General features: G+C 68.0%; 62 protein-coding genes and 1 tRNA gene (1 of these 63 running past the window's edge). 5 read left to right on the top strand and 58 right to left on the bottom strand.

What is annotated here, in order from left to right; translation table 11 throughout:
* From IF02_RS0107845 to rfbB, 40 genes are all read right to left on the bottom strand, one after another.
* Positions 1–859, bottom strand: partial view of an ABC-F family ATP-binding cassette domain-containing protein gene (locus tag IF02_RS0107845; RefSeq protein WP_030154713.1) — the 5' portion only. 761 nt of this gene lie to the left of the window's left edge; only the first 859 of its 1,620 coding nucleotides appear in the window; its start codon is at positions 857–859; its stop codon lies beyond the left edge, outside the window.
* Positions 860–923: 64 nt separating this feature from the next.
* Complete coding sequence (truA, locus tag IF02_RS0107840) at positions 924–1,775, bottom strand: tRNA pseudouridine(38-40) synthase TruA (RefSeq protein WP_030154712.1); 852 nt, start codon at positions 1,773–1,775, stop codon at positions 924–926.
* Positions 1,776–1,877: 102 nt separating this feature from the next.
* Complete coding sequence (gene rplQ, locus IF02_RS0107835; RefSeq protein ID WP_030154710.1) at positions 1,878–2,339, bottom strand: 50S ribosomal protein L17; 462 nt, start codon at positions 2,337–2,339, stop codon at positions 1,878–1,880.
* 92 nt (positions 2,340–2,431) lie between these two features.
* Complete coding sequence (locus tag IF02_RS0107830) at positions 2,432–3,454, bottom strand: DNA-directed RNA polymerase subunit alpha (protein ID WP_007265920.1); 1,023 nt, start codon at positions 3,452–3,454, stop codon at positions 2,432–2,434.
* Positions 3,455–3,640: 186 nt separating this feature from the next.
* Positions 3,641–4,045 carry a 30S ribosomal protein S11 gene (gene rpsK, locus IF02_RS0107825; RefSeq protein ID WP_003956432.1) on the bottom strand — a complete coding sequence of 135 codons (405 nt, stop codon included), beginning with the start codon at positions 4,043–4,045 and terminating at the stop codon, positions 3,641–3,643.
* Positions 4,046–4,099: 54 nt separating this feature from the next.
* Positions 4,100–4,480, bottom strand: coding sequence for a 30S ribosomal protein S13 (gene rpsM, locus IF02_RS0107820; RefSeq protein ID WP_007265919.1), 381 nt, complete (start codon positions 4,478–4,480; stop codon positions 4,100–4,102).
* 197 nt (positions 4,481–4,677) lie between these two features.
* Entirely contained in the window at positions 4,678–4,791 is a 114-nt protein-coding gene (rpmJ, locus tag IF02_RS0107815) for a 50S ribosomal protein L36 (RefSeq protein WP_003956441.1), read from the bottom strand.
* 73 nt (positions 4,792–4,864) lie between these two features.
* Entirely contained in the window at positions 4,865–5,086 is a 222-nt protein-coding gene (gene infA, locus IF02_RS0107810) for a translation initiation factor IF-1 (RefSeq protein WP_003956442.1), read from the bottom strand.
* 140 nt (positions 5,087–5,226) lie between these two features.
* Positions 5,227–6,063 carry a type I methionyl aminopeptidase gene (gene map / locus IF02_RS0107805; RefSeq protein ID WP_030154708.1) on the bottom strand — a complete coding sequence of 279 codons (837 nt, stop codon included), beginning with the start codon at positions 6,061–6,063 and terminating at the stop codon, positions 5,227–5,229.
* Positions 6,064–6,174: 111 nt separating this feature from the next.
* Entirely contained in the window at positions 6,175–6,822 is a 648-nt protein-coding gene (locus IF02_RS0107800; protein WP_030154706.1) for an adenylate kinase, read from the bottom strand.
* On the bottom strand, positions 6,822–8,135 hold the full coding sequence (secY, locus tag IF02_RS0107795; protein WP_030154705.1) for a preprotein translocase subunit SecY: 1,314 nt from the start codon (positions 8,133–8,135) through the stop codon (positions 6,822–6,824). The genes IF02_RS0107800 and secY overlap by 1 nt, the downstream gene beginning before the upstream one ends.
* 188 nt (positions 8,136–8,323) lie before the next feature.
* Positions 8,324–8,779 (bottom strand): 50S ribosomal protein L15, encoded by a 456-nt coding sequence (gene rplO, locus IF02_RS0107790; protein WP_030154704.1) that lies wholly within the window; start codon positions 8,777–8,779, stop codon positions 8,324–8,326.
* Between the two features lie 2 nt (positions 8,780–8,781).
* Positions 8,782–8,964, bottom strand: coding sequence for a 50S ribosomal protein L30 (rpmD, locus tag IF02_RS0107785; protein WP_005313525.1), 183 nt, complete (start codon positions 8,962–8,964; stop codon positions 8,782–8,784).
* Positions 8,964–9,566 carry a 30S ribosomal protein S5 gene (gene rpsE, locus IF02_RS0107780; protein ID WP_030008472.1) on the bottom strand — a complete coding sequence of 201 codons (603 nt, stop codon included), beginning with the start codon at positions 9,564–9,566 and terminating at the stop codon, positions 8,964–8,966. The genes rpmD and rpsE overlap by 1 nt, the downstream gene beginning before the upstream one ends.
* A gap of 45 nt (positions 9,567–9,611) precedes the next feature.
* Positions 9,612–9,995, bottom strand: a complete 384-nt coding sequence (gene rplR, locus IF02_RS0107775) for a 50S ribosomal protein L18 (RefSeq protein ID WP_030008471.1) — start codon at positions 9,993–9,995, stop codon at positions 9,612–9,614.
* Between the two features lie 2 nt (positions 9,996–9,997).
* On the bottom strand, positions 9,998–10,537 hold the full coding sequence (gene rplF, locus IF02_RS0107770; protein ID WP_030154703.1) for a 50S ribosomal protein L6: 540 nt from the start codon (positions 10,535–10,537) through the stop codon (positions 9,998–10,000).
* A gap of 20 nt (positions 10,538–10,557) precedes the next feature.
* Positions 10,558–10,956, bottom strand: a complete 399-nt coding sequence (gene rpsH / locus IF02_RS0107765) for a 30S ribosomal protein S8 (RefSeq protein WP_007265911.1) — start codon at positions 10,954–10,956, stop codon at positions 10,558–10,560.
* A 223-nt stretch (positions 10,957–11,179) separates the two neighbouring features.
* Positions 11,180–11,365: a type Z 30S ribosomal protein S14 gene (locus IF02_RS0107760; RefSeq protein ID WP_003956452.1), complete on the bottom strand. Its 186-nt coding sequence runs from the start codon at positions 11,363–11,365 to the stop codon at positions 11,180–11,182.
* 5 nt (positions 11,366–11,370) lie between these two features.
* Positions 11,371–11,922, bottom strand: coding sequence for a 50S ribosomal protein L5 (gene rplE, locus IF02_RS0107755; RefSeq protein WP_030154702.1), 552 nt, complete (start codon positions 11,920–11,922; stop codon positions 11,371–11,373).
* Positions 11,922–12,245, bottom strand: coding sequence for a 50S ribosomal protein L24 (rplX, locus tag IF02_RS0107750; RefSeq protein ID WP_030154701.1), 324 nt, complete (start codon positions 12,243–12,245; stop codon positions 11,922–11,924). Before rplX ends, rplE begins: the two co-directional genes overlap by 1 nt.
* Before the next feature lie 2 nt (positions 12,246–12,247).
* Positions 12,248–12,616, bottom strand: a complete 369-nt coding sequence (gene rplN / locus IF02_RS0107745) for a 50S ribosomal protein L14 (RefSeq protein WP_003956455.1) — start codon at positions 12,614–12,616, stop codon at positions 12,248–12,250.
* A gap of 106 nt (positions 12,617–12,722) precedes the next feature.
* Complete coding sequence (rpsQ, locus tag IF02_RS0107740; protein WP_030026328.1) at positions 12,723–13,004, bottom strand: 30S ribosomal protein S17; 282 nt, start codon at positions 13,002–13,004, stop codon at positions 12,723–12,725.
* Positions 13,004–13,228 (bottom strand): 50S ribosomal protein L29, encoded by a 225-nt coding sequence (gene rpmC, locus IF02_RS0107735; protein ID WP_008739703.1) that lies wholly within the window; start codon positions 13,226–13,228, stop codon positions 13,004–13,006. Before rpmC ends, rpsQ begins: the two co-directional genes overlap by 1 nt.
* The gene (rplP, locus tag IF02_RS0107730; protein WP_030026326.1) at positions 13,228–13,647 is read right to left on the bottom strand and encodes a 50S ribosomal protein L16; all 420 of its coding nucleotides are present in this window, start codon (positions 13,645–13,647) and stop codon (positions 13,228–13,230) included. Before rplP ends, rpmC begins: the two co-directional genes overlap by 1 nt.
* Before the next feature lie 5 nt (positions 13,648–13,652).
* On the bottom strand, positions 13,653–14,492 hold the full coding sequence (rpsC, locus tag IF02_RS0107725) for a 30S ribosomal protein S3 (protein ID WP_007265905.1): 840 nt from the start codon (positions 14,490–14,492) through the stop codon (positions 13,653–13,655).
* Positions 14,492–14,839 (bottom strand): 50S ribosomal protein L22, encoded by a 348-nt coding sequence (rplV, locus tag IF02_RS0107720; protein WP_007265904.1) that lies wholly within the window; start codon positions 14,837–14,839, stop codon positions 14,492–14,494. The genes rpsC and rplV overlap by 1 nt, the downstream gene beginning before the upstream one ends.
* 43 nt (positions 14,840–14,882) lie before the next feature.
* Positions 14,883–15,164 (bottom strand): 30S ribosomal protein S19, encoded by a 282-nt coding sequence (gene rpsS / locus IF02_RS0107715; RefSeq protein WP_030154697.1) that lies wholly within the window; start codon positions 15,162–15,164, stop codon positions 14,883–14,885.
* Between the two features lie 12 nt (positions 15,165–15,176).
* Positions 15,177–16,013, bottom strand: coding sequence for a 50S ribosomal protein L2 (gene rplB, locus IF02_RS0107710; protein ID WP_030154695.1), 837 nt, complete (start codon positions 16,011–16,013; stop codon positions 15,177–15,179).
* Positions 16,014–16,052: 39 nt separating this feature from the next.
* Positions 16,053–16,376, bottom strand: coding sequence for a 50S ribosomal protein L23 (gene rplW / locus IF02_RS0107705; RefSeq protein ID WP_030154694.1), 324 nt, complete (start codon positions 16,374–16,376; stop codon positions 16,053–16,055).
* A complete protein-coding gene (gene rplD, locus IF02_RS0107700) occupies positions 16,376–17,026 on the bottom strand; it encodes a 50S ribosomal protein L4 (RefSeq protein WP_030026322.1) in 651 nt (216 codons plus the stop codon). Before rplD ends, rplW begins: the two co-directional genes overlap by 1 nt.
* 5 nt (positions 17,027–17,031) lie before the next feature.
* Entirely contained in the window at positions 17,032–17,676 is a 645-nt protein-coding gene (rplC, locus tag IF02_RS0107695; RefSeq protein ID WP_007265899.1) for a 50S ribosomal protein L3, read from the bottom strand.
* Positions 17,677–17,690: 14 nt separating this feature from the next.
* The gene (gene rpsJ, locus IF02_RS0107690; RefSeq protein WP_003948644.1) at positions 17,691–17,999 is read right to left on the bottom strand and encodes a 30S ribosomal protein S10; all 309 of its coding nucleotides are present in this window, start codon (positions 17,997–17,999) and stop codon (positions 17,691–17,693) included.
* A 487-nt stretch (positions 18,000–18,486) separates the two neighbouring features.
* Positions 18,487–19,617: a hypothetical protein gene (locus IF02_RS0107685; protein WP_030154692.1), complete on the bottom strand. Its 1,131-nt coding sequence runs from the start codon at positions 19,615–19,617 to the stop codon at positions 18,487–18,489.
* Positions 19,618–19,820: 203 nt separating this feature from the next.
* Positions 19,821–21,761, bottom strand: a complete 1,941-nt coding sequence (locus IF02_RS0107680) for a hypothetical protein (RefSeq protein ID WP_030154691.1) — start codon at positions 21,759–21,761, stop codon at positions 19,821–19,823.
* A 24-nt stretch (positions 21,762–21,785) separates the two neighbouring features.
* Positions 21,786–22,688: a glycosyltransferase family 2 protein gene (locus tag IF02_RS0107675; protein ID WP_030154690.1), complete on the bottom strand. Its 903-nt coding sequence runs from the start codon at positions 22,686–22,688 to the stop codon at positions 21,786–21,788.
* A 9-nt stretch (positions 22,689–22,697) separates the two neighbouring features.
* Positions 22,698–23,135 (bottom strand): DUF2304 domain-containing protein, encoded by a 438-nt coding sequence (locus IF02_RS0107670; protein WP_051695965.1) that lies wholly within the window; start codon positions 23,133–23,135, stop codon positions 22,698–22,700.
* On the bottom strand, positions 23,135–23,821 hold the full coding sequence (locus IF02_RS0107665) for a glycosyltransferase family 2 protein (RefSeq protein ID WP_030154687.1): 687 nt from the start codon (positions 23,819–23,821) through the stop codon (positions 23,135–23,137). The genes IF02_RS0107670 and IF02_RS0107665 overlap by 1 nt, the downstream gene beginning before the upstream one ends.
* 68 nt (positions 23,822–23,889) lie before the next feature.
* Entirely contained in the window at positions 23,890–25,221 is a 1,332-nt protein-coding gene (locus tag IF02_RS0107660; protein WP_199809193.1) for a lipopolysaccharide biosynthesis protein, read from the bottom strand.
* Entirely contained in the window at positions 25,218–26,150 is a 933-nt protein-coding gene (rfbD, locus tag IF02_RS0107655) for a dTDP-4-dehydrorhamnose reductase (protein ID WP_030154684.1), read from the bottom strand. The genes IF02_RS0107660 and rfbD overlap by 4 nt, the downstream gene beginning before the upstream one ends.
* On the bottom strand, positions 26,147–27,124 hold the full coding sequence (gene rfbB, locus IF02_RS0107650; RefSeq protein WP_030154683.1) for a dTDP-glucose 4,6-dehydratase: 978 nt from the start codon (positions 27,122–27,124) through the stop codon (positions 26,147–26,149). The genes rfbD and rfbB overlap by 4 nt, the downstream gene beginning before the upstream one ends.
* Before the next feature lie 83 nt (positions 27,125–27,207).
* Between rfbB and rfbA the strand changes: the two genes are divergently transcribed.
* Positions 27,208–28,083 carry a glucose-1-phosphate thymidylyltransferase RfbA gene (rfbA, locus tag IF02_RS0107645; protein WP_030154681.1) on the top strand — a complete coding sequence of 292 codons (876 nt, stop codon included), beginning with the start codon at positions 27,208–27,210 and terminating at the stop codon, positions 28,081–28,083.
* A complete protein-coding gene (gene rfbC, locus IF02_RS0107640) occupies positions 28,080–28,682 on the top strand; it encodes a dTDP-4-dehydrorhamnose 3,5-epimerase (protein ID WP_030154679.1) in 603 nt (200 codons plus the stop codon). Before rfbA ends, rfbC begins: the two co-directional genes overlap by 4 nt.
* Before the next feature lie 234 nt (positions 28,683–28,916).
* Here rfbC and tuf read toward each other — a convergent pair whose 3' ends face one another.
* From tuf to rpsL, 4 genes are all read right to left on the bottom strand, one after another.
* Positions 28,917–30,110 carry an elongation factor Tu gene (gene tuf / locus IF02_RS0107635; RefSeq protein WP_030154678.1) on the bottom strand — a complete coding sequence of 398 codons (1,194 nt, stop codon included), beginning with the start codon at positions 30,108–30,110 and terminating at the stop codon, positions 28,917–28,919.
* A gap of 151 nt (positions 30,111–30,261) precedes the next feature.
* Positions 30,262–32,394: an elongation factor G gene (gene fusA, locus IF02_RS0107630; RefSeq protein ID WP_030154676.1), complete on the bottom strand. Its 2,133-nt coding sequence runs from the start codon at positions 32,392–32,394 to the stop codon at positions 30,262–30,264.
* A 39-nt stretch (positions 32,395–32,433) separates the two neighbouring features.
* A complete protein-coding gene (rpsG, locus tag IF02_RS0107625; protein ID WP_007265894.1) occupies positions 32,434–32,904 on the bottom strand; it encodes a 30S ribosomal protein S7 in 471 nt (156 codons plus the stop codon).
* 2 nt (positions 32,905–32,906) lie between these two features.
* A complete protein-coding gene (rpsL, locus tag IF02_RS0107620) occupies positions 32,907–33,278 on the bottom strand; it encodes a 30S ribosomal protein S12 (protein WP_007265893.1) in 372 nt (123 codons plus the stop codon).
* A 407-nt stretch (positions 33,279–33,685) separates the two neighbouring features.
* On the opposite strand from rpsL, the gene IF02_RS0107615 reads away from it, so the two are divergent.
* Entirely contained in the window at positions 33,686–36,175 is a 2,490-nt protein-coding gene (locus IF02_RS0107615; RefSeq protein WP_234318127.1) for a YfhO family protein, read from the top strand.
* Between the two features lie 101 nt (positions 36,176–36,276).
* Here the strand turns inward: IF02_RS0107615 and IF02_RS0107610 are convergent, their stop codons facing one another.
* The 11 genes from IF02_RS0107610 to IF02_RS0107560 form a co-directional block, all read right to left on the bottom strand.
* Positions 36,277–40,176 (bottom strand): DNA-directed RNA polymerase subunit beta', encoded by a 3,900-nt coding sequence (locus IF02_RS0107610; protein ID WP_030154672.1) that lies wholly within the window; start codon positions 40,174–40,176, stop codon positions 36,277–36,279.
* Positions 40,177–40,273: 97 nt separating this feature from the next.
* Entirely contained in the window at positions 40,274–43,756 is a 3,483-nt protein-coding gene (gene rpoB, locus IF02_RS0107605) for a DNA-directed RNA polymerase subunit beta (protein WP_030154671.1), read from the bottom strand.
* 616 nt (positions 43,757–44,372) lie between these two features.
* Positions 44,373–44,756, bottom strand: a complete 384-nt coding sequence (gene rplL, locus IF02_RS0107600; RefSeq protein ID WP_030154668.1) for a 50S ribosomal protein L7/L12 — start codon at positions 44,754–44,756, stop codon at positions 44,373–44,375.
* A gap of 110 nt (positions 44,757–44,866) precedes the next feature.
* A complete protein-coding gene (gene rplJ / locus IF02_RS0107595; RefSeq protein WP_030008449.1) occupies positions 44,867–45,397 on the bottom strand; it encodes a 50S ribosomal protein L10 in 531 nt (176 codons plus the stop codon).
* 297 nt (positions 45,398–45,694) lie between these two features.
* Positions 45,695–46,591, bottom strand: a complete 897-nt coding sequence (locus IF02_RS0107590; protein WP_030154666.1) for a hypothetical protein — start codon at positions 46,589–46,591, stop codon at positions 45,695–45,697.
* A 68-nt stretch (positions 46,592–46,659) separates the two neighbouring features.
* The gene (locus tag IF02_RS0107585) at positions 46,660–47,574 is read right to left on the bottom strand and encodes a hypothetical protein (RefSeq protein ID WP_324603759.1); all 915 of its coding nucleotides are present in this window, start codon (positions 47,572–47,574) and stop codon (positions 46,660–46,662) included.
* Between the two features lie 249 nt (positions 47,575–47,823).
* Positions 47,824–48,552 carry a 50S ribosomal protein L1 gene (rplA, locus tag IF02_RS0107580; protein WP_030154662.1) on the bottom strand — a complete coding sequence of 243 codons (729 nt, stop codon included), beginning with the start codon at positions 48,550–48,552 and terminating at the stop codon, positions 47,824–47,826.
* A gap of 89 nt (positions 48,553–48,641) precedes the next feature.
* The gene (gene rplK / locus IF02_RS0107575; RefSeq protein WP_030154660.1) at positions 48,642–49,076 is read right to left on the bottom strand and encodes a 50S ribosomal protein L11; all 435 of its coding nucleotides are present in this window, start codon (positions 49,074–49,076) and stop codon (positions 48,642–48,644) included.
* Between the two features lie 168 nt (positions 49,077–49,244).
* A complete protein-coding gene (nusG, locus tag IF02_RS0107570) occupies positions 49,245–50,156 on the bottom strand; it encodes a transcription termination/antitermination protein NusG (protein WP_030154655.1) in 912 nt (303 codons plus the stop codon).
* A gap of 84 nt (positions 50,157–50,240) precedes the next feature.
* The gene (secE, locus tag IF02_RS0107565) at positions 50,241–50,522 is read right to left on the bottom strand and encodes a preprotein translocase subunit SecE (protein WP_030154653.1); all 282 of its coding nucleotides are present in this window, start codon (positions 50,520–50,522) and stop codon (positions 50,241–50,243) included.
* A gap of 105 nt (positions 50,523–50,627) precedes the next feature.
* Positions 50,628–50,700 (bottom strand) — tRNA-Trp (locus tag IF02_RS0107560).
* Positions 50,701–50,895: 195 nt separating this feature from the next.
* On the opposite strand from IF02_RS0107560, the gene IF02_RS0107555 reads away from it, so the two are divergent.
* Entirely contained in the window at positions 50,896–52,122 is a 1,227-nt protein-coding gene (locus IF02_RS0107555) for a pyridoxal phosphate-dependent aminotransferase (protein ID WP_030154651.1), read from the top strand.
* 178 nt (positions 52,123–52,300) lie between these two features.
* Positions 52,301–53,320, top strand: coding sequence for an adenosine deaminase (locus IF02_RS0107550; protein ID WP_030154650.1), 1,020 nt, complete (start codon positions 52,301–52,303; stop codon positions 53,318–53,320).
* Between the two features lie 16 nt (positions 53,321–53,336).
* Here the strand turns inward: IF02_RS0107550 and IF02_RS0107545 are convergent, their stop codons facing one another.
* The 3 genes from IF02_RS0107545 to IF02_RS0107535 are packed head-to-tail and all read right to left on the bottom strand — an operon-like array spanning position 53,337 to position 55,279.
* Positions 53,337–53,753, bottom strand: a complete 417-nt coding sequence (locus tag IF02_RS0107545) for a hypothetical protein (protein ID WP_030154648.1) — start codon at positions 53,751–53,753, stop codon at positions 53,337–53,339.
* A gap of 15 nt (positions 53,754–53,768) precedes the next feature.
* The gene (locus tag IF02_RS0107540) at positions 53,769–54,884 is read right to left on the bottom strand and encodes a UDP-N-acetylmuramate dehydrogenase (protein WP_267880913.1); all 1,116 of its coding nucleotides are present in this window, start codon (positions 54,882–54,884) and stop codon (positions 53,769–53,771) included.
* On the bottom strand, positions 54,881–55,279 hold the full coding sequence (locus IF02_RS0107535) for a DUF3291 domain-containing protein (protein WP_030154646.1): 399 nt from the start codon (positions 55,277–55,279) through the stop codon (positions 54,881–54,883). Before IF02_RS0107535 ends, IF02_RS0107540 begins: the two co-directional genes overlap by 4 nt.
* Between the last annotated feature and the right edge of the window lie 76 nt (positions 55,280–55,355).

The following is a 55,355-nucleotide window of genomic DNA, read 5'->3' as shown; positions in this document are numbered from 1 at the left end:
CCTGGTTGCGCAGCCGCAGGACCAGCGCCTTCAGGCGGGCGTGCTCCTCGTCCCAGCGCCGCTTGAGCTCCTCGAAGCGGGCGAAGCGCTCCTTGCGGGCGTCGTGGTACGTGTCGAAGCCCGAGCCGTGCACCCACACGTCCGTGCCCGTGGGGCTCGGCTCCAGGCTGATGATCTTCTCGGCGGCCCGGGACAGCAGCTCCCGGTCGTGGGACACGAAGAGCACCGTCTTGCGGGTGGCCTTCAGCTGCTCCTCCAGCCACCGCTTGCCCGGGACGTCCAGGTAGTTGTCCGGCTCGTCGAGCAGCAGCACCTCGTCCGGCCCGCGCAGCAGCGCCTCCAGCACGAGCCGCTTCTGCTCACCGCCCGACAGCGTGCGCACCTCGCGGAACTGCGCGGTGTCGTACGGGACGGCCAGCGCGGCCGTGGTGCAGACGTCCCACAGGGTCTCCGCCTCGTAGCCCTGTACGTCGGCCCAGTCGCTGAGCGCCTGCGCGTATGCCATCTGGGCCGACTCGTCGTCCACCGTCATGATCAGGTGCTCGGCGTGGTCGACGGCCTTCGCCGCCTCCCGGATCCGGGGCTGGGCCACCGAGACCAGCAGGTCCCGTACGGTCGTCTCGTCCCGTACGGAGCCCACGAACTGCGACATCACGCCGAGGCCGCCGCTGACGGTGACCCCGCCGCCGTGCGGCTGGAGGTCGCCGGAGATCAGCTTCAGCAGGGTGGACTTGCCGGCGCCGTTCGCCCCGACGAGGGCGACGACCGACCCCTCCCCCACGCGGAAGGAGACGTCGGGGAGCAGGACCCGCCCGTCGGGAAGGTAGTACTCCAGGTGGCTGGCTTCGAGATGTCCCATGCGGGGCATTGTCCAGGCCCGGCGCCGATCCGCCCAAACGGATTCCGCGGCGGTGGGCGGCGGGTCAGCAGCAGCCGGCGCCCGGGAGGGTCCGCATGTTGCGCGCCTCCTTGCTGCGGGCGGCCAGCAGCTCGTCGGCCGGGTAGCCGACCTCCTCCAGGGTGAGCCCGTGCGGCTTCACGACGTGCACCGAGGAGTCCCGTACGGCGGCCCGCAGGACCTTCCCCGGCCAGTCGGTCGGCCGGTGCCCGTCCCCGACGTGCAGCAGGGCGCCGACCAGCGAGCGGACCATGTTGTGGCAGAAGGCGTCGGCGCGGACGGTCGCGGTGACGATCCCGTCCTCGGCGCGCTCCCAGCTGAGCTGCTGGAGGGTGCGGATGGTCGTGGCGCCCTCGCGCTTCTTGCAGTACGCGGCGAAGTCGTGCTCGCCGAGCAGCGCGGCGGCGGCCTCGTTCATGGCGTCCACGTCCAGCGGCCACTGGTGCCACAGCACGTGCCCGCGGCGCAGCGGGTCGACGCCGCCCTGGTGGTCGCCGACGCGGTAGGCGTAGCGGCGCCAGATGGCGGAGAACCGGGCGTTGAAGCCCTCGGGGGCCTCGGCGGCCTTCCACACCCGTACGTCGTGGGGCAGCCGGCCCGCGAGGCGGCGCAGCAGCTTGTCGTGGTGCTCGGCCCACACCTCGTCGCGCACGTCGAACTGGGCGACCTGCCCGCGCGCGTGCACGCCGGCGTCGGTCCGCCCGGCCACGGTCAGCTCGACCGGGTCCGGCAGCCGCATCACGGTCTGCAGGGCCGACTCCAGCTCACCCTGGACGGTCCGCAGCACGCGCTGCTTCGCCCAGCCGGAGAAGTCCTTCCCGTCGTACGACAGGTCCAGCCGCACCCGGACGTGCCCGGGCTCCACCTCGTCACTCACGTGACCGATCCTCTCAGAGTCACCGCAATGCAGAACGGGCCCGCCCCGGGAAGGGGCGGGCCCGTTCAGAGCCGATCAAGCAAGCTCGATCCCGGAGCGGGATCAGGCCTCCTTGGTCTCCTCGGCGGGGGTCTCGACAGCCTCCGCCTCCTTGACCGCGCGCTTGGTGGCGGCCTCGGCCTCACCGGTGGCCTGCTGGGCGACCGTAAGGGCCTCGACCAGCTCGATCACGGCCATCGGGGCGTTGTCGCCACGACGGTTGCCGATCTTGGTGATGCGCGTGTAACCACCGGGGCGGTTCTCGTAGCGCGGGGCGATCTCGGTGAACAGCGTGTGCACGATGCTCTTGTCCGTGATCGTCTGCAGCACCAGGCGACGGTTGTGGATGTCGCCCTTCTTGGCCTTGGTGACCAGACGCTCGGCGTAGGGACGCAGGCGGCGGGCCTTGGCCTCGGTGGTGGTGATGCGGCCGTGCTCGAAGAGCGCCTTCGCGAGGTTCGCGAGAAGGTGCTTCTCGTGCGCGGCGCTGCCGCCCAGACGGGCACCCTTTGCGGGACGCGGCATGGTGTTACTCCTTCATATCTGCACCGGCCGTGTCAGGTACCGGTGTCAGTTCCCCCGCGGCGGCTGCCGCGGGAAAGTTCTACGGGTGCTGCTCAGTACTGCTCGGTCTCGACGAAACCGGCGTCCGCGTCGTCGTCGGCGCCGAAGGCGTCGGCGGCGGCGGTCGGGTCGAATCCGGGCGGGCTGTCCTTGAGGGCCAGGCCCATGCCGGCCAGCTTCGCCTTGACCTCGTCGATCGACTTCGCACCGAAGTTGCGGATGTCGAGCAGGTCGGCCTCGGAGCGGGCGACGAGCTCACCCACGGAGTGGATGCCCTCGCGCTTGAGGCAGTTGTACGACCGAACGGTGAGCTCGAGCTCCTCGATCGGCAGCGCCAGGTCGGCGGCCAGGGCGGCGTCCGTCGGGGACGGGCCCATGTCGATGCCCTCGGCGTCGATGTTGAGCTCGCGCGCCAGACCGAACAGCTCGACCAGGGTCTTGCCGGCGGACGCCATGGCGTCGCGCGGGCGCATGGCCTGCTTGGTCTCGACGTCGACGATGAGCTTGTCGAAGTCGGTGCGCTGCTCGACTCGGGTCGCCTCGACCTTGTAGGTGACCTTGAGGACCGGGCTGTAGATGGAGTCGACCGGGATGCGGCCGATCTCCTGGCCCAGCTGCTTGTTCTGGACGGCGGAGACGTAGCCGCGACCGCGCTCGACGGTCAGCTCCATCTCCAGCTTGCCCTTGCCGTTGAGCGTGGCGAGGACCAGGTCCGGGTTGTGCACCTCGACACCGGCCGGGGGCGCGATGTCGGCAGCGGTGACCAGGCCGGGACCCTGCTTGCGCAGGTACATCACGACCGGCTCGTCGTGCTCCGAGGAGACGACCAGCTGCTTGATGTTGAGGATGATGTCGGTGACGTCTTCCTTGACACCGGGCACGGTGGTGAACTCGTGCAGGACGCCGTCCACGCGGATGCTGGTGACAGCGGCACCCGGGATCGAGGACAGGAGCGTGCGGCGCAGCGAGTTGCCGAGGGTGTAGCCGAAGCCCGGCTCGAGCGGCTCGATCACGAACCGCGAGCGGTACTCGTCGACGACCTCTTCGGTCAGCGAAGGACGCTGAGCGATAAGCATGTGTGTTCCTTCAGTCGTGGACGCCCACTATTTGACGCCCGACGGGTAAAGCCAGGTACTGCAAGGGTACGGGCGGCACGTCCCCCCGAAGGGGTTCGTACCGCCCGGACACTCAAAGACGCACAGGTGCGTCCGCTGCGTCAGACGCGGTCTTTCGCTTCGACGAAGCGAAAAGTCCGGCAGTCGTCAGACGCGGCGGCGCTTCGGCGGGCGGCAGCCGTTGTGCGGGGTGGGGGTGACGTCCTGGATCGAGCCGACCTCGAGGCCGGTGGCCTGGAGGGAGCGGATCGCGGTCTCGCGGCCGGAGCCCGGACCCTTGACGAAGACGTCAACCTTGCGCATGCCGTGCTCCTGCGCGCGGCGGGCGGCCGACTCGGCGGCCATCTGCGCGGCGAAGGGGGTGGACTTGCGCGAGCCCTTGAAGCCGACGTGGCCGGCGGAGGCCCAGGAGATCACGTTGCCCGAGGGGTCCGTGATCGAGACGATCGTGTTGTTGAACGTGCTCTTGATGTGGGCGTGCCCGTGAGCGACGTTCTTCTTTTCCTTGCGGCGCACCTTCTTGGCAGCGCCCTGACGACCCTTGGGGGGCATCTAAATCTCCTACGGGAGGTGGTCGGTCCTACAGCGCAAGACCGCTGAACAGGACTACTTCTTGCCCGGCTTCTTCTTACCGGCGATCGCGCGACGCGGGCCCTTGCGGGTACGCGCGTTCGTGCTGGTGCGCTGACCGTGCACCGGCAGGCCACGACGGTGGCGGATGCCCTGGTAGCACTGGATCTCGATCTTGCGGCGGATGTCGCCCTGGATCTCGCGGCGGAGGTCACCCTCGGTACGGAGGTTGGCGTCCACGTACTCGCGGATCTTGACGAGGTCCTCTTCGGCCAGGTCACGAACGCGGGTGTTCGGGTTCACGCCGGTGGAGGCGAGGATCTCCTTGGACCGGGTGCGCCCGATACCGAAGACGTAGGTGAGTGCGATCTCCACGCGCTTTTCGCGCGGGATGTCAACACCGGAAACGCGTGCCACAAATGGCTCCTGTGTGTTCGGGGGTCTTCCGCAGAACCACTCCCGACCGCCGACCACCCTGATGGATGGTGGTACGTCCGGGTCCCCGGCCCCCGCCGGAGGTGCCGCCGGCCCTTCTCAGGGCTGGGCGGGTTCTGCGTATGTACGTTTTCTTACGTCGCGCGAAGAACTGCGGAAGGCAGGTCGGTCGGCGTGCGTCAGCCCTGGCGCTGCTTGTGGCGCAGGTTGTCGCAGATGACCATGACCCGACCGTGACGGCGGATCACCTTGCACTTGTCGCAGATCTTCTTGACGCTCGGCTTGACCTTCATGTTGGTGAGGTTCTCCGGGTCAGTGCCACCACCCGTACCGGGACGTATGCCCAGGCAGGAGTGAGGACAAGATCTACTTGTATCGGTAGACGATCCGGCCACGCGTCAGGTCGTACGGAGACAGCTCCACAACGACCCGGTCATCCGGGAGGATGCGGATGTAGTGCATACGCATCTTGCCGCTGATGTGCGCGAGGACCTTGTGACCGTTCTGCAGTTCCACCTTGAACATCGCGTTCGGGAGGGACTCGATCACGGTGCCCTCGATTTCGATGGCACCTTGCTTCTTGGCCACGCTTCGCCCTTCGAATCGGCTACCTTGATCAGCTCCCTGCTTCGCATGCGGACATGCGGGTGCAAAGGAGCCGACGAGTCAGTCTACGTCAGGGCACCCAGAAAGACGAATCCGGAAAGTTTGCCCCACAGCGTAGATCATTAACCGAGGGGATCCGGCGCAGTGGTCACGCCGTATTCCGCCAGCTTGGCCTTGCCGCAGTCCGGGCTGGTCAGGACGATGGGCCCGGCCTCGGTCAGGGCGATGGAGTGCTCCCAGTGCGAGGACCAGGTGCCGTCCGTGGTGATGACCGTCCAGTCGTCCGCCAGGACCTCCGTCTGGGGGGTGCCCAGGGAGACCATGGGCTCGATGGCCAGGCAGACGCCCGGGACGAGCTTGATGCCCTTGCCGCGCTTGCGCGAGACGTAGTTCAGCAGGTGGGGGTCCATGTGCATCTCGGACCCGATGCCGTGGCCGCCGTAGTCCTCGATGATCCCGTACTTGCCGGTCGCGGGCCGCGGCTGGCGGCGGATGTAGCCCTCGATCGCCTTGGAGATGTCCACCAGGCGGTTGCCGAGCTTCATCGCGGCGATGCCGGCCCACATCGACTCCTCGGTCACCCGCGAGAGCTCGATCAGCTCCGGAGCGTGACCCGTGCCCACGAAGGCCGTGTACGCGGCGTCGCCGTGCCAGCCGTCCACGATCGCACCGGCGTCGATCGAGATGACGTCGCCGTCCTTGAGGACCGTCTTGTCGTCCGGGATGCCGTGGACCACGACCTCGTTCACGGACGTACAGATCGTCGCGGGGAAGCCGCCGTAGCCGAGGAAGTTCGACTTGGCCCCGGCATCCGCGATGACCTTGCGGGCCACCATGTCCAGATCCCGCGTCGTGGCGCCCGGTACGGCCGCCTCACGGGTCGCCGCGTGGATCGCGGCGACGACCAGCCCTGCCTCGCGCATCTTCGCGATCTGCTCGGGGGTCTTGATCTGGACCATGGGTAGTGCCTTCCACCTTCGGACTTCGGGTCTGCGTTGTTCCGGTCGTCTCAACAGTACGGCCGCGGAGTCCTGGGGACACCGCGGCCGTACTGCTCACAACAAGGGTTACTACTTCTTGAGCGCGTCCATCGCACGCTGCGTGACGTCCGCGACCTCACCGAGGGCGGGGATCGTCACCAGCAGGCCCTGGGCCTTGTAGTAGTCGATGATCGGCTCGGTCTGCGTGTGGTAGACCTCGAGCCGGTTGCGCACCGTGGCCTCGGAGTCGTCGTCACGCTGGTACAGCTCGCCGCCGCAGGTGTCGCAGACACCCGCGGCCTTCGGCGCCGCGTACTCGACGTGGAAGACGTGCGCGGAGTCGTTGCGGCAGATCCGGCGGCCGGCGATGCGCTTGACGACCTCGTCCTCCTCGACCTCCAGGTCGAGGACGGCGTCCAGCTTCATGCCGGCGGTCCGCAGCATCTCGTCCAGCGCCTCCGCCTGGGAGACGTTGCGCGGGAAGCCGTCCAGCAGGAAGCCGCCCGTGGCGTCCGGCTGCTCCATCCGGTCCTTGGCCATGCCGATGGTGATCTCGTCGGGGACGAGGTCACCGGCGTCCATGAACGCCTTCGCGCGCTGGCCCAGCTCGGTGTTCTGGCTGATGTTGGCGCGGAAGAGGTCGCCCGTGGAGATGTGCGGGATCGACAGGTTCTTCGCAAGGAACGCGGCCTGCGTTCCCTTGCCCGCACCGGGCGGTCCGACGAGGACGATTCGCATCAGCGGAGGAACCCTTCGTAATTGCGCTGCTGGAGCTGGCTCTCGATCTGCTTCACGGTTTCCAGACCCACACCCACGATGATGAGGATGCTCGTCCCGCCGAACGGGAAGTTCTGGTTCGCTCCGAAGCCGGCCAACGCCATCGTCGGCACAAGAGCGATGAGACCCAGGTACAGCGACCCCGGCCAGGTGATCCGGTTGAGCACGTAGCTCAGGTACTCGGCGGTGGGTCGACCGGCACGGATACCCGGGATGAACCCACCATACTTCTTCATGTTGTCTGCAACTTCCTCGGGGTTGAAAGAAATCGCCACGTAGAAGAACGCGAAGAAGACGATCAGGAGGAAGTAGGCCGCGATGTAGTACGGGTGGTCGCCCTTGACGAAGTGCTTCTGGATCCAGGTGGCCCAGCCCGCGGTCGAACCGCTGAACTGCACGATCAGCGCCGGGATGTACAGCAGCGACGAGGCGAAGATGACCGGGATGACACCGGCCTGGTTCACCTTGAGCGGGATGTACGTCGAGGTGCCCCCGTACGCGCGGCGGCCGATCATGCGCTTCGCGTACTGGACCGGAATCCGACGCTGCGCCTGCTCGACGAAGACGACCAGCGCGACCATGGCCAGGCCGACGAGGATGACCACGCCGAACTCGACCCAGCCGTCGGCGATCTTGCCCTGGAGCTTGATCTGCCACAGGGCGCCGATGAAGCCGGCGGCGATCGAGATGAACATCAGGATCGACATGCCGTTGCCGATGCCGCGGTCCGTCACGAGCTCACCGAGCCACATGACGACACAGGTACCCGCGGTCATGGTGATGACCATGACGATGGTGGTGAAGATCGACCGGTTCGGAACGATCTGGCTGGCGACCTGGCAACCCTGGAACAGGGCACCAGTGCGGGCGGTGGCGACGAGGCCGGTGCCCTGCAGGATCGCGAGTGCGACCGTCAGATAGCGCGTGTACTGAGTGATCTTCGCCGTGCCGGACTGACCCTCTTTTTTGAGGTTCTCCAGCTTCGGGATGACCACGGTCAGCAGCTGCAGGATGATGCTCGCCGTGATGTACGGCATGATGCCGAGCGCGAAGATCGTGATCTGCAGCAGCGCACCGCCGCTGAACATGTTGACGAGACCGAAGAGGCTGTTGCTGCTCCCGGCCTGGTCCACACAGATCTGAACGTTCTTGTAGCTCACGCCGGGTACCGGGATGTGGGACCCGAGCCGGAACAGCACGATGATGCCGAGCGTGAAGAGCAGCTTCTTGCGCAGGTCGGGCGTCTTGAACGCCCGGGCGAACGCGGTGAGCACGGTGCCTCCTGCGACCCCCGCGCTACTGCGTCAGAGGTGACGGTCTGAGGGATCGACGAATACGTACAAGCAAAGGTGCAGGCCACCTTACCGGCGACTGCGCCCCCCGTGGAACGACCAACCGGGGATGCCCCATTTGTGAGGCATCCCCGGTCGGGTTTTACTCGCTATTTGTCACAAAGGTCGTCTTAGACGAGCTCGGTGACGGTGCCGCCGGCAGCGGCAATCTTCTCCTTGGCGGAGGCGGAAACGGCGTCAACCGAAACCGTCAGCGCCACGGAGATCTCGCCCTGGCCCAGGACCTTGACGAGGCTGTTCTTGCGAACCGCGCCCTTGGCGACCAGGTCGGCCACCGTGACCTCTCCACCCTCGGGGTAGAGAGCGCCGAGCTTGTCCAGGTTGACAACCTGGAACTCGGTGCGGAACGGGTTCTTGAAGCCCTTGAGCTTCGGCAGGCGCATGTGGAGGGGCATCTGCCCACCCTCGAAGCGCTGCGGGATCTGGTAACGGGCCTTCTGGCCCTTCGTACCACGACCGGCCGTCTTACCCTTCGACGCCTCACCACGACCGACACGGGTCTTCGCGGTCTTGGCGCCGGGGGCGGGACGGAGGTTGTGGGCCTTCAGCGGGCTGTTCTCAGCCATGATTAGTCAACCTCCTCAACCGTCACGAGGTGGCGGACGGTGTGAACCATTCCGCGGAACTCGGGGCGGTCCTCCTTGACGACGACGTCGTTCAGGCGCTTGAGCCCGAGCGAACGCAGCGTGTCGCGGTGGTTCTGCTTGCTGCCGATGTACGACTTCGTCTGCGTGATCTTGAGGCGAGCCATTACGCACCCGCCCCAGCACGCGCACGGAGCAGGGCCGCGGGGGCGACGTCCTCGAGGGGCAGACCACGGCGAGCCGCGATCTCCTCGGGACGCTGCAGACCCTTGAGGGCCTCCACGGTCGCGTGCACGATGTTGATCGCGTTGTCGGAGCCGAGCGACTTCGACAGGATGTCGTGAACGCCGGCGCACTCCAGAACGGCGCGCACCGGGCCACCGGCGATAACACCGGTACCGGGGGAAGCAGGCTTCAGCAGGACAACGCCGGCCGCCTTCTCGCCCTGGATCGGGTGCGGGATGGTGCCCTGGATGCGCGGAACCTTGAAGAAGTTCTTCTTGGCTTCCTCGACACCCTTGGCGATGGCCGCGGGAACTTCCTTGGCCTTGCCGTAACCGACACCTACAGTGCCGTCACCGTCGCCCACCACGACCAGCGCGGTGAAGCTGAAGCGGCGACCACCCTTGACAACCTTGGCGACGCGGTTGATCGCGACAACGCGCTCAACGTAAGCGGTCTTCTCGGCGGCAGGGCCACCGTCGCGACCCTTCCGGTCCCGCCGCTCGCCGCCACCGGCACCGCTTCCGCGGCGCTGGGGTCCAGCCATTGGATTACCTCTCTCTGTTACGTCCGTGAGTCCCGGAACCGGGGCTTAGAACTTCAGCCCGGCTTCGCGGGCGGCGTCAGCCAGAGCGGCAATGCGCCCGGCGTATCGGTTGCCACCGCGGTCGAACACGACGGTCTCGACACCCGCGGCCTTGGCACGCTCGGCGACGAGCGCGCCGACAGCCTGGGCCTGCGAGCTCTTGTCGCCTTCGCCACCGCGGATCGAAGCGTCCAGGGTCGACGCGGACGCCAGGGTGTGACCCTGGAGGTCGTCGATGACCTGAGCAACGATGTTGCGGTTGGAACGCGTCACGACGAGGCGCGGACGCTCCGCCGTACCCGAGACGTTCTTGCGGATGCGGATGTGGCGGCGAGCCTTGGCAGCGCGCTTGTACGCGTCGCCCTTGGCGATCTTCACACCGTATGCCATGGCTACTTACCAGCCTTTCCGACCTTGCGGCGGATGACCTCGCCGGCGTACTTGACACCCTTGGCCTTGTACGGGTCGGGCTTCCGCAGCTTGCGGATGTTGGCGGCGACCTCGCCGACCTTCTGCTTGTCGATGCCCTCGACCGAGAACTTGGTGGGCGACTCGACCTTGAAGGAGATGCCCTCGGGCGCCTCGATCAGGATCGGGTGGCTGTAACCAAGCTGGAACTCCAGAGCGGAGCCCTTCGCGGCGACGCGGTAACCGACACCGCTGATCTCGAGAGCCTTGACGTACCCCGTGGTCACACCGGTGATCATGTTCGCCACCAGCGTGCGGGACAGGCCGTGCAGGGCCTTGTTCTGACGCTCGTCGTTCGGGCGGGTGACGTTCAGAACGCCGTCCTCACCCTTGACGATCTCGATCGGCGCGGCGACGGTGTGCGAGAGGAGACCCTTGGGGCCCTTCACCGCGACCGTGCGGCCATCGATGGTGACGTCCACACCGGCGGGAACCTGGATGGGGAGCTTGCCGATTCGCGACATTGCTTTTCCTCCGTTCCCGACTACCAGACGTAGGCGAGGACTTCCCCACCTACGCCCTTCTTGCCTGCCTGCTGGCCGGTCAGGAGACCGTGGGACGTGGAGATGATCGCCACGCCCAGGCCGCCGAGGACCTTCGGCAGGTTGGTGGACTTTGCGTACACGCGCAGACCGGGCTTCGAGATCCGCTTGATGCCCGCGATGGAGCGCTCACGGTTCGGCCCGAACTTCAGCTCGAGGACGAGGTTCTTGCCGACCTCGGCGTCCTCGACCTTCCAGCCGGTGATGAAACCCTCCTGCTTGAGGATCTCCGCGATGTGCGACTTGATCTTGCTGTGCGGCATCACGACAGTGTCGTGGTACGCCGAGTTAGCGTTACGCAGACGGGTCAGCATGTCTGCGATCGGGTCAGTCATGGTCATGAAGTGGCCTTCGGCCTCTCTCGCCGGGGTTTCCTGTATGCGCCATCCCTCTCCCCACTCAGTGGCGGGACGGGTGCGGTGCGGGGACCTACGGCGTAGTAAGTCGTTATGGACGGCGGACGCCCAACCCCACAAGCCTACGGCATGCGGAGCAGGGCACCCACCGACCAGATGCTTACCGAGAGTCTCTGGAACTTCCCAAGTCCTTGCGGACCGGAGGGAATTACCAGGAGCTCTTGGTCACGCCCGGCAGCTCGCCACGGTGAGCCATCTCACGAAGGCAGACGCGGCACAGGCCGAACTTGCGGTACACGGAGTGGGGACGACCGCAGCGCTGGCAGCGGGTGTACGCACGCACACCGAACTTGGGCTTGCGGGCAGCCTTCGCGATGAGAGCCTTCTTCGCCATCTCGCTTACGCCTCCTTGAAGGGGAAGCCGAGGTGACGAAGGAGCGCGCGGCCCTCAGCGTCGTTGGTCGCCGTGGTGACCACGGTGATGTCCATACCCCGGGTACGGTCGATCTTGTCCTGGTCGATCTCGTGGAACATGACCTGCTCCGTGAGACCGAAGGTGTAGTTGCCACGGCCGTCGAACTGCTTCGGCGACAGACCACGGAAGTCACGGATACGCGGCAGCGCGAGCGACAGCGTACGGTCCAGGAACTCCCACATGCGGTCACCACGGAGGGTGACGTGGCAGCCGATCGGCTGACCCTCACGCAGCTTGAACTGCGCGATGGACTTGCGGGCCTTCGTGACGGCCGGCTTCTGACCGGTGATCGTCGTCAGGTCGCGGATGGCGCCGTCGATCAGCTTGGAGTCGCGGGCGGCGTCGCCCACACCCATGTTGACCACGATCTTCACGAGGCCGGGGATCTGCATGACGTTCTCGTACGAGAACTCCTCACGCAGCTTGCCCGCGATGTCCTCGCGGTACTTCGTCTTGAGACGCGGAGTGGTAGCCATCAGATGTCCTCACCCGTCCGCTTGGCAACGCGGATCTTGTTGCCCTCGTCGTCGAAGCGGAAACCGACGCGGGTAACGACCTTCTGGCCGTCCTTCTCCACAACCAGCTGAACGTTGCTGACGTGGATCGGGGCCTCGGTGATCACGATGCCACCGGCCTGCGAACCACCAGCGGTCTGGCCGGCCTTGGTGTGCTTCTTGACCCGGTTGACACCCTCGACGAGGACGCGGTTCTCGCTGGGCATGGCCGCGATGACCTTGCCCTGCTTGCCCTTGTCCTTACCGGTGATGACCTGGACCAGGTCGCCCTTCTTGATCTTCATGCTTACAGCACCTCCGGCGCGAGCGAGATGATCTTCATGAACTTCTTCTCGCGCAGCTCACGGCCCACGGGGCCGAAGATACGGGTGCCACGAGGGTCGCCGTCGTTCTTGAGAATGACAGCGGCGTTCTCGTCGAAGCGGATGTACGAGCCGTCCTGGCGGCGGCGCTCCTTGACGGTGCGAACGATGACCGCCTTGACGACGTCACCCTTCTTCACGTTGCCACCGGGGATCGCGTCCTTGACGGTGGCGACGATGACGTCACCGATGCCCGCGTAGCGGCGACCGGAACCACCGAGAACACGGATGCAAAGGATCTCCTTGGCACCAGTGTTGTCGGCGACACGCAGTCGCGACTCCTGCTGGATCACGTCTATCTCCTGTTTGTCTGCCGGTTCCCGGCGGGGGCTTCACTCCGAGGAGCGAGGCCCCCACCGAGCCTGGCGGAACGAATCCGGGGGAAACCCCCCGGACGAATTACTTGGCCTTCTCGAGGATCTCGACGATGCGCCAGCGCTTGCTCGCCGACAGCGGACGCGTCTCCATGATGAGGACGCGGTCGCCGACGCCGGCAGCGTTCTGCTCGTCGTGAGCCTTGAGCTTGTTCGTACGGCGGATGACCTTGCCGTACAGCGCGTGCTTGACGCGGTCCTCGACAGCGACGACGACGGTCTTGTCCATCTTGTCGCTGACGACGAGACCCTCACGGGTCTTGCGGAAGCCGCGCTCGTTCGTCTCAGTCACGTTCTTCTCGCTCATCAGGCGCTCTCCACCGTCTCGATACCGAGCTCACGCTCGTGCATCAGGGTGTAGATGCGAGCGATGTCCTTACGGACGGACTTGAGCCGGCCGTTGTTCTCCAGCTGACCCGTGGCCGCCTGGAAGCGGAGCTTGAACAGCTCCTCCTTGGCCTCGCGCAGCTTGCCAACGAGCTCCTCGTTGCCGAGCTCACGCAGCTCGGACGCCTTGGTTCCCGTCGCCATCACGACTCACCTGCCTCGCGCCGAACAATCCGGCACTTCATCGGAAGCTTGTGAGCAGCGCGGGTGAGCGCCTCACGAGCAATCTTCTCGTTCGGGTAGGACAGCTCGAACATGACCCGGCCCGGGTGCACGTTCGCGATCCACCACTCGGGAGAACCCTTACCGGAACCCATGCGGGTCTCGGCCGGCTTCTTCGTCAGCGGACGGTCCGGGTAGATGTTGATCCAGACCTTGCCGCCACGCTTGATGTGGCGGGTCATCGCGATACGAGCCGCCTCGATCTGGCGGTTCGTCACGTAGGCGGGGGTGAGCGCCTGGATGCCGTACTCGCCGAACGAGACCTCAGTACCGCCCTTGGCCATACCGCGGCGCTTCGGGTGGTGCTGCTTGCGGTGCTTGACCCTACGAGGGATCAGCATGTCGGTCAGGCCTCCGTTCCGGTGCTCTCAGCCGGAGCGGCGGCGGGAGCGTCGGCCTTGGGGGCCTCGGCACCAGCAGCCTGCTGCGGCTTGCGGCCACCACGGCCGCCGCGCTCGCCACCACGGCCACCACGGCCGGCGGGACGGTCGCCAGCGCCGGCACCACGGGCCGGGCGGTTACCCGCACGGGCCGCAGCGTTCTCGGCGCGAACCTCGGCGATGTTCTTGACGTCGCCCTTGTAGATCCAGACCTTCACACCGATACGGCCGAAGGTGGTCTTGGCCTCGAAGAAGCCGTAGTCCACGTTCGCGCGCAGCGTGTGCAGCGGCACACGACCCTCGCGGTAGAACTCGGAGCGGGACATCTCGGCGCCGCCGAGGCGACCGCCACACTGGATCTTGATGCCCTTGGCGCCGGCCTTCATCGTGCCCTGCATGCTCTTGCGCATGGCACGACGGAAGGAGACGCGGGAGGAAAGCTGCTCGGCAACGGCCTGGGCAACCAGCTGAGCGTCGAGCTCGGGGTTCTTGACCTCGAGGATGTTCAGCTGGACCTGCTTGCCCGTGAGCTTCTCGAGGTCACCGCGGATGCGGTCGGCCTCGGCGCCACGGCGGCCGATGACGATGCCCGGACGAGCGGTGTGGATGTCCACACGCACGCGGTCACGGGTGCGCTCGATCTCAACCTTCGAGATGCCGGCGCGCTCCATGCCGGACGTCATCATCCGACGGATGGCGACGTCTTCCTTGACGTAGTCCTTGTACAGCTTGTCGGCGTACCAACGCGACTTGAAGTCGGTGGTGATGCCGAGCCGGAACCCGTGCGGGTTTACCTTCTGGCCCATTACCGGGAACCTTCCTTGCTGCTGACGACCACGGTGATGTGGCTGGTCCGCTTGCGGATCCGGTAGGCACGGCCCTGGGCACGCGGACGGAACCGCTTCAGGGTCGGGCCCTCGTCCACGTACGCCTCGCTGATGACCAGCGTGGAGGCGTCCGGGTGGTTGTAGTTGTGTGCGGCGTTGGCAATGGCGCTGTCCAGCACCTTGCCGACCGGCACGCTCGCGGCCTGCGGGGCGAAACGCAGGACCGCCTGAGCCTCCGTGGCATCCATGCCACGGATAAGGTCCACCACGCGGCGGGCCTTCATGGGCGTGACGCGGATGTACCGCGCCTGGGCCCTGGCTTCCATGGTTGTCCCTTCGGTGTAAGTCATAGTCGTTACCACCCCGCCTTTAGCGGCGCTTCGACTTCCGGTCGTCCTTGACGTGGCCGCGGAAGGTGCGAGTCGGCGAGAACTCGCCGAGCTTGTGGCCGACCATCGACTCGGTGACGAACACCGGGACGTGGGTCTTGCCGTTGTGCACCGCGATGGTGTGACCCAGCATGGCCGGGATGATCATCGAGCGACGGGACCAGGTCTTGATGACGTTCTTGGTACCAGCTTCGTTCTGAGCGTCCACCTTCTTAACGAGGTGTCCGTCGACGAAGGGTCCCTTCTTGAGACTGCGCGGCATCTAAACCCGCTCCTAGCGCTTCTTGTTCGTCTTGCGGCGGCGGACGATGTACTTGCTCGAAGCCTTCTTCGGCGAGCGAGTACGACCCTCCTTCTGACCCCACGGGGAGACCGGGTGGCGACCACCGCTGGTCTTGCCCTCACCACCACCGTGCGGGTGGTCAACCGGGTTCATCGCGACACCGCGGACGGAGGGGCGAACGCCCTTCCAGCGCATACGGCCGGCCTTGCCCCAGTTGATGTTCGACTGCTCGGCGTTGCCGACCTCGCCGACCGTCGCGCGGCAGCGCGCGTCGACCAGGCGGATCTCACCGGACGGCATACGAAGGTGGGCCATCGTGCCCTCCTTCGCCAGCAGCTGCACGGAGGCACCCGCGGAACGGGCGAACTTGGCGCCACCACCGGGACGGAGCTCGATCGCGTGGATCGTGGTACCGACCGGGATGTTGCGGAGGGCCAGGTTGTTGCCGGGCTTGATGTCGGCCGTGGGGCCGTTCTCAATCCGGTCGCCCTGGTTCAGACCGCGGGGAGCGATGATGTAGCGCTTCTCGCCGTCCGCGTAGTGCAGGAGCGCGATGCGCGCAGTGCGGTTGGGGTCGTACTCGATGTGCGCGACCTTGGCCGGCACGCCGTCCTTGTCGTGACGACGGAAGTCGATCACGCGGTAGGCGCGCTTGTGTCCACCACCCTGGTGGCGAACGGTGATCCGACCGGTGTTGTTACGGCCGCCCTTGCTGTGCAGCGGGCGAACCAGCGACTTCTCCGGCGTGGACCGCGTGATCTCGACAAAGTCGGCGACGCTGGAGCCACGACGGCCCGGGGTCGTCGGCTTGTACTTGCGGATACCCATTTCTCAGTCCTCGTCCGATTCCGGACGACTAGACCTCCGTTAGGAGGCCTGGCCGCCGAAGATGTCGATTCGGTCGCCCTCAGCGAGGGTCACGATGGCGCGCTTGGTGTCAGCGCGCTTGCCGAAACCGGTCTTGGTGCGCTTGCGCTTACCCTGACGGTTGATCGTGTTGACCCCGGTGACCTTGACCCCGAAGACCGCCTCGACGGCCTGCTTGATCTGGGTCTTGTTGGAGCCGGGCGCGACGATGAACGTGTACTTGTTCTCGTCCAGCAGCGCGTAGCTCTTCTCCGAGACAACCGGCTTGATCAGCAGGTCGCGCGGGTCAGTGAAGGTCTTGCTGGTAACGGTCGCCTCGGACATCAGGCGTCGCTCCCTTCGGTCTCGTCGGCCTTGGGGCCAGACACGAAGGACTCAAGCGCGGCCTGGGTGAAGACCACGTCGTCAGAGACGATCACGTCGTACGTGTTCAGCTGGCCCGGCTCCAGGATGTGAACCTGGGGCAGGTTGCGGGCGGACAGCCACGCGGCCTCGTCGGCACGCTCGACGACCAGGAGCAGGTTCTTGCGCTCCGAGATCTTGCCGAACAGCGTCTTGGCGGCCTTCGTGGAGGCAGCACCCTCGACCACGCCGGTGACGACGTGGATGCGGGAGTGACGCGCACGGTCCGACAGGGCACCGCGGAGGGCGGCGACCTTCATCTTCTTGGGGGTCCGCTGCGAGTAGTCACGCGGCTGCGGGCCGTGGACGACGCCACCGCCGGCGAACTGCGGAGCGCGGGTCGAACCCTGACGGGCGCGGCCGGTGCCCTTCTGGCGGTAAGGCTTCTTGCCACCACCACGGACTTCGCCACGGGTCTTCGTCTTGTGCGTGCCCTGACGGGCAGCAGCCAGCTGAGCGACGACGACCTGGTGGATCAGCGGAACGCTGGTCTTCGCGTCGAAGATCTCCGCGGGGAGCTCGACGGTACCGGCCTTGTCGCCTGCCGGCGAAAGGATGTCAATGGTGCTCATTAACCTCAAGCCCCCTTGGCCGCGGTACGGACCAGGACGAGGCCGCCGTTCGGACCGGGGACTGCGCCCTTGATGAGGAGCAGACCCTTCTCCGCGTCTACCGCGTGGATGGTCAGGTTCTGGGTGGTGACGCGCTCGTTGCCCATACGACCAGCCATGCGCATGCCCTTGAAGACACGCCCAGGGGTGGCGCAGCCACCGATCGAACCGGGGGAGCGGTGCTTGCGCTGCACACCGTGACCGGCGCCGAGGCCCCGGAAGTTGTGCCGCTTCATGACACCGGCGAAGCCCTTGCCCTTGCTGTTGCCCGTGACGTCAACCTTGACGCCGGACTCGAACACCTCGGCAGTGATCTCCTGGCCGAGCGTGTACTCGCTGGCGTCGGAGGTGCGGAGCTCCACCAGGTGGCGGCGGGGGGTCACGTCGGCCTTGGCGAAGTGGCCCTTGAGGGGCTTGTTCACCTTGCGCGGGTCGATCTCGCCGAAGGCGATCTGGACCGACTCGTAGCCGTCGATGTCGTTCGTACGGACCTGGGTAACGACGCAGGGCCCGGCCTTGACGACGGTCACCGGGACGACACGGTTGTTCTCGTCCCAGACCTGGGTCATGCCGAGCTTCTCGCCCAGGACGCCCTTGATCTGCTTTGCCATCTTCTCGACGCCTCTCAGAGCTTGATCTCGATGTCAACGCCGGCCGGAAGGTCCAGGCGCATCAGCGAGTCAACGGTCTTGGGCGTCGGGTCGAGGATGTCGATCAGGCGCTTGTGCGTGCGCATCTCGAAGTGCTCGCGCGAGTCCTTGTACTTGTGCGGCGACTTGATGACGCAGTACACGTTCTTCTCAGTGGGCAGCGGCACCGGGCCTGCGACCGACGCACCAGTGCGGGTCACCGTCTCGACGATCTTCTTCGCCGAGGAGTCGATGACCTCGTGGTCGTAGGCCTTGAGCCGGATGCGGATCTTCTGTCCCGCCATGGCTACTCCGTAGTCCTGTCTGTTGTGGAAACGCTCTGACCCTCGGCCGGCTGTGGATCTCTCCACCGCTTCTCTCCGACCCACGCGGTCGGGCGTGTCGCACTCCCTCTACAGAAAATTCCCATACGGAAATTCCCTCGTCCAAGGGGGTGCGGTCCCAAGACCGCGGTTCGGGGGAGAAACACCCACCGAGCGCCTGGCGGGCACCGTGCTGACGCTTCCCAGAAGATTCCCGTACGTCCGCCCCATTGCTGCCCCGAGAGGCAGATAAAGGCGACGAGTACTGTGGGACTCGCTTCCGGTCCTCCCGGCGGGAGGCGCGCAGCATCGGCACTCAGCCGAGCAACTTGAGTAGTCTGCCATACAAGACACGTACTGCGCCAATCGGGCCGAAGAGAATACCCCTCCCCGGTGAGTGGTCAAACCGCGCCACGCGGCGGAACGGCCCGGGCCCCGCTTGGGGTCCGCCCGGGCCGTCCCACGGGCCTCAGGTGCGCGAGAGACTCCCGCAGCCCTCCCGGTCACCGGAGTCGATGGTCCTGCTCCGGTCGTACGGGTCCACGGGCGTCCCGGAGGGGGCTGGACCGGCCTGCCGGTCCTCGTCGAAGACGGGGTGCAGGAATCCGTCGTAGACGTCGCAGGCGCTGTTGGCGAGGTCGACGTTCATCTTGTCCAGCCAGATCTTGCCGGCGGTGGCCTGCCACTTGCGCGGGTCGGCGATCGAGAAGGTGATCTCGCGCCGCACGATGGCGCGCTCCACCTGCTCGGCGCCCGGCTTCGCCTTCACGAGCGGGTACACGAAGGTGTAGTCGGCCAGCACGTTGGCCTGGCCGGCCTGCTTGCCGGGCTCCACCCACATCCGGCCGCGCACCTTGACCACCTCGCCCACGGGCTTCAGCTCGGTCGGCTTGACCCGGCTGAACAGGTGCAGCGGGTCGTTCTCCTTCGTCGGGGCCGTCAGCGAGCCCTCCAGGCGGCTCAGCTCGTCCTTCAGCTTCGGGTCGAGCAGCTCCAGCGCCGCCGCCGGCCGCTCCCCGCGCAGGGTCGCCGGGTCCAGGTTGGCCGAGACCAGGAACTGCTTGGCCTTCTCCAGCGCGTCGGCGACCTGCTCCTTGCTCATCCCGCCGACGGCCTGGGCCTCGGGGAGCTCGATCCCGGCGGCTCCGTCGGCCCACTGGAGGGCCGGGGAGCCCTTGAAGGGCTCCTTGAGCGTCGGCCGGTCCGGGTCGAGGGCCGAGGGCGGGGCGCTGGGCCGGGCGGTCTCGGCGGGCAGTGGCTCACGCGCCTTGTCGGCCCGCTCGGCCTTGCCGGTGACCCGGTCGATGACCAGTTCCGGGCGTACGGCGATCAGCGCGAGGGCCGCGATGAAGACGACCGCCCCCGCGGCCTTGAGCCGCCGCCTGCCCCTCCCCCGCCGCTCCCTCTCCTGCCAGGCCGGACCGGTGCGCCAGCCGGGCGGCTCGGCGGACTCGGCGCGCAGCCGCGCGGTGACCATGCGCGCCCGGGCGGAGGGCTCCTGCGGGGCCTGGCCCGCGCCCGCCTGGGCCTGCTCCATGAACCGGGCCCACTCCTCGTCGGAGAGCGCCGGCCTGTCGTCGTCGTTGTTGTTGTTTCCCATGTCCCACCCCTGAAAAGCCGGGGCCCCCGGAACCAGCTCCGGGGGCCCCGCCGAAACGTCTCTGCTACGTGTCCTGTGGCTCGCGGGCCATGTGACACGGCTGACGGGGCGGATGCTACTGGCCGGTTGTGACAGTGCGTACGGCCGGGGTCGTCGACGGAACGGCCGCGACGGCGGCCCGGGACGACCGGGCCGCGCCGCCGTCACCTCTTCTGGGCGTCCTTCTGGGTCTGGGAGGCTTCCTTGCGGGCCTGCCGCTCGGCCTCGGCGTCGCGCTCGATGTCCGCCCGCGAGCGCACCCGCTTGGGCGCCTCCATCCCGCAGACGCTGGGCCAGTCGTCGGCCACGATGCCGGCGCACCAGATGAAGTCCTGGATGGGGCCCGGCTTCCAGTCGTCCTTCTCGATGTCCCAGCAGTTCTCGCGGGGCGAGAAGCGCGGGCAGCTGCCGTCCCGCTGCTTGATGACGTGGGCGCGGTACGCGTCGATGCCCATCGAGTCGACGTCGGACGAGGGCATGTAGCGGTTGACCGACCAGGACGAGCCCATGGCCGCGAACAGGGCGACCACGCACACCATCCCGGCGGCGAGCTGGCGTACCACCCGCGGCGGGATGACCCGGGCGAGCCCGGCCGCGGAAGCGGAACCCGATACGGAACCCGAAGCGGAACCGGCCCCGGCCCCGGCGCCGCCCGGGCGCAGCATGCGCTCGGTCCATCCCGAGCCCCGGTTGACCACGGCCATCATGCCGAGCACCGCCAGGATCATCAGGCAGTACATGATGATCCACGTGGTGCGCGGGTAGAGCTGGATGGCCTTGTCCTGGGCCATGTGGCCGGCGAACCAGAACCGGGCGAGCCAGGCGCCGGCCAGGACCGCGGCCGCCGTGCGCACCATGATGTTGCGCAGCCCGAGGCCGAGGCCCAGACCCACCCCGAAGAGGAGCAGCAGGGCGAACCCGCTCTGGCCGGCCATCTCGCCGGCCACCGGCCAGGTCTGGTACGTCAGGGTCCCGGACCGGTCCGAGACCCAGCCGAGGACGTAACCGGGGTCGGCGTACACGGCGAGGAAGGCGTAGCGGTCGGGGTTCTCCGCGCCCAGCCGGGCCATCTGGTAGAGCAGCGGGGCGGCGACGATGCCGGCCGACAGCAGCGTGACCCCTATGTAGAGGCCGGCCTTCTTGGCGGTCGCCGCGCCCTGGCGCCACGGGAAGAAGAACAGCGCGGCCATCAGTGCGCCCGGCGCGGCCCAGATGTACCAGCCGGAGTACCAGAGGAACAGCGCGCCGAAGGTCACGCCGAGCACGAGGCCGCGCACCAGCAGGTGCCGCGTGGCGCGCCGGCCGGCCAGGCGCATCTCGCGCAGCCAGTAACCGAGCAGCGGCAGCAGCACGATCATGACGATGTGGCTGTACGGGCGGATCGGGTCGAGGAAGAGCACCGCGGCCGGAACCGCGATCAGCAGCGCCCAGAAGGGCCGCAGCAGTATCCGCCAGGCCAGGTAGGCCATCGGTCCGGCGACGGCGGTGAAGAAGATCTGGAGGTCGTGCAGGGCGAAGCCGGTCTCGCCTCGGCCGTTGTAGCGGATCTTCGCCCACAGGGCCATCAGGGCCGGGAAGGCGGGCGGGTAGATGCCCGACATCCCCTCGTGGTGCAGGAACGAGTTGGCCATGTCGATCAGTACGCCCGGGTCGCCCTCCTGGCCGCCGAGCGGGTGGGGCGTGCCGTGCAGGGCGACGACGATTCCGCCGGCGATCACGCCGGTGGCCAGGCCGGCCAGGGCGGCACAGACCAGGCGCTTGACCAGCTGGTGGCGCCGGGCCGGTCCCCGGTGGGCGGTGTAGAGCAGCACTCCCAGCAGCGGCAGCCCGATGATCGCGGCGTACATCTGGAGCGTGGCGAGGCCGCTGACCTGGCCGAGGCGCACGATCGGGTCCACGTCGATGCGGCGGCTCAGCAGCATGTAGCCGAGGGCCGCCGCGAGGCTGACGACGCCCTCGGCGACGGCGAGCACGCGGCGCCGGGACGTCCAGGGGCGACGGGCCGCCGAAGGGGAGGAGACCGGTCCGGCGTCCGGGGTCCCGGTACCGGTCCGGCTGTGCGCCGTGCCGGATGCTCCGACGACCTCGGGGGCCAGGTGTGTCATCTCAGTCCAATTCCGTCGCGGGTGTCAGTCGGCGCGCTGACCGGCGGTGAACGCGTGCTTGGCGAGCGTGCGGACGCCCTCTCGGTGTCCGCGGAGCAGCGCGCCGGGGAGCATGGTGATGGCGTGGAAGCGGGAGGCGCTGTGGAAGCGGGCCGCGCGCGCGGCCTTGGGCCAGCCCCGGGCGTCCATCCGGTCGGCCGCGGCGGAGAAGTACCGCTCGGCCTCGGCGAAGCGGGTGCCGGAGAAGGCCTGCACCGAGGACTCGCTGACCGCGTGGCGGCGGTACTGGAACACCGTCGTGGACTCGTCGATCAGCATCTGCTCGCCGAGTTCGAGGAGGTCCACCACCAGGGCCAGGTCCTGGATCACCGAGTACTCGTCGCGGAAGTTGACCCCGCGCAGGGCCTCGCCGCGCCAGCAGATGGACGGGAAGTACAGCCAGTTCCCGCGCAGCACGCTGGTGGCCAGTTCCTCGCCGCCCATCAGGCGCCGGCCCTTGACCTGCGGTGCGTACAGCCGCCGCTTGGTCTGGTCGGCGAGCCCGTACGCGACCTGCCCGGAGCCGTCGATGACCTCGACGCCGGGCTGGACCATGCCGATGCCCGGGTTGTCGGCGATCAGGCCGCGGACGGTCTCCAGGTAGTGCGGGTGCAGCAGGTCGTCGCATCCCATGATGACGACGTGGTCGGCCTCGGAGAGCCGTACGCACTTCTGGAAGTTCTTGGTGATGCCGAGGTTCTGCTCGTTGCGGGTGTAGTGAACCCGCTCGTCGCCGAGGGCCTCGAACCAGCCCGGGACGTCCGGCTCCTTGCCGTCGTCGATGACGACGAGGCGGAAGTCCGGGTCCGTCTGGGCCAGCACGCTGCGGACGGCGTCCTGCATCAGCTGCACGTCCCCGTAGTAGGGGAGCATGAAGTCGAAGGTCACCACGGGACGTCAGGCCTTCACGGTGTCGGAGTCGACGGGCTCGGGCTTCGGCTCGGCGACGACGGCCTCCGTCACGACGGGGGCCGCGGTCGAACCGAGGCGCGCGTCGTTGTGCCGTGCGCCCTCGGCCAGGGCCACGGTCCTGGCCAGGTCGGTGAGCTTCTTCTCCAACGAGCGGAAGCGGAGGAAGGTGTTGAGGGTCAGGAAGCCCATCGCCAGCACCATGACGTACAGCACGAGGTCGGTGCCGCGGCCGACGCCGAGCTGGTGCGCCACCCACGTGACGTCCGTGGGGCGCAGCACGGCGTACACGTTGACGATGACGAACAGGGAGAACGCGATGCGCTTCCAGGCGCGGTTCTTCGCCTGGCCCCACGTCCGTATGAACATGAGCGCCATCGACACCGAGCCAGCGATGAGCAGCAGCTGGATCCAGAAGTACTTCATCAGCGGCTTCGCTCCCGCATCGTGATGTCAAAGATGATGTTGACGCCGTTGATCAGGGACTGGCCCTTGGCGCGCGAGTACTCGGTGTAGAGGATGTCCACGGGGACCTCGGTGACGCGCAGGCCGGACCCGGCCAGGTAGCCGACGATCTCCGACGCGTGCGCCATGCCGTTCATGGTGATGTTCAGCTGCTCGGCGGCCTTGCGGCTGAGCACCCGCAGGCCGTTGTGCGAGTCGGTGAGCTTCAGCTTGCGGGCGGTCGGGCTGACCGTCGCGGCCGTGCGCAGCACGACGCGCTTGATCCACGGCACTTGGCCGTTCTGCTCGATGAAGCGCGAGCCGAGGACCACGTCGGCCTCGTCGTCGCGCAGCACCTGGACCATCTTCTCGACGTCGTGCGTCTGGTGCTGGCCGTCCGCGTCGAACGTCGCGAAGTAGCGGGCACCGGGCTGCGAGAGGGCGTACTTGAGGCCGGTCTGGAGGGCGGCGCCCTGGCCGAGGTTGACGGGGTGGCGCACGAGGTGGGCACCGGTCGTCGCGATGTGCTCGGCCGAGTTGTCGGAGCTGCCGTCGTCGACGACGACTATGTTCGGGAAGGTCTTGCGCGCTCCCTCGACCACATCGGCGATCACCTGGCCCTCGTTATAGGCCGGGATGACCAGCCAGACATCGTCGTATTGGGACACGGTAGCTCCAGCGGAATGTGGCACGTGCGCGTGCTCGGTGATCGGTGGGACGTCGGAAGCCGGCATGGTCACTCCCCGACCGCTCCGGCGCCCAGTGGGCTTGCGGCGACCTTGTGCCCGGGTCCTTCGGTCGCGCCCGGATCCGCTCCGGGGAACCTCAGCCTCAGCACCGCCAGCATACCGAGCACGGTGGCGAGGGAGCCGAGGGCGTAGGCCAGGATGACGCGCAGGGCCACTTCGCCCGGTGCGAAGGTGACACCGATCAGGACGACGGTGCCGGCGGCCCAGCAGAGCAGTTGCAGGTTGTGCCGCTTGAATACCATCAGCGCCTGGCCGAGGACCATCGCGAACATGTACGCCACGGTGCCTGCGGACAAAAGGAAGAAGTCGAGACGGCCCAGTACGGGTCCGGCGTCGAACAGCACCTTGATCAGCCACGGGCCGAGCACGGTCGCGGGCACGCCGCCGAGCAGCCCCAGCAGCCCGACGACCACGCCGATCCGGCGCAGCATCGCGGAGAACGCCGCCCGGTCGCCGGCGGTGTAGGCGGCGGTGAGCCCGCCGAGCAGCGAGGCCTGGAGCGAGCCGAAGACGAACAGCGGCACCCGGGCCAGGACCAGCGCGTTCAGCAGCGCCGCGATCAGCACGCTGTCGGTGGGGGCGAGCAGCTTGGTGCTCATCACCGCGGCGTTGACGACGACCTGGGACAGCAGGGTCGAGCAGATCAGCAGGCCGAGCCCGGCGGTCAGTTCGCGCCAGGCGATCTCCTCGCCGGGCTCCACGGCACGCAGCAGCGTCGGCAGGGTGACCAGCGTCGCGGCGATCGGTGCGACGGCCAGGACCAGGCTGAAGGCGAGCGCCGAGTGCAGCCCGGCCACCGCGCAGCCGAACGCGAGGGCGATGCGCAGCCCGCCGTCGACGGCCAGCTGCGTCCCGTACGCGCCGAACCGGCCGAGGCCGGCCAGGACTCCGCGGGTCAGGTAGCAGACGGCCATGCCGGTGAACGCCCCGCCGAGGGCCGCCACCAGGCCGCGGTCGCCGCGGAACAGCAGCTCCGCGATCGGGCCGGCGCCGAGGGCGAGGACGAGCAGGGTCGCGCCGAGGATGGCGGAGGTCAGCAGCGTGGCCCGGCGCAGCACGGGAGCCGCGCCCTGGCCGTGCACCACGCGGGCGGCGACGATCCGGGTGAGCTCCTGCTCGATGGGGAAGAAGATGCCGAGGCCGAGCGCCATGACGATCGTCCACAGCACCGAGACGTTCGCCATGGCGTCCGTGGACAGGCTGTGGCCGGCCACGCCCAGGTGGACGTACGAGGCCGCACCGAGCACGACAGTGCCGCCGGCCACCGCAACGGTGCCCGGCGGCAGCGCCGCGGTGAGCCTGCTCAGCAGGGACTTCATCCCGTACTGCCGTCCGTACCGCGGTTCCTGGCGGCGTCGGCCAGCGCGGTGAACGCGGGGGCGGCCAGCGCCTCGGCGAGCTGCTCGCGCCAGTCGGCGAGCGGTGCGAGACCCGCCTCGTCCCAGCGCTCGTGCGCGAGCACGCTGAACGCGGGGCGGGCGGCCGGGCGGACGAACGCGGCGGAGGTGGTCGGCCGGATCCGCTCCGGGTCGAGCCCGCTCAGCCGGTACGTCTCGCGGGCCAGCCCCATCCAGGTGGTCCGGCCGCTCGCGGTGCCGTGGTAGACCCCGCCCATGGCGTGGCCCTTCAGCGCGGCCAGGCCGAGCTCGACCAGGTGGCGGGCCAGCGCGTAGGACCAGGTGGGCTGGCCGTGCTGGTCGTCGACGACGTCGAGGGTGTCGCGCTGGGCGGCCAGCTTGAGCATGGTGGCGACGAAGTTCGGCCCGTGCTCGCCGTACAGCCAGGCGGTCCGGACGATGTAGCCGTCCTGCGGCAGCAGTTCGGCGACGGCCTGCTCGCCGAGCAGCTTGGAGCGCCCGTACGCGTTGAGCGGGCCGGTCTCGGCGTCCTCGCGGTACGGCTCGGCGGCGTCGCCGGGGAGCACGTAGTCGGTGGAGACGTGCAGCAGGCGCACATGCGCGGCGGCGCAGGCCTCGGCGAGGACGCGTACGCCCGTGCCGTTGACGGCGGTGGCGGCCTCCTCGGCCGTCTCCGCACCGTCCACGTCCGTCCAGGCCGCGCAGTTCACGACCACGGTGGCACCCTCGATCGCCGCGCGGACGGCGGCCGGGTCGGTGATGTCGAGGTCGGCGCGGCGCAGGCCCACGGCCTCGATCCCGGAGGCCTTCAGGACGGTCAGGACGTCCTGGCCGAGCATCCCGGCCGCGCCGGTGACGAGCCAGCGCCCGGCTCGCGGATTGGTCTTCACTTCTGCAGGGCCGCCTTCGCCTTCAGCGGCTCCCACCAGGCACGGTTCTCGCGGTACCACTCGATGGTGGCCTTGATGCCGTCCTCGAAGGTGACCTGCGGGGCGTAGCCGAGCTCCGCGCCGATCTTGCTGATGTCGATGGAGTAGCGGAGGTCGTGGCCCTTGCGGTCCTCGACCTGCTCGACCATGTCCCAGCCCAGCCCGGCCGCTTCGAGCAGCACGCCGGTGAGCTCCTTGTTGGTGAGCTCGGTGCCGCCGCCGATGTTGTAGACCTCGCCGGCCCGGCCCTTGCGCATGGCCAGGTCGATGCCGCGGCAGTGGTCGGATACGTGCAGCCAGTCGCGCACGTTGCCGCCGTTGCCGTACAGCGGGACCTTCTTGCCGTCCATCAGGTTCGAGACGAACAGCGGGATGACCTTCTCCGGGAACTGGTAGTGCCCGTAGTTGTTGGAGCAGCGCGTGACGACGACGTCCATGCCGTGCGTCCGGGCGTAGGCCAGGGCCAGCAGGTCGGACGAGGCCTTGGAGGCGGAGTACGGGGAGTTCGGCACCAGCGGCCACTCCTCGGTCCAGGAGCCCTCGCTGATCGAGCCGTACACCTCGTCGGTGGAGATGTGGACGAAGCGGCCGACGCCGTGCTTGCGGGCGGCGTCCAGCAGCACCTGGGTGCCCACGACGTTGGTCATCACGAACGGGCCGGCACCGGCGATCGAGCGGTCCACGTGGGACTCGGCGGCGAAGTGCACCACCACGTCGTGCCCGGGCATCACCTGGTCGACGGCCTCGGCGTCGCAGATGTCGCCCTTGACGAACTTGTAACCGGGGTGGTCGGCGACCGGGGCGAGGTTGGCCTCGACGCCCGAGTAGGTCAGCTTGTCGAAGACCGTGATCTGGGCCGATGCGTCCGCACCGAGCTGCTGGCGGACGAACTCTGAACCGATGAAGCCGGCGCCGCCGGTCACGAGGATGCGCATAATACGAAGAGTCTAGCCGCTCGTACACCACCCACCGGGCCCGCACCGCTGCACCACCGGCGCTCTCGCATAGGGTTGTGCCCATGCGTGGAATTCTCTTGGCCGGTGGCACCGGATCCCGACTCTGGCCGCTGACCCGGGCAGTCTCGAAGCAGCTGCTCCCCGTCTTCGACAAGCCGATGATCTACTACCCGCTCTCCACCCTGGTCATGGCCGGAATCAGCGAGATTCTCGTCATCACCACACCGGAGGACCGTGCGCAGTTCGAGCGACTGCTCGGCGACGGCTCCCAGTTCGGCATCCGGCTGGAGTACGCGGTCCAGGAGCGCCCCGAGGGCATCGCCCAGGCGTTCGTGCTCGGCGCCGACTTCATCGGCGACGAGTCCGTCGCCCTGATCCTCGGCGACAACATCTTCCACGGCAGCGGCCTCGGCACGCGCCTGGCGGAGCACACCGACTCCCGGGGCGGCCGGGTCTTCGCCTACCCGGTGGCCGACCCGACCGCGTACGGCGTGGTCGAGTTCGACGAGAACGGCCAGGCCATCTCCATCGAGGAGAAGCCGGTCAAGCCCAAGTCCCGCTACGCGGTGCCGGGTCTGTACTTCTACGACAACCGCGTCGTCGAGATAGCCCGCAACCTGAAGCCCAGCGCGCGCGGCGAACTGGAGATCACCGCGGTCAACGACGCGTACCTCCAGGCCGGTGAGCTGAATGTCACCATCCTCGACCGCGGCACCGCCTGGCTGGACACCGGGACCTTCGTCTCCATGGTCCAGGCCTCGGAGTTCGTCCGCGTGATCGAGGAGCGCCAGGGCTTCAAGATCGGCTGCATCGAGGAGGCGGCCTGGCGGGCCGGCCTGATCGACTCCGCGCAGCTGCGCGAACTGGCCCAGCCGCTGCTCAAGAGCGGTTACGGCGACTACCTGATCGGCCTGCTCGAAGAGGAGTCCTCCCGGTGAAGTTCCGCCAGCTCTCGATAGAGGGCGCCTACGAGATCACCCCGCAGCTGCACGGCGACCCGCGCGGCCTGTTCACCGAGTGGTACCGCTTCGACAAGCTGTCCGAGGTCGTCGGCCACCCGCTGAACCTGGCGCAGGCGAACCTCTCGGTGTCCTCGCGCGGCGTGGTCCGCGGCATCCACTTCGCCGACGTGCCGCGCGGCCAGGCCAAGTACGTGACCTGCGTACGCGGCGCCGTCCTCGACGTCATCGTGGACCTGCGGGTCGGCTCCCCGACCTTCGGCCGCTGGGAGGGTGTCCGCCTGGACGACGTGGACCGCCGTGCGGTCTACATCCCGGAGGGCCTGGGCCACGGGTTCTGCGCGCTGAGCGACGACGCCACGCTTTCGTACCTGTGCTCGGAGACGTACAACCCGACCGGCGAGCACTCGGTTCACCCGCTCGACGTCGACCTGGGCATCGAGTGGCCGGCCGACGTGCCGCTGCTGTCCGCCCGCGACGAGGCCGCGCCGACGCTGGCCGAGGCGATCGAGTCGGGCCTGCTGCCGGACTACGCCGTCTGCAAGGAGTTCACCGAGTCCCTGCGCGTGACCGGCTGACGGCTCCCCGCAGGGCACGAGAGAGGGCCGCACCCCGTGATCGGGGGTGCGGCCCTCTTCCGTAGGCCGTGAGCGGTGAGCGGTGAGCCGTATGCCGTGCCCCGTGACCCGTGACCCGTGACCCGTACGGACCGTACGACGAAGGGCCCCTCCCCCGCCGCCGAGGCGGTGGGGAAGGGGCCCTTCTGTCAAACATGGTGCCCGCTCGCGCGAGCTACCAGGTCAGAGCACGAATTACTTCGTGATCTTGATGACCTGGCCGGCGCCGACCGTACGACCACCCTCACGGATGGCGAACTTCAGGCCCTCCTCCATGGCGACCGGCTGGATCAGCGCGACCGACATCTCGGTGTTGTCGCCCGGCATGACCATCTCCGTGCCGGCCGGCAGGGTGACGACACCCGTGACGTCCGTGGTACGGAAGTAGAACTGCGGGCGGTAGTTGTTGAAGAACGGGGTGTGACGGCCACCCTCGTCCTTCGACAGGATGTAGGCCTGGGCCTCGAACTCGGTGTGCGGCGTGACCGAACCGGGCTTGATGATGACCTGGCCGCGCTCGACGTCCTCGCGCTTGATGCCACGGAGGAGCAGACCGACGTTCTCGCCCGCCTGGCCCTCGTCGAGGAGCTTGCGGAACATCTCGATACCGGTGACCGTGGTGGTGGTCTTCTCGGTCTTGATGCCGATGATGTCGACGGTCTCGTTGACCTTCAGGACACCACGCTCGATACGGCCGGTGACGACCGTACCGCGACCGGTGATCGTGAAGACGTCCTCGACGGGCATGAGGAACGGCTTCTCGGTGTCACGCGGCGGGGTCGGGATGGCCTCGTCGACGGCGGACATGAGGCCGAGGAGCTTCTCGCCCCACTCCTTGTCGCCCTCAAGGGCCTTCAGCGCGGAGACGCGGACGACCGGCAGGTCGTCGCCCGGGAACTCGTACTCGGAGAGCAGCTCACGGACCTCGAGCTCGACGAGCTCCAGGATCTCCTCGTCGTCCACCATGTCGGCCTTGTTCAGGGCGACGACGATGTAGGGGACGCCGACCTGGCGGGCCAGGAGCACGTGCTCCTTGGTCTGCGGCATCGGGCCGTCGGTGGCGGCGACCACGAGGATCGCGCCGTCCATCTGCGCGGCACCGGTGATCATGTTCTTGATGTAGTCCGCGTGACCCGGGCAGTCGACGTGGGCGTAGTGACGCGCCTCGGTCTGGTACTCGACGTGCGCGATGGAGATGGTGATACCGCGCTGGCGCTCCTCAGGAGCCTTGTCGATCTGGTCGAAGGCCGAGGCCTCGTTCAGGTCCGGGTACGCGTCGTGCAGCACCTTGGTAATGGCGGCCGTGAGGGTCGTCTTACCGTGGTCAATGTGACCGATGGTGCCGATGTTGACGTGCGGCTTAGTCCGCTCGAACTTCGCCTTCGCCACGGGGGTCCTCCTGGAGAGTGGTTCTGTACGCCTTACAGATCGGCGCCAGGTGATCTTTGCTGGAAAGCCGGCCGGTCCCCGGGGCAACGGGAGTGGCTCCTGTTGCCCCAGAGGCTGCCGGTGACAAGCCTAAAGCGTGTACTCGGAAGAGTTACTCGCCCTTGGCCTTCGCGATGATCTCCTCGGCGACGTTCCGGGGAACCTCGGCGTAGGAGTCGAACTGCATCGAGTAGCTGGCGCGACCCGAGGTCTTGCTGCGGAGGTCGCCGACGTAGCCGAACATCTCCGAAAGCGGCACGAGGCCCTTCACGACGCGAGCGCCGTGACGCTCCTCCATGGCCTGGATCTGGCCACGGCGGGAGTTGATGTCGCCGATGACGTCACCCATGTAGTCCTCGGGCGTGGTGACCTCTACGGCCATCATCGGCTCCATGAGCACGGGGGACGCCTTGCGCGCGGCCTCCTTGAAGGCCTGCGAACCGGCGATCTTGAACGCGAGCTCGGAGGAGTCGACCTCGTGGTAGCCACCGTCGAGAAGCGTGACGCGGACGCCCGTCATCTCGTAGCCGGCCAGGATGCCGAACTGCATGGCCTCCTGCGCACCGGCGTCGACCGAAGGGATGTACTCCTTCGGCACGCGGCCACCGGTGACCTTGTTCACGAACTCGTACGCCGGACCATCGGCGTCCGTGATCGGCTCGATCGCGATCTGCACCTTGGCGAACTGACCGGTACCACCGGTCTGCTTCTTGTGGGTGTAGTCGTGACGCTCGACGGTCCCGCGGATCGTCTCACGGTACGCGACCTGCGGCTTGCCGACGTTGGCCTCGACCTTGAACTCGCGCTTCATACGGTCGACCAGCACCTCGAGGTGCAGCTCGCCCATACCGCCGAGGATGGTCTGGCCCGTCTCCTCGTCCGAGTGAACGTGGAAGGAGGGGTCCTCCTCCGCCAGGCGCTGGATGGCGACACCCAGCTTCTCCTGGTCACCCTTGGACTTGGGCTCGATGGCGACCTGGATGACCGGAGCCGGGAAGTCCATGGACTCCAGGATCACGGGCTGCTTGTCGTCACACAGCGTCTCACCGGTGGTGGTCTGCTTCAGGCCCATGACGGCGACGATGTCACCGGCGCCCACCGCGTCGATCTCTTCACGCTTGTTGGCGTGCATGCGGTAGATCTTGCCGATGCGCTCCTTCTTGCCCTTGACGGAGTTCAGCACCGAGGTGCCGGCCTCCAGGCGGCCCGAGTAAACCCGGACGAAGGTGAGCTTGCCGAGGTGCGGGTCGCTCATGATCTTGAACGCGAGCGCGGCGAGGGGCTCCTCGTCGGACGGCTTGCGCTTCACGACCACCTCGGCGTCGCGGACGTCGTGGCCCTCGATGGCCTCGATGTCCAGCGGCGACGGCAGGTAGCGGACGACGGCGTCGAGCAGGGGCTGAACGCCCTTGTTCTTGAACGCCGTGCCACAGAACACCGCGGTGATCGTGGGCTCGCCCTTGCCCTTGCCGGAGCCGAGGATGATGCGACGGACGGCGGCGTGCAGCTGCTCGACGGAGGGCTCGTTGCCCTCCAGGAACAGCTCCATGATCTCGTCGTCGTTCTCGGCGACGGTCTCGACCAGCTTGCCGCGCCACTCTTCAGCGGCCTCGGTGTGCGTGGCCGGGATGTCGACGATGTCGTACATCTCGCCCTTGGTCGCCTCGGCGGACCAGACGAACGCCTTCATCGTGACGAGGTCGACGACACCCTGGAAGTCGGCCTCGGCACCGATGGGGAGCTGCATGACGATCGGAACCGCACCGAGGCGGTCCTTGATCATGTCGACGCAGCGGTGGAACTCGGCGCCGGTACGGTCGAGCTTGTTGACGAAGCAGATACGCGGCACGCCGTAGCGGTCCGCCTGACGCCAAACGGTCTCGGACTGCGGCTCCACACCGGCGACACCGTCGAACACGGTGACGGCGCCGTCGAGGACGCGGAGCGAACGCTCCACCTCGACGGTGAAGTCAACGTGACCCGGGGTGTCGATGATGTTGATGGTGTGGTCGACGTCCTCGAGCGGCCAGTGGCAGGTCGTCGCGGCGGACGTGATCGTGATGCCGCGCTCCTGCTCCTGCTCCATCCAGTCCATCGTGGCAGCGCCGTCGTGGACTTCACCGATCTTGTAAGACACACCGGTGTAGAACAGGATGCGCTCGGTGGTGGTCGTCTTGCCCGCGTCGATGTGAGCCATGATGCCGATGTTGCGCACCTTGGCCAGGTCAAGCGAAGTGGTAGCCATATCGGCTCAGTCTTCTCTCGGTCTCGATGTGGGTTGGGACTACCAGCGGTAGTGCGCGAAGGCCTTGTTGGACTCGGCCATCTTGTGCGTGTCCTCGCGCTTCTTGACGGCCGCACCGAGGCCGTTCGAGGCGTCGAGAAGCTCGTTCATCAGGCGCTCGGTCATGGTCTTCTCGCGGCGGGCGCGGGAGTAACCCACGAGCCAGCGGAGAGCCAGGGTCGACTGGCGACCCGGCTTGACCTCGACGGGAACCTGGTAGGTCGCGCCACCGACACGGCGGGACTTGACCTCGAGGGACGGCTTGACGTTCTCCAGCGCGCGCTTCAGCGTGATGACCGGGTCGTTGCCGGTCTTCTCGCGGAGGCCTTCCATGGCGCCGTAAACGATGCGCTCGGCGGTGGAGCGCTTGCCGTTCAGGAGGATCTTGTTGATGAGCGACGTCACCAGAGGAGATGCGTAGACCGGGTCGATGATGACCGGGCGCTTCGGGGCGGGGCCCTTACGAGGCATTCTTACTTCTCCTTCTTGGCGCCGTAGCGGCTGCGGGCCTGCTTGCGGTTCTTGACAGCCTGGGTGTCAAGCGCACCGCGGATGATCTTGTAACGAACACCCGGCAGGTCCTTCACACGGCCACCACGCACGAGCACGATCGAGTGCTCCTGCAGGTTGTGTCCCTCACCCGGAATGTAAGCGGTGACCTCGATGCCGGAGGTCAGACGCACACGCGCGACCTTACGGAGCGCCGAGTTCGGCTTCTTCGGGGTGGTCGTGAACACACGCGTGCAGACGCCACGGCGCTGGGGCGAAGCCTCAAGCGCGGGCGTCTTCGTCTTCTCGACCTTGTCCTGCCGGCCCTTACGGACCAGCTGCTGGATCGTAGGCACTACTTCTCCGGTTTCTGTGTGCCGTGTAGTGAAGCTAACCTGGAACTTTGCCGACCCACGCGGTCGGGTGTGTCGGATCCGGCGGAGCTCCGCGCAAGCACGGAAACGCATGGATCGCGGTGGCTGATCCGGCTCTCATGCGGTTGATGGACACGCACAGGAGCCCAGGCACACCCCAGGCACAAGGTCTGAGCGTACCTACCGCATCCCATCCGGTCAAAACAAAAGCCCGCGCGGGACAACCGGGACATCGCCGCCGGTCATGTGCCGCTTGGGCGAGGCCCCTGTGTGGCTCTGCCGACTCGCGCATGTGGTAAAGGCGTGCTAGGCGGAGGCGGACGGGGCGACCGTCCCCGAGAACTAAACTGCCCGGCACGGGCATCCACGAGCATTCAGGGAGCGGGACATTGCGGACGGTCACCTCGGAGACGACGGCGACGGACCGTCCGGTCCTCCCGTCGCCCCGCCGCCGGCAGACGTGGCTCGGCCGCCTGCCCGACCGCCTGCGCGCCCGCCCGTACGGGCCCCTGCTGGCGTTCCTGATCACCTCGGCCGCGTTCTGCTCGGCCTGGGTCGCCCGCGGCACCTTCCCCTTCGGCAACACCGGCCGGGCCCTCAACGACCAGGCCAACCAGTACGTGCCGTTCCACCGCGCGCTGTGGGACCTGGTCCACGGGCAGGCCGCCGGCGACGTGCTCTTCACCTGGCGCGGCGGCTTCGGCCAGCAGTTCCTGTCCGACTACTACACGTACCTCGGCAACCCGTTCTCCTGGCTGGCGGTCCTGGTCCCGCGCGCCCACGTCGACCTCGCCGTCTTCGCGATCACCCCGATCACGATGGGCACCGCCGCCGCCGTCATGACCGTCTACCTCGGCAAGCTGCACACCGGCCCGTGGTGGCAGCGCGGGGTCCTCGGCGCCTGCTACGGGCTCTGCGGCTGGGCGCTCAGCGACGCCTCGTACATCCCGATGTGGCTGTGGGGCCTGGTCGCGCTCCCCCTGCTCGGCATCGCGGTCGAGTGGTGCCTGGAGGAGCGCCGCTGGCCGGGGGCGGCGCTGTTCGTCGCGCTCGCCTGGTTCGGCAACTTCTACACCGCGATGATGGCCACGATGGCCGCCTGCGTGCTGCTCGCCATCCGACTGATCACCCGGGACATGACCGGCCGGCAGCGGCTGCGCGCCCTGTGGCGGGCCTCCACGGCCGCCGGGACGGGCATCCTGCTGACCCTCCCGCTCCTGCTTCCGTCGTTCCTCTCCAGCGGCTCCGCCCAGCCCACCCAGGCCGGGGCCTTCGAGCCCGTACGGATCGAGATCTTCCTGGCCGGGATGCTCCCGGCCACGCACCTGTGGGGAGGCCGGCCGCGGCTGTACGTGGCCTCCCTCGGCCTGATCCTCGCCGGATCCTTCCTCTTCAACGCCGCCATCGCCCGCCGGACCCGCCTGGTGTGGGCGGCGGCGACGCTGCTCGTCGTCGCCTCGTTCCAGTTCCCGCCGACCCAGTACGCATGGCACGGGCTGGCGGTGCCGAACGGCAACCCGTACCGCGAGGCCTTCGTCTTCAGCGGCATGGTGGTGATCCTGGCCTGGCTGGCCCTGGCCCACCGCCCGCGCCCGCTGCACCTGGCGCTGACGGCCGCCCTGCTGGTGGCGGCCACCTTCGTACTGCGCCACACCGACGACTTCGGCGGCTGGACCTGGCCGGCGGTGCTGGTGGGCGGGGGCGTCTCGCTCCTGGCCCTGGTCCTCCTGGCGCTGGGCGAGAAGCGGCGTTACCTGATCCCGGTGGCCGCCGTCCTCATGGTCGGCGTGGTCTTCGCGGAATCCACGGTGGCGGCCGCCGGTGCGGACTCCCGCCGCAGCCGCGAGCGCTGGGCGAAGCCGGTCCCCACCTCGAACAGCTCGATCAGCGCGCACTTCGACGCCGTCCGGCAGGTGGACGGCTGGCCCGCATACCGGACCGACTCGGGCGCGCCGCAGAGCTCGTACAACGACGCCCTGGCCCTGCGCGCGGAGGGCCCGCAGTACTACAGCAGCTACCTGCCGGAGGCCACGTACCGGGCCCTGGAGCCCCTCGGCTACGGGTTCAAGAACGACGGCCGCACCTTCTTCGGCGCCGACAACCCCGTGCTCGACGCGGTCTTCTCGATCGGCGCCCGGGTCCGCCCGGGGGCCGCACCGAACACCTGGACGCACGAGAAGTTCCCCGCTCCCCCGCTGGTCACCGTCCGCACCGGGCCCTACACCTCCCCGAACCCCGCGGACAGCGTCTACGCCCGCCAGGAGAACGTCCTCGGCGCCACCGTCTACCGGGTCCCGCAGGTCACCCGCGGGGGCACCGCCACCGAGCAGACGTACGCCGCCCAGTGCACCCCGGGCTCCGAGGCGTACTGGTACTCCCCGCAGCTCTACGGCACCCTCACCTCCGGCGGCGCGGACAAGCCCCTCGAAGACCGGATGACGGGCGTGATCAGCCTGGGCGAGGTCCCCGCGGACGGCAAGGTCGCGGTGGCGGTCCGTACGCGGACCAAGGACGCGACGGCGGGCGAGCACCCCATCGGCTGCCTGGACCGCCCCGCCCTGGACTCGGCGGTCACCTCCCTGAAGTCCACCGGCGCCACCCGCGTCACCGCAGGCGGCCACTCCATCGAGGCCACCCTCCCGAAGGGCGCCACGGGCACCGCCGTCTTCGCGATGACCGACGTCCCGGGCTGGCAGTGCACGGCCCCGGCGAAGAGCTTCCACGGGCTGGTCGCCACGGACATCCCCGCAGGCACCGACAAGGTCTCCTGCACCTTCACCCCCAAGGGCCTCACCCCCGGCCTGGCCGCCGCCGCCCTCTCCCTCCTGACCCTCACCGCGGTCACGGCCGCCGGCCTGCGCCGCCGCCGGCGCGCCTGACGGCATCCCCACGGCCCCGGGGCATCCCCCGGGGACCCGGAACACGAAGAAGCCCCCCGCCGCTCCTCTCGGAGCAGCGGGGGGCTTCTTCTTACGAACCTTTAGCCGTTGTACGGGCCGTAGTCGTAGTCCTCCAGCGGGACAGCCTGGCCGGAGCCGGTGCCGAAGGGCGAGTAGTCGATGTCGTCGTAGCCGACGGCCGAGTACATCGCGGCCTTCGCTTCCTCGGTGGGCTCGACCCGGATGTTGCGGTAGCGGGCGAGGCCCGTACCGGCCGGGATGAGCTTACCGATGATGACGTTCTCCTTGAGGCCGATGAGGCTGTCGGACTTGGCGTTGATCGCCGCATCCGTCAGGACTCGGGTCGTCTCCTGGAAGGAGGCGGCCGACAGCCAGGATTCCGTCGCCAGCGAGGCCTTGGTGATACCCATCAGCTGCGGACGGCCGGAGGCGGGGTGACCGCCCTCGGTGACCACACGACGGTTCTCGGTCTCGAACTTCGAGCGCTCGACGAGCTCGCCCGGCAGGAGCTCCGCGTCGCCGGACTCGATGATCGTCACGCGGCGGAGCATCTGCCGGATGATGATCTCGATGTGCTTGTCGTGGATCGACACGCCCTGCGAGTTGTAGACCTTCTGGACTTCGCCGACCAGGTGGACCTGGACGGCACGCTGGCCGAGGATGCGCAGCACGTCGTGCGGGTTGGTGGCACCCGCGGTGAGCTTCTGGCCCACCTCGACGTGGTCGCCCTCGTGCACGATGACCTTGGCGCGCTTCGAGATCGGGAAGGCCGTCTCGTCGCTGCCGTCGTCGGGCGTGATGACGATCTTCTTCGTCTTCTCGGTCTCCTCGATCCGCACGCGGCCGGCGGCCTCGGAGATCGGGGCGACACCCTTCGGGGTACGGGCCTCGAAGAGCTCGACGACACGCGGCAGACCCTGCGTGATGTCGTCACCGGCCACACCACCGGTGTGGAAGGTACGCATCGTCAGCTGGGTACCGGGCTCACCGATGGACTGGGCGGCGATGATGCCGACCGCCTCACCGATGTCGACCAGCTTGCCGGTGGCGAGGGAGCGTCCGTAGCAGAAGGCACAGGTGCCGACCGCGGACTCACAGGTCAGGACCGAGCGGGTCTTGACCTCCTCGACGCCGTTGGCGACCAGGGCGTCGATCAGGACGTCACCGAGGTCGACGTTGGCCGGCGCGATGACCTTGCCGTCGATGACGACGTCCTCGGCCAGCATGCGGGCGTAGACGGACGTCTCGACGTCGTCGGCCTTGCGCAGCACGCCGTCCTCGCCGCGGACGGCGATCTTCAGCTTCAGGCCGCGCTCGGTGCCGCAGTCCTCCTCGCGGATGATCACGTCCTGCGAGACGTCCACCAGACGACGGGTCAGGTAACCCGAGTCGGCGGTACGCAGGGCGGTGTCCGCCAGACCCTTACGGGCACCGTGCGTGGAGATGAAGTACTCCAGAACGGTGAGGCCCTCACGGAAGGACGCCTTGATCGGACGCGGGATGGTCTCGTTCTTCGCGTTCGACACCAGACCACGCATACCGGCGATCTGTCGCATCTGCATCATGTTTCCTCGGGCACCCGAGTCAACCATCATGAAGATGGGGTTCGTCTTGGGGAAGTTCGCGTTCATCGCCTCGGCAACCTCGTTGGTCGCCTTGGTCCAGATCGCGATGAGCTCCTGCGTGCGCTCGTCCTTGGTGATCAGACCGCGCTCGTACTGCTTCTGGACCTTCTCGTCCATCGCCTCGTAGCCCGCGACGATGGCCTTCTTGGCCTCGGGCACGACGACGTCGGAGATGGCCACGGTGACGCCCGAACGGGTCGCCCAGTGGAAGCCGGCCGCCTTCAGGTTGTCGAGCGTCGCCGCCACGATGACCTTGGGGTAGCGCTCCGCCAGGTCGTTGACGATCTCGGAGAGCTGCTTCTTGCCCACCGAGTAGTCGACGAACGGGTAGTCCTCGGGCAGCAGCTCGTTGAAGAGCGCGCGGCCCAGCGAGGTCTTCAGACGGAAGCTGTCGCCCGGCTGGAACTCCTGCTCGCCCTCCTCGGCTACCGGCGGCACCCAGCCACGCGGCGGGATGGTGCCCACCGGGAAGCGGATGTCGACGGACGACTGCAGCGCGAGCTCGCCGGCGTCGAACGCCATGATCGCCTCGGCCGTGGAGCCGAACGCGCGGCCCTCGCCCTTGGTGTCACGGAGCTCACCGTCGGTGGTCAGGAAGAACAGACCGAGGACCATGTCCTGGGTCGGCATCGTGACCGGACGGCCGTCGGCCGGCTTGAGGATGTTGTTCGAGGACAGCATCAGGATGCGGGCCTCGGCCTGCGCCTCCGCGGAGAGCGGCAGGTGCACGGCCATCTGGTCACCGTCGAAGTCCGCGTTGAACGCGGTGCAGACGAGCGGGTGGATCTGGATGGCCTTGCCTTCGACCAGCTGGGGCTCGAAGGCCTGGATGCCGAGGCGGTGCAGCGTGGGCGCACGGTTCAGCAGCACCGGGTGCTCGGCGATGACCTCTTCGAGCACGTCGTACACGACCGTGCGGCCGCGCTCGACCATGCGCTTCGCCGACTTGATGTTCTGCGCGTGGTTCAGGTCGACCAGGCGCTTCATCACGAACGGCTTGAAGAGCTCCAGCGCCATGGCCTTGGGCAGACCACACTGGTGCAGCTTCAGCTGCGGACCGACGACGATCACGGAACGCGCGGAGTAGTCCACGCGCTTGCCGAGGAGGTTCTGACGGAATCGACCCTGCTTGCCCTTGAGCATGTCGCTCAGGGACTTCAGCGGACGGTTGCCGGGACCGGTCACCGGACGACCACGACGACCGTTGTCGAAGAGGGCGTCCACGGCCTCCTGAAGCATGCGCTTCTCGTTGTTCACGATGATCTCGGGGGCACCGAGGTCGAGGAGACGCTTCAGACGGTTGTTGCGGTTGATCACGCGGCGGTACAGGTCGTTCAGGTCGGAGGTCGCGAAGCGGCCACCGTCCAGCTGCACCATCGGACGGAGGTCCGGCGGGATGACCGGCACGCAGTCGAGCACCATGCCCTTGGGGCTGTTGCTGGTCTGCAGGAACGCGGAGACGACCTTGAGGCGCTTGAGCGCACGGGTCTTCTTCTGGCCCTTGCCGGTACGGATGATCTCGCGGAGGCGCTCGGCCTCCTCCTCGAGGTCGAAGGACTCCAGGCGCTTCTGCAGCGCCGCGGCACCCATCGAACCGTCGAAGTACGTACCGAAGCGGTCGCGCAGCTCGCGGTAGAGCAGCTCGTCGCCCTCGAGGTCCTGGACCTTGAGGTTCTTGAAGCGGTTCCACACCTCGTCGAGGCGGTCGATCTCGCGCTGGGCGCGATCACGGAGCTGCTTCATCTCGCGCTCGGCGCCTTCGCGCACCTTGCGGCGCACGTCGGCCTTCGCGCCCTCGGCCTCGAGCTCGGCCAGGTCGGTCTCGAGCTTCTTGGCACGGCCTTCGAGGTCCGCGTCACGGCGGTTCTCGATCTGCTGGCGCTCGACGGAGACGTGGGCCTCCAGCGACGGGAGGTCGCGGGTGCGGCGCTCGTCGTCCACGAACGTGATCATGTACGCGGCGAAGTAGATGACCTTCTCGAGGTCCTTCGGCGCGAGGTCCAGCAGGTAGCCGAGGCGCGACGGGACGCCCTTGAAGTACCAGATGTGGGTGACGGGAGCGGCAAGCTCGATGTGGCCCATCCGCTCACGACGCACCTTGGCGCGCGTGACCTCGACGCCACAGCGCTCACAGATGATGCCCTTGAAGCGGACACGCTTGTACTTGCCGCAGTAGCACTCCCAGTCCCGGGTCGGACCGAAGATCTTCTCGCAGAAGAGTCCGTCCTTCTCGGGCTTGAGGGTGCGGTAGTTGATGGTCTCCGGCTTCTTGACCTCGCCGTGCGACCAGGTTCGGATGTCGTCCGCGGTGGCAAGGCCGATCCGCAGCTCGTCGAAGAAGTTGACGTCGAGCACTGTGCGTCAATCCCTCTTTCGGGGTCGAGTCTCAATCATGGTCTGAACGGTCCCGGGGATGACGGGGGGCTCTTGAGCGAGCCCCCCGTCAGGCCCGTCAGACCTCTTCGACGCTGCTCGGCTCACGCCGGGACAGGTCGATACCGAGCTCCTCCGCCGCGCGGAAGACGTCCTCGTCGGTGTCGCGCATCTCGATGGACATGCCGTCCGAGGACAGCACCTCCACGTTGAGGCAGAGCGACTGCATTTCCTTGATGAGCACCTTGAAGGACTCGGGAATGCCCGGCTCGGGGATGTTCTCGCCCTTGACGATGGCCTCGTAGACCTTCACGCGGCCGGTGACGTCGTCGGACTTGATGGTCAGCAGCTCCTGGAGGGCGTAAGCGGCGCCATAAGCCTCGAGCGCCCACACCTCCATCTCACCGAAGCGCTGGCCACCGAACTGCGCCTTACCACCCAGCGGCTGCTGCGTGATCATCGAGTACGGACCGGTCGACCGCGCGTGGAGCTTGTCGTCGACCAGGTGGTGGAGCTTGAGGATGTACATGTACCCGACCGAGATCGGGTCCGGGAACGGCTCGCCGGAGCGGCCGTCGAACAGACGCGCCTTGCCGGACGGGAGGACCAGGCGGTCACCGTCGCGGTTCGGGATGGTGTGCTCGAACAGGCCGGCGAGCTCGTCCTCGCGGGCACCGTCGAACACCGGGGTGGCGACGTTGGTGCCGGGCTCGACGCGGTCGGCGCCGATGGCCTTCAGTCGCTCGGCCCACTCCTCCGCGAGGCCGGAGACGTCCCAGCCGCGGCTGGCGAGCCAGCCGAGGTGGATCTCCAGGACCTGTCCCGGGTTCATTCGGGACGGGACACCCAGCGGGTTCAGGATGATGTCGACCGGCGTGCCGTCCTCAAGGAAGGGCATGTCCTCGATCGGAAGGATCTTGGAGATGACACCCTTGTTGCCGTGGCGGCCGGCGAGCTTGTCACCGTCGGTGATCTTGCGCTTCTGGGCGACGTAGACGCGGACCAGCTGGTTCACGCCCGGAGGAAGCTCGTCGCCCTCCTCGCGGTCGAAGACGCGGACACCGATGACCTTGCCGATCTCACCGTGAGGGACCTTGAGCGAGGTGTCACGCACCTCGCGGGCCTTCTCACCGAAGATCGCGCGGAGCAGGCGCTCCTCGGGGGTCAGCTCGGTCTCACCCTTGGGCGTGACCTTGCCGACGAGGATGTCGCCGGCGACGACGTCCGCACCGATGCGGATGATGCCGCGCTCGTCGAGGTCGGCGAGGACCTCCTCGGAGACGTTCGGGATGTCCCGGGTGATCTCCTCGGGGCCCAGCTTGGTGTCACGGGCGTCGACCTCGTGCTCCTCGATGTGGATCGAGGAGAGGACGTCGTCCTGTACGAGGCGCTGCGACAGGATGATCGCGTCCTCGTAGTTGTGGCCTTCCCACGGCATGAACGCGACGAGCAGGTTCTTGCCGAGGGCCATTTCGCCCTCTTCGGTGGCCGGGCCGTCGGCGAGGACCTGGGCCTCGACGATCCGGTCACCCTCGTTGACGATGACCTTCTGGTTGACCGAGGTGCCCTGGTTCGAGCGGGAGAACTTGGCGACGCGGTACGTGGTGTACGTGCCGTCGTCGTTGGCGACGGTGATGTAGTCGGCCGAGACCTCCTGGACGACACCGTCCTTCTCCGCCTTGATCGAGTCGCCGGCGTCGACCGCACAGCGGTACTCCATGCCGGTGCCGACGAGCGGGGCCTCCGCCTTGATGAGCGGAACGGCCTGGCGCATCATGTTCGCGCCCATGAGGGCGCGGTTGGCGTCGTCGTGCTCGAGGAAGGGGATCATCGCGGTCGCGACGGACACCATCTGGCGCGGGGAGACGTCCATGTAGTCGACGTCGTCGCCGGCGATGTAGTCGATCTCGCCGCCACGACGGCGGACCAGTACGCGGTTCTCGGTGAAGCGCATCTCGTCGTTCAGGCCGGCGTTGGCCTGGGCGATCACGAAGCGGTCTTCCTCGTCCGCGGTCAGGTAGTCGACGTCGTCGGTGACGACGCCCTCGACGACCTTGCGGTACGGGGTCTCCACGAAGCCGAACGCGTTGACGCGGCCGTAGGAGGCGAGCGAGCCGATCAGACCGATGTTCGGGCCTTCAGGGGTCTCGATCGGGCACATGCGGCCGTAGTGCGACGGGTGCACGTCACGGACCTCGAAGCCGGCCCGCTCACGGGACAGACCACCGGGACCCAGAGCCGAGAGACGACGCTTGTGCGTCAGACCCGACAGCGGGTTGTTCTGGTCCATGAACTGCGACAGCTGGCTGGTGCCGAAGAACTCCTTGATGGAGGCGACGACCGGCCGGATGTTGATCAGGGTCTGCGGCGTGATCGCCTCGACGTCCTGCGTGGTCATGCGCTCGCGGACGACGCGCTCCATACGAGCCAGACCCGTGCGGACCTGGTTCTGGATGAGCTCGCCGACGTTGCGCAGACGACGGTTGCCGAAGTGGTCGATGTCGTCGGTCTCGACGACGATCGAACGGCCCGACTCACCGGTGGTCTCGGTCTCGCCCGCGTGGAGCTTCACGAGGTACTTGATCGTCGCGATGATGTCGTCGGTGGTGAGCACACCGGCGTCCAGCGGCTCATCGGCGCCGAGCTTCTTGTTCACCTTGTAGCGGCCGACCTTGGCGAGGTCGTAGCGCTTCGGGTTGAAGTAGAGGTTCTCGAGCAGCGTCTGAGCGGCCTCGCGGGTCGGCGGCTCGCCCGGGCGCAGCTTGCGGTAGATGTCGAGCAGCGCGTCGTCCTGGCCCTGGGTGTGGTCCTTCTCCAGGGTGGCGCGCATGGACTCGTACTCGCCGAACTCCTCGAGGATCTGCTCGGTGGTCCAGCCGAGAGCCTTCAGGAGGACGGTGACGGACTGCTTGCGCTTGCGGTCGATGCGGACACCGACCATGTCGCGCTTGTCGACCTCCATCTCCAGCCAGGCACCCCGGGACGGGATGATCTTGGCGGAGAAGATGTCCTTGTCGGACGTCTTGTCGATGGAGGAGTCGAAGTAGACACCGGGGGAACGGACGAGCTGCGACACGACGACACGCTCGGTGCCGTTGATGACGAAGGTGCCCTTGTTGGTCATGAGCGGGAAGTCGCCCATGAAGACCGTCTGAGACTTGATCTCACCGGTCTCGTTGTTCGTAAACTCGGCCGTGACGAAGAGCGGCGCCGCGTACGTGAAGTCGCGCTCCTTGCACTCGTCGACGGAGTTCTTCGCCGGCTCAAACCGGTGGTCGCGGAACGTCAGCGACATCGAACCGGAGAAGTCCTCGATCGGCGAGATCTCCTCGAAGATCTCTTCCAGACCGGACTTGGTGGGAACGTCCTGTCCACTCTCGAGCGCCGACTCGACGCGAGACTTCCAGGCTGCATTGCCGAGCAGCCAGTCAAAGCTCTCGGTCTGCAGCGCCAGGAGGTTCGGAACCTCGAGGGGCTCCTTGATCTTTGCAAAGGAGATGCGCAGCGGGGCGGTGCTGGCACCGGTGTTCGTATTGGTCGAGGCGTTGCGCGAGGCGGCCAAGAGGGGGTCCTTCCGAGGGCTCGGACTCACTACGCGCGTACCGGTCCCAGCTGACACAGAAGACGTCCCGCCTGATTCGGTCGAAAAGACCTGGTCAGGGCGTATCGATCAAGTGTGCTCGAGCGTGGGCATGCCCCTGGCGACGGGCAGGGGGCAGCTAACAGGCAGCGCAAAGGGTCAGTGTAGCCACTTGGCTCACTGATGTCCAGACCAGGTTTCCGGAAACCGGCAACAGGCCTTCCCCATGTCGTTTAAACCAACCCTGCAACCCAGCAACCCTGCGTCCAACACGCGCCCCTCATGGGCTCTCGCACACAGAGCGCGTATCAGTACTGCCCTCTTCGTAGTCGATCCATGCCTCGGATCGTCGATCCGTGCCTCGGATCTCGGACCGAGCCGATCGATCCCACAACGGGACTGAGAATTGCGCGCCGCGTGCCGTTCGTCAAGGCCCCCTGCTCCGTGCGGATCAGCTCAGGACCCGGCCGCGGGGCAACGATGATCACCCTACTCCCCAACGAGACCAGGGCAAGTCAGGCACTGCGGGTACGCCAAAGGGCGACCACCCTTACGGGTGATCGCCCTTGGTTGGGGCCTCAGGAGGGCCCCAGAGGTGTTACTTGACCTCGACGGCCGCACCGGCGCCCTTGAGGGCCTCGGCGGCCTTCTCGGCGGCGTCCTTGGCGACCTTCTCGAGGACGGGCTTCGGCGCACCGTCGACGAGGTCCTTGGCCTCCTTCAGACCCAGGGAGGTCAGCTCGCGCACGACCTTGATGACCTGGATCTTCTTGTCGCCCGCACCGGTGAGGATGACGTCGAACTCGTCCTTCTCCTCCTCGGCCTCGGCAACGGCACCCGGGCCGGCCGGGCCGGCAACGGCGACGGCCGCGGCGGCGGTGACGTCGAACTTCTCCTCGAAGGCCTTCACGAACTCGGAGAGCTCGATGAGGGTCATCTCCTCGAACTGGGCGAGGAGGTCGTCCTGAGAGAGCTTCGCCATGATGGGCGATCCTTCCACTAATTCGGCAGGTGCCGGATGTATATAGAGGCGGGCGTAACGGCCCGCTACGACCCACGCACTAGGCGGCGTGGATCAGTGCGCGAGCCGAATTACTCGGCACCGCCCTGCTCGGCGAGCTTGACGCGAAGCGCTTCCGCGGTGCGGACGAACTTCGACGGCAGCGCCTGGAAGAGCGAGGCAGCCTGAGACTGCTTGCCCTTGAACGCGCCGGCCAGCTTGCTGAGCAGAACCTCGCGGGACTCGAGGTCCGCAAGCTTCTTGATCTCATCGGCGGTGAGCGCCTTACCATCAAGGACACCCGCCTTGATGATGAGGTTCGGGTTGTCCTTGGCGAAGTCACGCAGGCTCTTCGCCGACTCCACCGGGTCACCGGTGATGAAGGCGACCGCGGTCGGACCAGCGAAGTGCTCGTCCAGCGCGGTGATCCCGGCCTGGTTGGCCGCAATCTTGGTCAGCGTGTTCTTCACCACGGCGTACTGGGCGTTCTCACCGAGAGAGCGACGCAGCGTCTTGAGCTGCGCGACGGTGAGACCCCGGTACTCGGTCAGCACGGCGGCGTTCGAGCTCTGGAACGCGTCCTTGAGCTCGGCTACCGATGCAGCCTTGTTGGGCGTCGGCATGGTGCGTTCGCCTCCTTCCGGGTGATGAGGACCGCTCAGAAGGGGCTGACATACGAAACGCCCCGGCGCAGGCGCCAGGGCGTAGCTCAACCGGAATGACATTCCGGGAACGTTCCAAGGTCACCTGCGCAGGACGTCCGCAATTGGCGGATCCTTCGGCCGCCGCACCCTCACGGGCACGACAACGACCAGCGGTCTTTGGCTTCTCCGGAAGAGTACGTGAACCGACCGAGCCAAGGCAAATCGCCTCGGAAGCACCCGAGAGCGCCCGGGATTCCCGGGCGCTCCCAGGGAAACTCAGGAGCCGCCGAGCCCGCCCAGCCCCGCGTCCTTCAGGGTCTGGTCGGCCCCCTTCAGCGTGTCGTCGACGCCCTTGAGCTTGTCGTCGATGCCCTTCATCACGTCGTCGAAGTCGGCCACCTGGTCGGCGGGCGGCGCGGTGACCGGGGCCGTCGTGCCGTAGCCGGAGAACTTCGCCGAGACCTTCGTCGTACCGTCCTTGGTGCCCTGCGCCGAGTCGACGCGGACGGGGTAGCCGTCCTTGCCGATCCACAGGTCCACGTCCAGGGTGGTGTACTCCTTCAGCGCCTCGTGGAGGTACTGCCGGTTCGCCGCTTCCATCACCTTGGTGGACTCGTCCGCCGCGAGCAGGTCGGCGTTGGTGAGGCTGCCCTTGAAGTGCTTGGCCTCCCCGCCGTCGATCTGCTCGGTGCCGACCAGCGTCAGCTTCTGCTGGCCCAGGAGCACGGCGAGGTAGTCGGCCGGGTCGTCGTTGAACCGGGAGCGGGGCTTGCCGTCCTTGTTCAGGTTCATCTTCATCCAGGACTTGCCCTCCAGGGGCTTGTCCGAGTGGGTGTAGATGACATCGCCGATCATGATCTGGTTGGCGCCGTCGCCCTTGGCGTCGATGCCGGTGCTCGACGGGTACCAGCCCTTCGTGCCCGAGAGCTGTTCGGCCTTGCCGCTGCTCGGGGTGATGGTCATCTCGTACTTGGCGAACTTGGCGGCCGCCGTCTTCACGTAGGACGCCTTCACCGCGTCCGCCGGCGTCTCGGCCTTCGCCGCCGTCTTGCCGTCGGCCTTGCCGTCCGTCTTGCCGTCGGCCTTGTCGCTCCCGCAGGCGGTGAGGCCGCCCACGAGCAGTGCGGCCCCCGCCGCCGCGATGCCGGCCCGGGTCAGTACGGCCGTGTTCATTGGTGCTCCCCCATGGATGGTTCTGGTGGTTCTGGTGGTTCTGGTGTTGCGAAAGGCCCCGCGGCCGGTCAGGCCCCTGCCCCGGCGCCCGCGGCGCCGAGCTCCTTGAGCTTCCCGAAGAGGTCGAGCGTCTCGTTCTCGGGCGGGGTCTGGACGGTCGCCGTGGTGGCGTAGTCCGAGTACCGGGCGTCCAGGTCGACGGAGCCTTCGGGGGCCCCGATGCTCACCTTCATGCGGGCCGGGTAGCCGTCCTTGTTCACCCAGACGTCCATGTCGTAGCCCTTGATGCCGGCCTTCTTCATGGCCTCGGTGAGCTTCGCGCGGTCGGCCTCGGGCAGGGCCCTGGAGCCCTCGTTCGCGGCGAGCATCTCCGCGAAGCTCAGGGTGCCCTTGTAGTGCTGGGTGTCGGCGCCCTCGACCTTCTCGGAGCCGACGAGCTTCACGTTCGGCGAGGCGAGCAGCAGGGCGAGCTGCTTGGCGGGGTCCTGGCCCTGGTCCATCCCGGTCACACCGCCCATGCCGCCCATGCCGCCGAGCCGCTTCAGCGCCTCGGCGTCTGCCGAGCCCTCGGCCGCGGCCTTCATGTCGAGCTTCATCCAGCGCTTGCCGTCCATGGCCGCGGACAGCGGGGAGTCGGTCGGCATCTCCATGTACATGACGTCCTTGGACATGACCACGCGCATGGAGTCGATGCCGGTGGTCCCGAGCCCGCCCTTCATGGTGATGTCCATGACCTGCGGGTCCCACCCCTGGATGCCCGTCATCTCGATGCCCTCGCCGCCGAGCCCGCCGGACATCTTCATGGTCATGCGCACCTTGGCCGACTTGGCGGCCGAGGTCTTCTGGTAGGCCGCGGTGAGGGCCTCGGTGGCCGAACCGCCCGCCACGGGCGCGCTGGGCTGCGCGGACGAGGCGCCGGCAGCCTTGCCGGAACCGTCCTTCTTGCCGTTCTCGCACGCCGTGGCCCCACCCACGAGCAGCACGGCTGCCAGCGTCGCGCCGGCGGCCTTCCTCCGGTACGCAGCACGGTATGCAGACATAGAGATCCCCACCCCTGTGTGATCGTTCGCTTTCACACCGACCCTACGTTCCCCCGTCCGGCCGCCGCGCGCCGGTTACCGCCCAGTTCGGCACATGTGGCCCGAAACACGGAAAACGGGCCCCTCGCCGCCCTGTGAAGGGGGCGAGGGGCCCGTTTCAGCCACTCAGGTGAGCCGGGGGCTCAGCGGAGCTCAGACAGCGGCCGGGTCTTCCTCGACGAGGAGGTTCCGGGTGCGGTTCGAGTCCAGCTGGATGCCGGGGCCCATCGTGGTGCTCAGGGCGGCCTTCTTGACGTAGCGGCCCTTCGCGGCGGACGGCTTCAGACGAAGGATCTCGTCCAGGGCCGCACCGTAGTTCTCGACCAGCTGCTCATCGGTGAAGGAGACCTTGCCGATGATGAAGTGCAGGTTCGAGTGCTTGTCGACACGGAACTCGATCTTGCCACCCTTGATCTCGGTGACAGCCTTGGCAACGTCCATGGTGACGGTGCCGGTCTTCGGGTTCGGCATCAGGCCACGGGGACCGAGCACGCGGCCGAGGCGGCCGACCTTGCCCATGAGGTCCGGAGTGGCGACAACCGCGTCGAACTCGTTCAGGCGGTTGCCCTTGGCGATCTCGTTGATCAGCTCGTCGTCGCCGACGATGTCGGCGCCGGCGGCTTCCGCGGCCGCAGCACGGTCACCGGTCGCGAAGACCAGGACCCGGGCGGTCTTACCGGTGCCGTGCGGGAGGTTCACGGTGCCACGGACCATCTGGTCGGCCTTGCGCGGGTCGACACCCAGGCGGAAGGCGACCTCGACGGTGGCGTCGAACTTGGTCGTGGAGGTCTCCTTGGCGAGACGGACGGCCTCGAGCGGGGCGTACAGCTTCTCCCGGTCGACCTTGGCGTCCGCAGCGCGGAGAGTCTTGCTGCGCTTCACTTCTGCTCCTGTATTTCGGCTTCAGGCATGGAGTCGTGGTGCGGACCAGCGCTTGGTCCTACCACTGGTGGTGCTGGGGGGTGGCTGGATCAGCCTTCGACCGTGACGCCCATCGAGCGCGCGGTGCCGGCGATGATCTTCATCGCGGCGTCGACGTCGTTGGCGTTGAGGTCGGGCATCTTCAGCTCGGCGATCTCGCGGACCTGGGCGCCGGTGAGCTTGGCGACCTTGGTCTTGTGGGGCTCGCCGGAGCCCTTCTCGATGCCCGCGGCCTTCAGGATGAGGCGCGCGGCCGGCGGAGTCTTGGTGATGAAGGTGAAGGTGCGGTCCTCGTAGACCGTGATCTCCACCGGCACGACCATGCCACGCTGCGACTCGGTCGCGGCGTTGTAGGCCTTGCAGAACTCCATGATGTTGACGCCGTGCTGACCGAGCGCGGGGCCGACCGGCGGAGCCGGGTTGGCCGCACCGGCCTTGATCTGGAGCTTGATAAGCCCCGTGACCTTCTTCTTCTTGGGAGGCATTGCTCTCTCCGGGTCCTAGTGAGAGTTTTTCGCCGCCAATCCGGTCATCCGGATGGAGGCATACCGCACCACGATAACGGGTATCGGAGCGGGGCTAAAAACCGAGCAGGTCAGACCGCCCTTCACGGGGCGATCTGACCTGTCCGGAAGCGTTGGCTCAGAAGATCGTCAGTTCTTCTGGATCTGGTCGAAGCTGAGCTCGACCGGGGTCTCGCGACCGAAGATCTCGACGAGGCCCTTGACCTTCTTCGAGTCCGGGTTGATCTCGTTGATGGTCGCCTGCAGCGTCGCGAACGGGCCGTCGGTGACGGTGACCGAGTCGCCGACCTCGAAGTCGAGGACCTCGATGGTGCGCTTGACCGCGGGGGCCGGCAGACCGGCTTCCTCGGCGGCCTGCTTGGCGGCCTTCTCCTGCGCCTCCGGGGCGAGCATCTTGACGATCTCGTCCAGCGTCAGCGGGTACGGGTCGTACGCGTTGCCGACGAAGCCGGTGACACCGGGGGTGTTGCGGACGACGCCCCAGGACTCGTTCGTCAGATCCATGCGGACGAGAACGTAACCGGGCAGCTTGTTCTGCCGGACGTTCTTGCGCTCGCCGTTCTTGATCTGGACGATCTCTTCCTCGGGCACTTCGGCCTGGTAGATGAACTCCTCGACGTTCAGCGAGACGGCGCGCTGCTCCAGGTTGGCCTTCACGCGCTTCTCGTAGCCCGCGTAGGTGTGGATCACGTACCACTCGCCGGGCAGGAGGCGCAGTTCGTCGCGCAGGGCCTGGATGGGGTCGACGGGCTCGGCGTCGGCGGCCTCCTCGGCCTCCTCCGCGTCCTCGTCGGCCTCGACCTCGGCGGCCTCGGCGGTGACGGCTTCCTCGTCGGCGTCCTCGCCGGCCTCTGCGTCGTCCGCGACCTCGTCAGCCTCGTCCTCGACGTGGAGCGCGGCCTCTTCGGCGGCGACACCGGCCTCGGCGTCGGCCAGCTCGGCCTCGTCGGGGTCCACAGCGTCTGCCGCCTCGACGATGTCGAGCGCGTCCTCGACGGACTCGACGGAGTCGGGGCTCGCGTTCAGGTTCGGGTCAGACACGGTGGCTGCTTCTTCCTGGATACAAAAGGTGGTCGAACATGCGAAAACGGGCGGCAGCCATCAAGGCGCCGCCCTCCGCGGGGATCAGCCGAAGACGAACTTGATGGCTTCCTGGAACCCATAGTCAATCACGGTCACCAGACCGATCATGATGACGACGAAGACAATCACCACGGTGGTGTACGTCGTGAGCTGATTGCGCGTCGGCCAGACGACCTTGCGGAGTTCCGCGATGATCTGGCGGTAGAACAGCGCGAGCCGACCCAGAGGACCCTTCTTCCCGCGCTTGCCGCCCTTGCGGGCCTTCTTCTCGCGGGTGTCATCCTCGGCGTCAGGCATGTCGATGGAGCCCAGGGCGTCCGTCACGTCTCTCACCTGAATCCGGGTCGTGGCCGTAGCCGCGCCCGGTTGCGCCGCACGGCGTTGCATCGAAGTACGTACCTGCGCACACGTCCGAGAAGGAGTGTGGAGCAGGGCCGGAGGGACTCGAACCCCCAACCGCTGGTTTTGGAGACCAGTGCTCTACCAATTGAGCTACGACCCTTTGTTGCGTCCCCCAACCTACCGCATCCAGACGGGTGCACGGAGTGCTCGCGCTCTGGAGTGACCGGCAGGGGCCAACGACAGGTGAGTGTACGTGGTCCTGGACCTGACGTCGAACAGAGCGCATTCCCAACTGGTCCGTCCGATGACTGAAACGGCGTGCGGGGCCTCTGAGGCGTCTGGGACGATTGGCCCCATGACCTCTGAAACGCCTTCCAACGAGCGCCGCGTCTCCGCCCGCATCGGCGCCATTTCCGAGTCCGCCACCCTCGCCGTGGACGCCAAGGCCAAGGCCCTCAAGGCCGCCGGGCGCCCGGTGATCGGCTTCGGTGCCGGCGAGCCCGACTTCCCGACCCCCGACTACATCGTCGAGGCAGCGGTCGAGGCCTGCCGCAACCCGAAGTACCACCGCTACACGCCGGCCGGCGGCCTTCCCGAGCTGAAGACCGCGATCGCCGCGAAGACGCTGCGCGACTCGGGCTACGAGGTCGACGCGTCGCAGGTCCTGGTGACCAACGGCGGCAAGCAGGCGATCTACGAGGCGTTCGCCGCGATCCTGGACCCGGGTGACGAGGTCATCGTCCCGGCTCCGTACTGGACCACCTACCCCGAGTCGATCCGCCTCGCCGGCGGTGTCCCGGTCGAGGTCGTCGCCGACGAGACCACCGGCTACCGCGTCTCCGTCGAGCAGCTCGAAGCCGCCCGCACCGAGCGCACCAAGGTCGTCCTGTTCGTCTCCCCGTCGAACCCGACCGGAGCCGTGTACTCCGAGGCCGACGCGGAGGCCATCGGCCGCTGGGCCGCCGACAAGGGCCTGTGGGTCCTGACCGACGAGATCTACGAGCACCTGGTCTACGGCGAGGCCAAGTTCGTCTCCCTGCCGGCGATCGTCCCCGAGCTCGCCGACAAGTGCATCATCGTCAACGGCGTGGCCAAGACGTACGCGATGACCGGCTGGCGCGTGGGCTGGATCATCGGCCCGAAGGACGTGGTGAAGGCCGCGACCAACCTGCAGTCGCACGCCACCTCCAACGTCTCCAACGTGGCCCAGGTCGCGGCGCTGGCCGCCGTCTCCGGCAACCTGGACGCCGTCCACGAGATGCGCACGGCCTTCGACCGCCGCCGCCAGCTGATCGTGCGGATGCTGAACGAGATCGACGGCGTGTTCTGCCCGACCCCCGAGGGCGCCTTCTACGCGTACCCGTCGGTCAAGGAGCTCCTCGGCAAGGAGATCCGCGGCAAGCGCCCGCAGACCTCCGTCGAGCTGGCCGCGCTGATCCTGGACGAGGCCGAGGTCGCGGTCGTCCCGGGCGAGGCCTTCGGCACCCCCGGCTACCTGCGCCTGTCGTACGCCCTGGGCGACGCCGACCTGGTCGAGGGCGTGTCCCGCATCCAGAAGCTCCTGGGCGAGGCCAAGGCCTAGAGCGGCCCGCGGCAAGTCTGAGCGGCGCAGCCCCACGGGGGTGGCGCCGCTCAGGTGTTCGGGGGCGCGGGTCCGGGCGGCGTCCGGCACCCCGGGCGGCCCCGCTCTCGCGTTCGGGCAAGCCCCCAATCGGTAAAACCCCCTCCCGCCGAGCGCGGCGGTACGGCAGGATCACCAGATGGAGCACGTACGCGATCTCACGCTTCTGCCGAAAGCCCACCTCCACCTGCACTTCACCGGGTCGATGCGCCCCTCGACCCTCCTGGAGCTCGCCGACAAGTACGGCGTGCGCCTCCCCGACGCGCTGACCGCCGGAGAGCCGCCCAAGCTCCGCGCCACCGACGAGCGCGGCTGGTTCCGCTTCCAGCGGCTGTACGACGCCGCCCGCTCCTGCCTCCGCGAGCCCGAGGACATCCGCCGCCTCGTGCGCGAGGCCGCCGAGGAGGACGTACGGGACGGCAGCGGCTGGCTGGAGATCCAGGTGGATCCCACCTCCTACGCCCCCCTGCTCGGCGGCATGATCCCGGCCGTCGAGATCATCCTGGACGCCGTCGACACGGCCTCCCGCGAGACCGGCCTCGGCATGCGGGTCCTGATCGCCGCCAACCGCATGAAGCACCCCCTCGACGCCCGCACCCTCGCCCGCCTGGCCGTCCGCTACGCCGACCGCGGCATCGTCGGCTTCGGGCTCTCCAACGACGAGCGCCGCGGCATGGCCCGCGATTTCGACCGGGCCTTCGCCATCGCCCGCGAGGGCGGCCTGCTCGCGGCACCGCACGGCGGCGAGCTCACCGGCCCCGCCTCCGTCCGGGACTGCCTGGACGATCTGCACGCCTCCCGCATCGGCCACGGTGTGCGGGCCGCCGAGGACCCCCGGCTGCTGAAGCGGCTCGCGGACCGGCAGATCACCTGCGAGGTCTGCCCGGCGTCGAACGTCGCACTCGGGGTCTACGAGCGGCCCGAGGACGTCCCGCTGCGCACCCTCTTCGAGGCCGGGGTGCCGATGGCGCTGGGCGCGGACGACCCGCTGCTGTTCGGGTCCCGGCTGGCGGCCCAGTACGAGATCGCCCGCCGCCACCACGGCTTCACGGACGCGGAGCTCGCCGAGCTGGCCCGGCAGTCGGTGCGCGGCAGCGCCGCGCCGGAGGACGTGCAGGACAAGCTGCTGGCCGGGATCGACCACTGGCTGGCCACCTGAGAATCGCGCCCGCCGCTCACCGCGTGAGCCGCAGGTCGCCCTCCCAGCAGTCGGCCCGTACCCGGTCGCCGTCGGGGAAGCCGATCTCCAGCTGCGTGCGCCCGGTCTCCGGCGCCGCGAACTCGGCCACGGTGGCGACCGTGTCCCCGAGGTGGCGCAGGAAGGGGTGGTCGCCGAGGTCCTCGCCGACCTCGATCCGGCCCCACTCCCCCATGTCGTACGGCTCGTGCGGCGGGGCGGATTCGACGATGAGGCACCAGTCCGATCCGGTGCTGATCCTCGTGGAGTCGCCCTCGCTGTCGATCAGCCAGACGTCGAGCGGCGCCTCGGAGCGTTCGCCCTCGTAGACGTGCCAGGACGCGACGATCCTGCTGATCGTGCGCCCCACCAGGCGGGTGGGGTCCGTACCGGCCCCGTGCAGTGGACAGAGCATGGCGGCCGGGACTCCTCAGATGCTGACGCCGACCGTCACCGGCTCGTTGACCAGGGTGACGCCGAAGGCCGCGTGGACGCCCGCGACGACCTCGCGGGCCAGGGCGAGGAGGTCCTCGGTGGTGGCCTCGCCCCGGTTGGTCAGCGCGAGGGTGTGCTTGGTGGAGATCCGGGCGGGGCCGGTTCCGTAACCCTTGGTGAAACCGGCCTTGTCGATCAGCCAGGCCGCGCTGGTCTTCGTACGGCCTTCGCCGGCGGGGTACGCGGGCGGGGCGGTCTCGGAGCCGAGCCGGTCCTGGACGCGGGTGAGGAAGGCGGCGTACGCCTCGTCGCTCAGGATCGGGTTGTGGAAGAAGGAGCCGGCCGACCAGGTGTCGTGGTCGGCGGGGTCGAGGACCATGCCCTTGCCGGCGCGCAGCCGCAGTACGGTCTCGCGGGCCCGCGCCGCCGGGACCCGGTCGCCGGCCTCGACGCCGAGGGCGCGGGCGGTCTCCGGGTACTTGATCGGCGCGGACAGGCCGCCCGCGTCCTCCAGGGCGAAGCGGACGCGCAGGACGACGTAGCGGTCGGGCTGGTCCTTGAAGGTGCTGTTGCGGTAGCGGAAAGCGCACTCGGCGGCGGTGAGGGTGACCGTCGCGCCGGTGTTGCGGTCGTACGCGACGACCTCGGTGACGGTGTCGCAGACCTCCTGGCCGTACGCCCCGACGTTCTGGATCGGGGTGGCACCGGCGGAGCCGGGGATCCCGGCGAGGCACTCGATGCCGGCCAGGCCCGCCCCGACGGTACGGGCGACGGCGTCGCTCCAGTTCTCGCCGGCGGCGAGCTCCAGCCGCGTGCCGTCGAGGTGGAAGCCGGTGGTCGCGATGCGCAGGGCGGTGCCCTCGAAGCCGCGGTCGCCGATGACCAGGTTGCTTCCGCCGCCGATGACGAGGAGCGGGGTGCCGCTCTCGTCCGCGGCGCGGACGGCTTCGACCACCTCGGCGTCGGTGGTCGCGGTGACCAGACGGGTGGCGGGGCCACCGAGACGGAAGGTGGTCAGGGGGGCGAGGGGGGCGTCGTGGAGTTCCTGCACGTGGACAAGAGTACGGTCCGTGCCCCTCGCATCCCTGCGGGGCCACGGACCGTACGTCACGAGCGGGCCGCCTCCTCGGCGAGCCGCTGTTCGGCTTCGGCCCAGCTGACCGGGAGGGCCGAGGCCGGGGCGGTCCAGAAGGTGAAGGTCGATTCCCGCATGAACGCGGCGGCTGCGCGGGAGCTGGAGCGGTGCGGCTCGCTGCGGGCGAAGCGGTACAGCGCCTCGCGGTCCTCCCAGGCGGAGAGGGTGAGGAAGGTCCGGCTGAGGACCCGGGCGCGGAGGGCGACGCCGTGGGCGCCGGGGGCCTTGCGGATCTGGAGGATGATGCCGGGCGACTTGAGGAAGAAGCGGAAGGCGCCGGCCAGGGTGCGGGTCTCGAAGCGGGAGGCCATGACGTGGACCTCGGCGTCGGGGGCGGGCGGGGCGGGCGTGGACCAGGGGACGTCGGGCATGGTGCGGGCTCCTTTCGGCGGGGCCGTTGCGGGCGGGCCGGGCGGGGCGGGCCGGGCGGTCGGCGGGTGGGCCGGG

It is taken from the genome of Streptomyces sp. NRRL S-244 (assembly GCF_000717915.1).
Taxonomy (GTDB): Bacteria; Actinomycetota; Actinomycetes; order Streptomycetales; family Streptomycetaceae; genus Streptomyces.
The sequence above is the reverse complement of the archived record's forward strand: the minus strand, read 5'-3'. Positions and strand labels throughout refer to the sequence as shown.

What these genes read in the sequence shown, in the direction of transcription:
- rplV (WP_007265904.1), bottom strand. Translation starts at nt 14,839, where the DNA reads ATGGAAGCCAGGGCCCAGGCGCGGTACATCCGCGTCACGCCCATGAAG.
- rpsE (WP_030008472.1), bottom strand. Translation starts at nt 9,566, where the DNA reads ATGGCTGGACCCCAGCGCCGCGGAAGCGGTGCCGGTGGCGGCGAGCGG.
- rplW (WP_030154694.1), bottom strand. Translation starts at nt 16,376, where the DNA reads ATGTCCGAGGCGACCGTTACCAGCAAGACCTTCACTGACCCGCGCGAC.
- rpmC (WP_008739703.1), bottom strand. Translation starts at nt 13,228, where the DNA reads ATGGCGACGGGAACCAAGGCGTCCGAGCTGCGTGAGCTCGGCAACGAG.
- IF02_RS0107545 (WP_030154648.1), bottom strand. Translation starts at nt 53,753, where the DNA reads ATGCTCTGTCCACTGCACGGGGCCGGTACGGACCCCACCCGCCTGGTG.
- rplL (WP_030154668.1), bottom strand. Translation starts at nt 44,756, where the DNA reads ATGGCGAAGCTCTCTCAGGACGACCTCCTCGCCCAGTTCGAGGAGATG.
- rplE (WP_030154702.1), bottom strand. Translation starts at nt 11,922, where the DNA reads ATGGCTACCACTCCGCGTCTCAAGACGAAGTACCGCGAGGACATCGCG.
- rplO (WP_030154704.1), bottom strand. Translation starts at nt 8,779, where the DNA reads ATGGCTGAGAACAGCCCGCTGAAGGCCCACAACCTCCGTCCCGCCCCC.
- IF02_RS0107555 (WP_030154651.1), top strand. Translation starts at nt 50,896, where the DNA reads ATGACCTCTGAAACGCCTTCCAACGAGCGCCGCGTCTCCGCCCGCATC.
- rpsJ (WP_003948644.1), bottom strand. Translation starts at nt 17,999, where the DNA reads ATGGCGGGACAGAAGATCCGCATCCGGCTCAAGGCCTACGACCACGAG.
- rplC (WP_007265899.1), bottom strand. Translation starts at nt 17,676, where the DNA reads ATGGCAAAGCAGATCAAGGGCGTCCTGGGCGAGAAGCTCGGCATGACC.
- IF02_RS0107660 (WP_199809193.1), bottom strand. Translation starts at nt 25,221, where the DNA reads ATGAAGTCCCTGCTGAGCAGGCTCACCGCGGCGCTGCCGCCGGGCACC.
- rpmD (WP_005313525.1), bottom strand. Translation starts at nt 8,964, where the DNA reads ATGGCTCGCCTCAAGATCACGCAGACGAAGTCGTACATCGGCAGCAAG.
- rpsH (WP_007265911.1), bottom strand. Translation starts at nt 10,956, where the DNA reads ATGACCATGACTGACCCGATCGCAGACATGCTGACCCGTCTGCGTAAC.
- rplF (WP_030154703.1), bottom strand. Translation starts at nt 10,537, where the DNA reads ATGTCGCGAATCGGCAAGCTCCCCATCCAGGTTCCCGCCGGTGTGGAC.
- fusA (WP_030154676.1), bottom strand. Translation starts at nt 32,394, where the DNA reads ATGGCTACCACTTCGCTTGACCTGGCCAAGGTGCGCAACATCGGCATC.
- IF02_RS0107830 (WP_007265920.1), bottom strand. Translation starts at nt 3,454, where the DNA reads ATGCTTATCGCTCAGCGTCCTTCGCTGACCGAAGAGGTCGTCGACGAG.
- rplR (WP_030008471.1), bottom strand. Translation starts at nt 9,995, where the DNA reads ATGGCATACGGTGTGAAGATCGCCAAGGGCGACGCGTACAAGCGCGCT.
- rplX (WP_030154701.1), bottom strand. Translation starts at nt 12,245, where the DNA reads ATGAAGATCAAGAAGGGCGACCTGGTCCAGGTCATCACCGGTAAGGAC.
- map (WP_030154708.1), bottom strand. Translation starts at nt 6,063, where the DNA reads ATGGTCCAGATCAAGACCCCCGAGCAGATCGCGAAGATGCGCGAGGCA.
- IF02_RS0107760 (WP_003956452.1), bottom strand. Translation starts at nt 11,365, where the DNA reads ATGGCGAAGAAGGCTCTCATCGCGAAGGCTGCCCGCAAGCCCAAGTTC.
- rpsQ (WP_030026328.1), bottom strand. Translation starts at nt 13,004, where the DNA reads ATGAGCGAGAAGAACGTGACTGAGACGAACGAGCGCGGCTTCCGCAAG.
- IF02_RS0107685 (WP_030154692.1), bottom strand. Translation starts at nt 19,617, where the DNA reads ATGGGAAACAACAACAACGACGACGACAGGCCGGCGCTCTCCGACGAG.
- rpsC (WP_007265905.1), bottom strand. Translation starts at nt 14,492, where the DNA reads ATGGGCCAGAAGGTAAACCCGCACGGGTTCCGGCTCGGCATCACCACC.
- rplJ (WP_030008449.1), bottom strand. Translation starts at nt 45,397, where the DNA reads ATGCCGACGCCCAACAAGGCTGCATCGGTAGCCGAGCTCAAGGACGCG.
- rpsG (WP_007265894.1), bottom strand. Translation starts at nt 32,904, where the DNA reads ATGCCTCGTAAGGGCCCCGCCCCGAAGCGCCCGGTCATCATCGACCCG.
- rplB (WP_030154695.1), bottom strand. Translation starts at nt 16,013, where the DNA reads ATGGGTATCCGCAAGTACAAGCCGACGACCCCGGGCCGTCGTGGCTCC.
- rpsK (WP_003956432.1), bottom strand. Translation starts at nt 4,045, where the DNA reads ATGCCCCCCAAGGGTCGTCAGGGCGCTGCCAAGAAGGTGCGCCGCAAG.
- rplD (WP_030026322.1), bottom strand. Translation starts at nt 17,026, where the DNA reads ATGAGCACCATTGACATCCTTTCGCCGGCAGGCGACAAGGCCGGTACC.
- IF02_RS0107680 (WP_030154691.1), bottom strand. Translation starts at nt 21,761, where the DNA reads ATGACACACCTGGCCCCCGAGGTCGTCGGAGCATCCGGCACGGCGCAC.
- rfbA (WP_030154681.1), top strand. Translation starts at nt 27,208, where the DNA reads ATGCGTGGAATTCTCTTGGCCGGTGGCACCGGATCCCGACTCTGGCCG.
- rplK (WP_030154660.1), bottom strand. Translation starts at nt 49,076, where the DNA reads ATGCCTCCCAAGAAGAAGAAGGTCACGGGGCTTATCAAGCTCCAGATC.
- rpsS (WP_030154697.1), bottom strand. Translation starts at nt 15,164, where the DNA reads ATGCCGCGCAGTCTCAAGAAGGGACCCTTCGTCGACGGACACCTCGTT.
- IF02_RS0107590 (WP_030154666.1), bottom strand. Translation starts at nt 46,591, where the DNA reads ATGAACACGGCCGTACTGACCCGGGCCGGCATCGCGGCGGCGGGGGCC.
- rfbB (WP_030154683.1), bottom strand. Translation starts at nt 27,124, where the DNA reads ATGCGCATCCTCGTGACCGGCGGCGCCGGCTTCATCGGTTCAGAGTTC.
- IF02_RS0107670 (WP_051695965.1), bottom strand. Translation starts at nt 23,135, where the DNA reads ATGAAGTACTTCTGGATCCAGCTGCTGCTCATCGCTGGCTCGGTGTCG.
- rpmJ (WP_003956441.1), bottom strand. Translation starts at nt 4,791, where the DNA reads ATGAAGGTCAAGCCGAGCGTCAAGAAGATCTGCGACAAGTGCAAGGTG.
- IF02_RS0107535 (WP_030154646.1), bottom strand. Translation starts at nt 55,279, where the DNA reads ATGCCCGACGTCCCCTGGTCCACGCCCGCCCCGCCCGCCCCCGACGCC.
- rplP (WP_030026326.1), bottom strand. Translation starts at nt 13,647, where the DNA reads ATGCTGATCCCTCGTAGGGTCAAGCACCGCAAGCAGCACCACCCGAAG.
- IF02_RS0107800 (WP_030154706.1), bottom strand. Translation starts at nt 6,822, where the DNA reads ATGCGAATCGTCCTCGTCGGACCGCCCGGTGCGGGCAAGGGAACGCAG.
- rplQ (WP_030154710.1), bottom strand. Translation starts at nt 2,339, where the DNA reads ATGCCGCGTCCCGCAAAGGGTGCCCGTCTGGGCGGCAGCGCCGCGCAC.
- IF02_RS0107550 (WP_030154650.1), top strand. Translation starts at nt 52,301, where the DNA reads ATGGAGCACGTACGCGATCTCACGCTTCTGCCGAAAGCCCACCTCCAC.